Source organism: Solibacillus sp. FSL R7-0682 (assembly GCF_038005985.1).
Taxonomy (GTDB): domain Bacteria; phylum Bacillota; class Bacilli; order Bacillales_A; family Planococcaceae; genus Solibacillus.
In genome coordinates this window covers 1,468,117-1,525,787 of record NZ_JBBOUI010000001.1, presented here as the reverse complement: position 1 = coordinate 1,525,787, position 57,671 = coordinate 1,468,117, and the positions used below count along the sequence as shown (strand labels likewise).

The following is a 57,671-nucleotide window of genomic DNA, read 5'->3' as shown; positions in this document are numbered from 1 at the left end:
ATTGCATGTGGATTAGAGAAAGAACTATACAACTAAAGCAAAAACATCAGACCAGTTGTCCATATAAAATAGCTGAAAACTTAAAAATACATGTTTTACAGCATGATTTACATCACGAAATAAACGGTTATTACAAATATGATCGTAGAAACCAATTCATTGTTATCAATGATAATTTAGATGAAAACTTACAGAGAGTTGTTTGTGCACATGAACTTGGCCATGCAATACTACATAAACACGTTAATACACCGTTTATGCGTTCAAACACTTTTTTTTCCGTCAGCAAAATTGAACGTGAAGCCAATCAGTTTGCTGCAGAACTACTAATTCCTGATGAAATCGATTATGAAGTTGAATCTGTTCATCACTTATCCTCAATACATAACGTACCAATTGAAATAGCAAAATTAAAGTACTTGTGTAGAGAGGTTTTATTATAAATTTAAATAGAACATATATTCTACTTATTGAAAATTGGAGATGTTGTTTATGGATGAATTTTTAAAATCTATCACAAATAATAAAGAGATAATTACTCTCGTATTTACTGCAATTTCTTTTTTTGGGTTAAGAAATTTGTTTACATTTATAACCTCAAACTCATTAGAAAGACAGTTCTATACTAAAGAAAATAAATTCACTTTCACTATACTAAATTATTTCCTTTTATTTATCTTTTCTCCTACATTCGTATTTATTAGTTGGTCAATAAGTCTCCCAGAAATAAATAATTTTCTATTCAAGTACCTTGGATGGATATTACTTATTTATGTATTATTAGTGTCCATAATAGTTACAAGAAGAAATTCAATAAAAAAAAAATCTGTATTAAATTTAATACTAAAACTTAAATTGAATAAATTATTATTTAACTCTAAATTATCTTCGCTTTTATTTATTTTATATATCCTATTCACTCTAGTTTTATGCGGATTAGTAAATTCAACAATCATTTTAGAGGACTCTAGTGTAAAACTACGTTCCGAAATATTATTACTTTTTGTCGCTATAGAACTTTACATTATCTTTATATCAATTAGATTTGGAACTAATACAAATCTTAACAAATCTATTCCCGTAATCATTAAGATGGAAAATGGCGATATTTATGAAAATCATTATATTTATTATCCTACAAAGAATAATTTTTTACTTATTGGTAAAGAAAGTGAATCTATTTTGTGTTCGGAACCTATCTTAATACCTATAAATAAAATTGCATTTTGCAAACAAATAAATCACATTGTTCAATCAAAAAAAGAACTTTAATTACTTACATAACCAAACAATTTTTAGGAGGTGATGTAATAGGTTATCTCAACGATGCAATCGCACCTGCCCGTGCATAAAAGAATTGAGGTAATCAAAATGGCAAGACAAAAAATGATAAAAACAAAAAAAGAAAGCATCTATAAATATAACGATGCTACAGGAGTAACAAAATACGCATATCGTTACAAGTATTTTGACAAATTCCAAAAACGTCGAGAAAAAACGCAACAAGGATTTTCCACTGAGCAAGAAGCAGAAAGAGCTTTAATTTCAATCAAAGCTGATATCTTAGACGGAAATGAAAGTTATGTTGAATCCGCTAATTATACATTAGTGGATTGGCTTCAGATTTGGGTAAATGCAAATAAAAAGAAGTGGCGTACTGGAACATACGAATTATATGAACGACATATGAGAATTCATATTATTCCTTTAATAGGAAAAGTAAAATTAAATAAGATCACCAACATGGTTATGCAGCGTGATTTGATTAATCCGCTAATTGAAAAAGGGTTATCGCAAAGGACATTAAAGAGTATAGCTAGAATTGTATTAGCTTCAATTAATAGCGCGGTTGAGGAACGAGTTATCCGAGATAATCCAATTACTAAATTAGATTTCGGTAAATTAAATGGGAAAAAAGGTGATAATCATTTTTCAGAGGAAGAATTAAAGATATTTTTAAACCATGTGTATAAGACTGAACCTACTACTTATTACACCATTTTTTTAACACTTGGTATGTCAGGTATTCGAAAAGGCGAATTAGCTGGGTTACGTTGGTCTGATATTGATTTTGATAACAATACAATTACAGTTGATAGGACACGCGCAAATAAAAAAGTTGGTCCTCCTAAATCAGATAATGGCTACAGAACTATTACGGTTAATAAAATCCTTATTAATCAATTAAAAAAATACAAAGTATGGTGCATCCAGAGTAAGTGGGAAAAGCAAATGACTTTAGAGAAAGATGATTATGTATTTATTGATCGTTACAAATTCAAACCAATTAGCGACACATATGTAAATGATGCATTGGATTCGCTGTTAGATGATTGTGAATATGATTTACCACGAATCACACCTCACGGTTTCCGACATACTTTTGCATCTATCTTAATCGCTAATAAAGTTCCGGTTGTGTCGGTTGCGAAAATTATTGGTGATCACCCAACAACAGTGATGAATGTATACGCACATTCACTGAGTAGAGTTGAGGAAGAAACAGTCGAATTTTTCAATCGTTTTAACATTGGCGAAAGCTAATTTTAATCACTTTATTTGCTTTTTGGGGTACAGTTTGGGGTACACCCCTAACTCGTACCCTCTAAACGTAGCTATCTCAACGTTTATGAAGGATTTCCAATGAATTATAGGTATTTAATTGCGCAAAATATGCATTTCTATAGAGTAATGATACACCTGTAACGACAAATAAGAGAATAACTGCTAGAGGAAAAACAACGCCTTTTTCATTAAGGTGCTTTTGGTAATACCATTTTCCGTTCTCGAGTGGTGCCATCCTCCATCACTACTTTCATCAATATCTCGTTTCCTTTTACTACTAAATCCCAATCTTTCACATAAGGAAGCATTATTTCATTACCACCTCTATTTGTTGTTTTACGAAGATGCTTGTCGGATTTTCCAACTATAAAGTAACGTCCGTCTACGTCATCGATCATCTCCAGCTGTAATTGTTTTGTTCCTATGACAATGCCTGAAGCCGAGAATTCATTATATTGATGTAAATCATATATAAATAATTCCCAATTCACTTCGTCCTTCATGTCATCTAGTGCATAAATATGATGAAACCATATTATTATTAGTAAACTAATGGATGCAAACAGAATGAAAATTAGTAATTGAAATAAGCTTTCTAACAAGGTAAAACCCCGCTCATTCTGTATGATTGACCTTATACGCACTTTTCAATCACATCCTCGTCCACTAAATAAGTCACACAAATACTCCCTCCGCTATATGACCAAGTAAAAAGGGTATCGTCTATTACTTGCTCCCCTTCAACTTCACCATAGCGACTATAGGATAATGCCCCATTAAAGGCTACTTCAGCTGCATTTGTCTGGATTTTTTGAAGGGCCATTTCTTGCCGCATCGAAACGGTAATGGGGATAAGTGTGGTTGTTAAGAAAAATAAAATAACAACCGCAAGTAAAGATTCGACAAATGAAAAGCCGCGTTCACTCATACACAACATTTCTTAATACAATTCTTCCTTTCCCAATATTAATGGAATAGCTATATGACACATCATCGAAATGGTAGCTCATAGAACCAAATGCTTGTAAATTCCCGTTCGTCTTAAACCTAACTTGGGAATTTGGCGCAGAAACGTAAAGAAGGACATAATCTGGTAAACTTTCCGAGTAAAAGGATTTCCCCGTACTTTGCTGCCTCACATTTACCATTGTTCGATTAAGCACTTCAAATATATATGGATCTTCTTCTTCAACGGATTTCATTTGTGCCATACGGAAAACAAGTTCGATTTGATTCATAATTTGATAATGGATGTGCTTTGTCAGCTTTTCTTGGGAAATAAATACTAAAACGCTACATATCACCATAGTGACTGATAAAACGATAAGCATTTCTAGCATTGTAAAGCCACGTTCATCATTAACCATTCTCTTAATCATTCGAACTAGCATCTCCAGTAGTGCCTTCTACTTTACCTTCCGCTGTGATTACTATTTGTGCACCATTCGGACATTCTTTATTATGCTCCTGTAAATAACCACTATTTACTAAATCTTCAACAGAGCTAGGATACTTTTTTTCTTCAAGTTTATACGCTTCCACTTGGCCTTGTACCATTAGTACATACGCATCACATCCCTTTTTATCAATTGATGCAAAGTGTTTTGATACATTTGGAATTGTTACTAAAATTAATACTGAAATAATTAATAAAACTACAAGCATTTCAACTAATGTAAAACCACGTTCATTATGCAATTACTACACCCTCCTAGATAAAATCAAGTACGTCATACATCGGGATTAAAATACTTAAATACGCTGCAATGACACAAATAGCGATAATGATAAATAGTAACGGCTGAATTACTCCTAATAATAGACGGATTATTGCTTGCAATCGCTCATCTAACAGCTCGCAATACAATATGAGCTCCCTCCCTAATAACCCACTTGCTTCTCCATGGGCAATGAAATGTTCAAACTTCGGATAAAAATAGCCGACTTGTTTTACTGCACTCGCTAACGATTCACCCCATATTACTCTCTTTTGCAACACTTCCGATACATAGGCAATTTGTTTTTGATGCTGTTGATTGTTTAAATGTTCAAACGCTTGCTGCATAGAAAAGCCCGCCATTAGCAAATTCCCTAATACCCTTGAAAATTGTCGTGTCAAAACAAGTCTCCAAAACAATCCGATAAACGGAAGGCGAAATAAGAGTTTTAACTGTAAATCAATTCGTTTTTTTCGGATATAAACGAAATACAAAAAAAGAAGGAAACATGTAATCAATGTGACTCCGACAATATAATCTGGTAAATGCAAGAAGAACGTTGACCATTGTATACTTGAGGAAACTTCACTAGTAGCTCTTGTTGTGACCATTGAAGACATATTCGGTAAAAAGTAAGTACGGAAGGCAAAGAATAAAAAGGTAATAAAAAGAAAGAGTATAATCGGATAGGTTAATACTTTAAGTAGTTTAGATTTTGATTCTCTTTGGAAAATTAGTTGCTTAGAAACAATCAGTACGGTTTCTTGAAGTTGCCCTGTTAGTTCGGCTAATTCAATCGATACTAAATATTGTTTTTCTAGTCCTAGAATTTGAAGAACTTGCGTCGCATTTCCCCCACTATTTAAAATCGATGTAATTTCTTGTTGTACCCGTTCATAATGTTTCGCGTGATAGGGTAATAACATTTCGATACAATGAGCAAATGTATACCCTTCACTTAATAGCGTGCTCATCCTATCTAAAAATGTAGCTAAATCCGCAACACTTTTTTGTGTTTTCTTTTGGGAAAGAGCAAAATTCAAACGCTCTTTAATAAGCGTTATATTCATACTGCATCTCCTGTAACCTTGCTAGTTGACCTCGTAGTGTTTGCTGATGTGGTAATGAATATGGCTGCTTATTGGATAGGTGATGGATTGCCATTTGCAACTGATCCTCTGCTAAGATTTCAAATAATGCCTTATATTGCATGTCGTTCGTTGTTACTAAGCTTTGTGTGACAACAGCAAGTATCATTTGTCTCATATCTTCAATCGAAACAGATAGATCGACTAAACGGTACAAACAATTAATCGTATCCTTCGCATGTATCGTAGAAATAACTAGATGGCCACTTAAAGATGCCTCAATTGCAATTTTAGCGGTTTCTCGATCACGAATTTCTCCAATCATAATTACTTCAGGTGAATGCCGCAATATCGCTTTTAGTCCCGCCGAGTAAGTAACACCTGCGCGCTCATTCACTTGAATTTGTAGAAGTTGTTCTTGCGTACTTTCAACCGGATCTTCTAAAGAGATGACATGGCGAGATAAATCCTTTGCACAGTATTGTAATAATGAATAAAGAGTTGTTGTCTTACCGGAGCCTGTTGGACCACTTATAAGCAACAATCCACTGGATGTATTTAGCAACGAACATAGTTGCATGGCACTTTCGGGAAAATGGCAAAGAGAATGGATTGGCAACGAATAATTTTGCTTTAATAAACGAATCGCCAAGCTTTCTTTAAGAAAAGCTGAGGGTAATGTAGAGATTCGAAACGAATACATCACGTCTTGTACTGTCCGCTGAAATGCACCACTTTGAGGCTTCCGTTTTTCACTAATATCTAATGAAGATAAATATTTATAAAAACTAATCATTCGCACAGCCAAATCTTCTGGCAGCTGAGCAACTTGCGTAAACTGACCATATTTTCGAAAAAACAATAAATAATCATGTTCACGAGGTAATAAATGAACATCTGAAGCACCAAATTCACTTGCTTCTTCTAACAAGCGAAGACTTTTTTGCTCAACTATTGACTCTTGTTCGATCGTATTCACCTCATTTATCGATTTTATTTGTTACGAACCGCAAACCGAGCTTAGCGTTATTATAAGTTTTGTACTATAAAAATTATATAATTTGTCATAAACTTTCTTTTTAAGAAGGATTTTGAACGAAAATAAGCCATTTCCCCTTTTATTCATGTAAAATAAGAGAAAGCAGAAATTTATAATAATATAACTATTACATTTGAAATCGAGGGGAAATACATGCTCCATCCAATTAAAATAACAAGTACTTTAGCAGATGAAACACGCTTTTCCGTTTACGAATATATGTTACAGCAAAAAAAATATTTTTCAGTTCAAGAGATTGCTGAGCGATTTAACATCCACTCGAATGTCGCTCGCTTGCATTTGACAAAGCTAGCCGAAATCGGGGTCATTACTGCCGAATATTTAAAAACAGGCAAAGGTGGTCGACCTGGCCGAGTATATAAAGTGAAGCAAGAGGGGATTTCTTTAAGCTTTCCTCGAAGAGATCCATCACTTTTAGTATCATGGTCAGTCGAACTCATTCACCAACTCGGAGAAGAAGCACTTAAAAAAGGGCAACAAATTAGCTATAAAGATGGCCAACAGGCGATGCAGTTGTTGATAGACGAACGAAGGATTAAATCCCCCCTTCTATTCGAGGAGAAGGTAAAGCTGTTAACGAATAGCGCCAATTTAGTTGGCTACATACCTGAAATTAAAGAGGAAAATGGTCAAAAGACATTACTATTTTCAATTTTCAACTGCCCATTTCACGAACAATTTATAAAGTACGGGGAAATCATTTGCAAATTACATGAATCCTATTTACGAGGACAGGTAGACACATTATTTGATAAAAATGAATTTAAACAAATAGATAGTATGCTACACGCCGCATGCGATTTTTGTAAATATAAAATCGCAATACAAGAAGAGAGTTAAAAAAACACTCCTTTGTCACAACAATTCCATAAGTTGCAGTTTACATTGTAGAGAAGCTTGTTTTATAATAGACGAGAGATTATTCTATTCTATTTTAAAGGAGGGGTATTTTTCATGAGCAATATGTATAAAGTTATGGCATTCTGGACAGCTATTTTCGCCGTTATGTTCTACCTTGGTGGTATGAACGAGATTTCGCTATTATTCGTAGGTAATACAGGTTTATTCTTATTATTAGGCTTCTTAAATCTTTCAGAACGCATGTACATGTACATTTTTGGCGCGTATTTAACAGTTTTCTTCGCAGGATTTACTTATTTTACAACGTTCCTACATACACCAGGTGCAGGACACTAATTAGATTTAAAAACCGACTTTGCGTATTACGCATAAGTCGGTTTTCTTTTCGTTTTTTCGTTTTGATTTAAAATCCGTTTAAAAATGGATTAGACGCCATCTCTGCAGCAGGTGTTGTATAACGACCGTGTCCCGGATAAATAATCGTATCTTCAGGTAGCGTTAACAGCTTCGTGTGAATCGACTTTACTAATACATCCATCGACCCTCCAATTAAATCTGTTCGTCCAACACTTTGCTCAAACAATGTATCACCGACAATTGCAAAGCCATCTTCCTTAAAAATAAATGAAACACTTCCTGGTGAATGGCCAGGTGTATGTGCAACTTCGAACGTAAAATCGCCAATAGTCAATTCCCCTTCTGCTTTAAGGACATGTGCTTCATCAGGAGCTTTCACAACATAATTTGGTAATTCCGCATATTTTCCAGAGCCATTTTTTAATGGATCCGCTAACCAGCTAACTTCCTTTTCATGTACGTAAAGGGGAATTGAATACACTTCACGAATAGCATCAACCGCGCCAATATGATCAAAATGTGTATGAGTTAATAAAATCGCTAATGGATTTAAGCCATTTTTACGTAGCTCATTCATAATGCGATTAGCCTCTTCACCTGGATCAACTAATAAACAATCTTTATTTTTATTACTTACAATATAACAATTCGTCTGCACTGGACCTAGTGAATACATTCGTACGTTATAGTTTGGCATTAACATACCTCCAACAATTAATTTATCGTTCCTTTCTTATTATATTATAAAGTGAAATTTTCCTCACCCTACTAGTAGTTTCTCACCAATGTTCGGTATAGATAAATTCACAAAAAAAGCCGTCCACACTTTGCTTGTGAACAGCTTAAGCTTTTATGATTCTATTTTCCCGCGAAAAAATATTATAGAAACGTCTCAATGCTTTCATTAATTTAATAGCACAATAAATAGATAATCCGGTGTTAAAAATAGACACTTCGATCATCAATAAGTGTCTATAGATGAAAACATTCATTTGCTTATGTCTATAGGCATTGTATTAGAAGATTGAACAGTTTGCTCCTGTTTATTTCCTTTCGTAAGAACTGTTCGTGGTCTAGTTGCTCTATACCATTGTAAGCACAGGAAAATAATGAGTAGTGCATCAATCGCATCGCCACCATAATACATGAACATCCCTCCCGCTTCTGCCTGTTTAACCGAAACTCCAACAGGTGGATTCGCGTAAATATACTTCGACAATATCCCGTGACCAGCCAATGCAAGCATTAAAACAATCGCTCGATAAAGGAAGGAAATACGATGAGCAACCGGATCAACATAGATGATGGAAATCGTAAATAAATATCCTGCTATAAATACATGTAAATGGACTAAAATATGCACTAATGAATTTTCATGCATTAAAGGATATAAATCTGTTGTGTACAATAACCAGAGACCACCTATATTTAGAAAGGCCGCTACGATTGGATGCGTATATAGACGGGACGGCCAGCTTTTTAATGCCTTTGAAAGACGTCGTGCTAATGGTGTTCTAAGTGTTCTAAGTACGAGGGACATCGGCGCCCCTAACGCCATTAATAACGGTGCTAACATACCAAGAAGTAAATGCGTTAACATATGAAACGTAAAATCTTCCATCGCCCGATTTGCTAAAGGACCTGCAACAGCGATAATGGCACACACAATTCCTAAAGTCCACAAGACTGTACGATACAATGGCCAAGGTCTATAGCGACGATTCGTTATTATAGTTGCCACAATATAAATTGTAAGAAGGATTACAAATGGGAAAGCTAATAGGATCTGCGGTACTGTGACAATAAAATGATTTACTTCATCTGTATGATGTAAATGATTAGGCATGCTCATCTGAGGATACCTCTACCTTTGTATTTTTATTTCTTGTCGTAATAACTAGATAAATACCTATGACCAACAAAATTATAGCGATAATATTCCAAATCAAATCATAGATAATTACATTATCTACGTATCTTATTTGATGGATGCGCATTATTTTATGTTGGATCGTACCATCATATAATTGGAAACCCCCAGCGCCTACTAATAATCCACCCATCCATCTCTTAATCCAAAATCCATTTCTTCGGCGGAGATCTGCAAATAAAAATAAACCTGCAATCGTCGCAAACCAACTTAAAGCATGAAACAAACCATCTGAAACTAATCCTACCTCTGTTGTGGATTTATCATAAAAATGATGCCAATGAAGCAGTTGATGAAATAGCGCTTCATCAATAAAGGCAACTAGCCCTATTCCAAATAGAAAGCCTGACCAAAAGTTTTTACTTGAATGTGCAGTGCGATGAATATCAGTATGTTTAGTCATTACCTATTCCTCTTTCAAATTTAAAATTTGCTGTAATAGTTCTCTACACTATTCCCTTTCATCAAAAAAATATTCATCTCAATAATTCAATCCATAAAACTCGCTAGTGATGTTGTCACTTACATGTACATTGTCAATTTGTTTAGTAACAATAGAACAAGGATATAATATAAAATAAAAGGAATGATATGTTGAAAATCATATTAGTTGTTTCTAGCATAATTGGACCAATTGTAATGCTATACTTAAAACAAAAAAGTGATCTATGTAAACGAATTTTCAATATCGTAGCTGTTCTATCAACGATCATTTTTGGTAGTATTGCATCCACATCAATTTACCAAATTATTGCCGACGATGCGGTTTTTATGACGACAATTCATGGTCTCTTTTTAAACCCTATTTTCTTGTTAACTGGCGCTTACACTGGGGGATTTCTTATTTACAGATTAATGGTGCTAGCATGGGAAGAAAAATAGTGCTTTGATAGATAAAAATACTTTCCTCATATACAAAGTTCATTAATCTTGTAAATTTTCAAATCTTTTTTGTTCTTTATCCGTATGCGGATGTATACCAGTAAAATACATTCGTTCATATAAACGTCATTTTTATACCTCGACAAACGAATTGGAAACCTTTACAATAAAAGAGGAATATTGTTGCGACATTTCTATTGAATGTCGAAAGGAGTGTCAATTTTAATGAACTTATTAATGGTTATTTTCGGATTAATTGCAATTTTTGGCGTATTTGGCGTATTCCAATCAATCAAAGAAAAAAACATCCTAGCAATTGCATTTAATGCAGCTGCTGCTGGTGTATTTGGTTGGTTCGTTATTATGACGATTTTAAATCAAGGCTATCCACCAACACATCATTAATTGCCACAAGAAAAACGTAGTGCATATAGGCACTACGTTTTTCTTTTTGCATCTACTGATTTATTTTACAATGGAAAACTGTTTTAAGGGATCTACAGCAAGTTCTATACCGTTTAAAAGTTTTATATGAAGTGGAAATATAGTAGATGTTTTATTAGAAAATAGCCATGTACGACCTTCCCCAACTAATAATAAATAAACGCCATTCTTAGCAGTATGCATGAAACTTAAGGATGTGTTCGTAATTTTCTCGTCACCCCGCGCCCTAATAGCCACCTCCTCCAGCTTTTGACCAACTTCTGTAGCATCCTCCACAACTAATCCAATCTCGCTAATGTTAATGATGCTATTCGCTGAAAATTCACCATTACTCGAATGATTAATTTTATGACGAGCAATTAACTCCACTATATTGCCAGCTGGGTCCTCGAAATAACAAGAATGTGCATCACTTAGTATAAAGTGAATTTCATCGTCCCCCTCCTCTGTTAACAATGGAACTTTTCTCTTTATCCACGCTTTCGCTTCTAAAAATTGATTTGCCGGAATATTAAAAGCAAAATGATAAAAAGGCTCCTGCTCGTTATTTCCATCTATAAATTGCAAGGCACTTTCACCAATTTGAATTTTGAAGCTTGAAGGTAATTCTTCGATTAATGGAAACTTTAATAGTTTACAATAAAATTCCTTTAGCTCTTGTAACTTTGATGTGTGCAATGTTAATAATTGAATGATCATAATACAAAAACTCCCTTCTCATATATAGAATAGCAAGGGATTTTACAAAAGTTTATTGGACATATGGATGAAAATGCTAAAAGGCACTAAGAGTATATGAACTCTTAGTGCCATTATTGTTTATATTTGAGTTAGTTAGATTTCATTTAACCTGGCTCATTATCATTTATCTGTTGTATTAGAATCAACTTTTAAATTCCCTGTTTTGGAATCATAAAAGCGAAGTAAGTCGCCATTAATAATCGCATCAGAGTATTCTAATTCTTCTGTAGCACGGTCGATAAACGGCTGACAGTTTTCAATTTCCGTTGGTTCACCTGTTGCACGGTCATAACAAACCTCACCTGCGTATACTACCTTATCTGTAATAATACGTCCATCACGGAAAGTAACGAAATCCTCATGCTCCTCAGAGAATAAGTCTGCCCCTAATTGCATGTCCTTTGATGTATCAATACCAAGTAAATGTAATAATGTTGGACGGATATCTAACTGACCTGATACATTTTCCATTACTTGTCCGTCATTTGAACCCGGAATGTGAATGAATAACGGTACCGACTGTAATAATGCACTATCATATGGTGTAATTTCTTCTTTCCCTAAATATTGCGCCATCGCTTTATTGTGGTTTTCAGAAATTCCGTAGTGGTCACCATACATAACGATGATTGAATTATCATATAAGCCCTGTTCTTTTAGATCTTCGAAAAATTCTTTCACAGATTCATCTAAATAACGAACTGTTTGGAAATAACGATTTAATGTACCTGAGTTCGAATCATATTCAGGAATCATCATATCTTCAGGATCTAAATAGAACGGATAGTGATTCGTTAATGTAATTAAACGGCTATAGAATGGCTGTGGCATTTCTTTCATTAATGCAGCTGATTGTTCAAAGAAAGGAATGTCCTTTAAGCCCCAGTTTACAGATGTTTCTTCTGTTACATTATATGATTCAAGATCATAAAATTTATCTAAATTAAATGATTTGTAAATCATATCACGGTTCCAGAATGATTTATTATTGGCATGCATAACGTTAGTAAAGTAACCATTTTCTCCAAGACGTTCTGCAAATGAGTTGTACGTATTTTCACCATGTGTGAAGAATACTGCACCACGCCCCAACCCGTATAATGAGTTTTCGAAAATAAACTCTGAGTCAGAAGTTTTCCCTAACCCTGTTTGGTGATAAAAGTCATTGAAATAATACGTATCTTTATCTTTTGTTAATTCATTTAAGAATGGTGTTACAACTTCGCCATTCATTTCGTTATTGATGACAAATGTTTGTAATGATTCTAATGATACGGCAATTACATTTCGTCCAGCAAATTTCCCAAACATCTCAACATTTGGCTCTGCTTGGTTTGCACGTACATAGTTGTTTACCTCAACTAATTCACTTCCATCTGCTAGTGCACGTTGAGCAGATGACTTTGATTGAACATAAATATCATATAAATGGTAATTGTACGTCCCAATATTTTTAACAAGTAGCTCCCGGTCAAATGCACGCGTTAATAATTGTGGACGCTCTGTTTCTGCTAAACCTAAGTTTAAAAATAACATTGCTGCAGCCATTACAAAGTATGCTTTACGCGCATCTTTTCGAACAGGTAATAATTGATTATCCGATTTTGGAATGAACTTAATTGCTAATAAAATGATGAATACATCGACGAAATATAATACATCCCAGATGCTAATAATTGCCGCCGCAGATGTTCCTAACTCACCAAAATTACTTGTTTGAAATAATACTGGTAGTGTAACAAAATCATTATAGAAGCGATAGAACGCTACATTTCCATAAACGATAAATGCTAATAATATACTTCCCCCAACGATATAACGATTTCTCGCTTTTGGCGATTTAAAGAACAACGATAATCCGTAGAAGAATAAGATGAAGCTTAGTGGATTAATAATCAGGATAAATACCTGCATAAAATTTTCTAGCTTCATATCAAAACTTGTTTCATAAACGACAACGGTTTTAATCCACGTTGCTATTATGGCAATCGCTAATATCGAATGTTTAGGCCATTTAAAATCTTTCATTTCCTATACATCCTCTCCTAATTTCAAATTTCATGTGTAATTTATTAATGTCATGTAAATTTCTAATTCAAACAAAATCTATATTAATCCTTTTTCATTTTATTCGCAACTTAATTTAACACACCGGTGAAAAGCCATTACTTTCTGAAAATTACACTATATATTAGTACGTTTTACAACATAAAAAGTTTCATAAATAAACAAAACAGCGGTAAGTTTCCGCTGTATTTTTGGGTATATCATCTTTACATACGCTTAATATCCCCAGTAAAACTAGCAGTTACTAAAACGATAAGTATTATTATACAATAAATCTTTATTTATTTCCTGCTTTAAGTCTTTGCTCCTCTTGGCGTAAAATAAGGAGCGCCATCTGAAAATCTTGGGTTTCAATAAACTTCGATTTATATAATTCCTTTATCTCATCTTCCATTAGGTGTAAATCCCCAATTCGATCTTGCGTATAAATGTAAATACCATATTTTTTTAATAGTCCAATAATATCTAACATCGATTTCATCTAGTTATCCCCCTATAGCGAATTCCACACAATACGCTCATTATCTGTAATTAGTATATGTACCGGAAGATCATGTGATTCTCTCGGCACTTCAGCTACTAGTTGCTCTTGAAAAGATAGCGACACCTTTTGCCCTATAAAGTCCTGCAAATAGCGGTCATAATACCCCCCGCCAAAGCCAATTCTGTACCCATTTCGATCGAATACGACACCAGGCACAACAATGACATCAATTTGCTCTTTTTCTATAAGTACTGTGTATTCAGGAATAGGTTCTAAAATATCTTTAAATGCACGTTCAGTTTGAGCAAAGCTTTCAATTTCATAAAATTGCATCGAACGATCCTTCGGTATACATTTTGGCACTACTACTTTTTTCCCCATTTTCCATAGTTCTTCAATAATATAAGTTGTATCAACTTCTGGCCGATTCGAAAGTGTTATAGCGATTGTTGTAGCTTTTTGGATAGCTTCCTCATGAATTAGCTTTAGTCCTAGCTTACGTGAACGTTCACAATATGCTTGATAAGACATTTTCGCCAATTGCTGTTGTACATTTAAACGATATTGTTTTTTATCCACATATTTCCCTACTCTCATTTTTTTCAAAAAAACAAATAACTTTTGTCATACGTCAATCCTCTTAACGGATGACAAAAGCTAGCTTTCTCAAAGTAAAAAGCCAAAACCAACAAGTGGTTTTGGCTAATTGAGCGATTACTTCGTTTCACGGTGAAGAGTGTACTTCTTCTCGCGAGAGCAATATTTTTTAAGTTCAAGACGCTCTGGATTGTTACGCTTGTTCTTTTTAGAAATGTAGTTACGTTCGCCGCAATCTGTGCAAGCTAAAGTAATATTTACGCGCATTATTAACCCTCCCACTCTAAATCAAGAATAAATTTATTTGAGCATGATTTATACGACTTCCCTATTATAACACACTCTTTAAAAAAATCTAGTATGATTTATTATTAACTTTTACTATGTTAAAATATAGTGATTCCGAACAAATAATAATGCAAAACATGGAGGAAATCGCATGGAATTTTCAGCAATCATTATGATTAGCGGAATTGTCATTGTCATAATTTCGTTGTTCTTCAAAGATAAATCAGTAAAGGTCGAACGAGAGCTTGAGGATTTATCAATTAACATTTATCAAGAGACAAATGCTTTAAAACGTCGTATTAAAACAGTTGAAGAAGAGCTGTTAGTTGAACCAAATTTCCAAGTACGTTCCCCAAAAAGCGTTCAATCAAAGCAACAAGATGCAATGGCATCCTTTCAGCAAGTTGCAGCTCAAGTAAAAGCAGCTCAAGCATTGAAATCACAATCCGAACAAGTGCCACTTGGGCAATCATCAAAACCAATTAACGGCATTCTAGTTAGCCAAGTGCAAGCATTAAACGAGCAAGGTCTTTCGATTGATGAAATTAGTATGCGTTCTACATTAACACATGCACAAATTCATTCGATCCTTGCTTCTGGAGGTCGCCAATGAGATCATCTGTACGCGCATTTGGAATTGGCATTTTCATAGCTGGTGCAAGTTTTGCTATTTACGAGCAACTAATGCCAACGGAGAAAGTCAAGAATGAGGCCCACTATATCGAACAGATTGAACAATATGAATCAAAAATTGTTGAGCTCGAAAAGCAATTAACGGGAGCATCTGTCGAAGGAAAAAAGGGACAATCTGACCAAACAGAAGGATCACCTGCTACAAAAGATTCCTCTGCAAATGAATCATCGACAACTAGTACGGATGAACATAATGGTGAAATTGTCACTGCTACGATATACATATATGAAAATGTTACACTCTACTCAATCGGCCAACAAGTAGAGGATGAGGGCATTATTGAAAATGGACGTGAACTCGAGTTATTTTTAGCGAAGCCTGAGTATTCACGTTCTATCCAAAAAGGAGCATTTGATTTACGGTCAGATATGACGATTGAACAAATCGCCAAAGTTTTAACAGGAAAAAAGATTAACTAACATAAATTAACCGTCCATTGATTGTGTTAAGGAATGGACGGTTATTCACTGCAATCGCTGCATTTCATTGAAAATACGCGCGAATATAATGGATAAACTGCTGTGTTGCCTGAGACATCGGGTGATTATCTAAGTAAGCAACGCCAATTTCACGCTTACAATTTTCCGCTTTCACTTTTACTAATTTAACATGATATTGTTCTAACCCTTTAATAGAAGGAATTAATGATACCCCTAGACCACTTTCCACTAATCCGGCTAATGTATGAACTTCTTCCCCTTCAAAAGCTACATTTAAATGAAAGCCCTCTTGTTCAAACAGTTCATCCACCGTTTTACGGAGCGAATTCCCTTTTTTAATTGATATAAACGGGCGATGAGCAAAATCCTTCACTTCAACCGTTTTCTTTAAGCATAAAGGGTCAGCATTTGGAACGACTAAAAATAATTCCTCTTCCCATAGTTTCTCCCAATGAATATTGCTTTTATAATCCAATGACGAGAGTAAACATAGATCTAACTCACTGTTTTCCAATTTTTTCAGTAATACCCCGGTATTACTTTGTGTGAGCTGAAATTTCATTTGTGGATAAACGGAGCGGATATCCGTCATAAGCGCTGGTATAACTTTTAAGCCAAGCGTATGCATAAAGCCAAGCGCCACTTCTCCATGACCTGGCGATACAAGATTTTGTAATTCTTCTCGTGCTTGTTCATAATCCCTTAAAATTTGCTCTGTCCTTTCTAAGAAAAAACGTCCGTAACGATTTAATTTTATCGAACGTCCGTTGCGGTCAAATAATTGGACGCCTATATTTGCCTCTAACTGGGCGATCGATTTACTTATTGCCGGTTGGGTAATATGTAGCAGCTCTGCGGCACGCGACATATTTTCAAATTGCGCAACCGTTTTAAAATAAACTAATGGTAATAGCTCCATATGTACACCTCTTATTACTTTTGTTTATAAGGAACATAAAAACAATGAATTATCTTTATTATGGCATGTTTACTATACTAGAAGAAATAAATAGTTTTGAAACTAATATCTTTCGATAGCTACACAATCGAAAGATGCGATGGTTACTATGTTTTCATCGCTCTAATTGAAGGGGATTTTCATGGATTACATACAAAAAGGAACAAAAGAATTCACATTCACAAACTTAGCACTATTTGCAGCAGGCTTTATTACATTTGCTAATTTGTACATTACACAACCATTGATGCCTCAGTTTTCAAAGGATTACGGTGTCTCACCAGCAATTGCAAGTTTATCTCTTTCTGCTGCAACTGGAGTACTTGCATTTAGCTTACTATTGTTTGGCTCTTTATCAGAAGCCTGGGGTCGAAAAAAATTAATGACATTTTCAATTTTTGCTGCCTCCATCTTAACCATTATCGTCGCCTTTTCTCCATCGTTTGAAATCGTGTTGCTTTTGCGTATGCTACAGGGCTTTGTTTTCGCTGGAGTTCCTGCGATTGCAATGGCTTATTTAGGGGAAGAAATGGAGCCATCTAGCCTCGGGGCCGCCATGGGGCTTTATATTAGTGGCAATGCAATTGGAGGATTATCTGGGCGTATCATTATGGGAACGATGACCGATTTATTTAACTGGCAAATTGGTATGATTGCTTTAGGCTTACTAAGCTTAGTTATTTGCTGTTATTTCGTGTGGGCATTACCTGAATCCAAACATTTTGAACCACGTCCTTTACAGTTTAAATCATTGACCCGCTCACTTTTTCAGCATTTAAAAAACTCGGAGCTACTTTGCTTATTTGGAATCGGCTTTACCCTTATGGGTAGTTTCGTCACAATGTATAATTATATTGGGTTTAAGCTTGTTGAAGCACCGTATAATTTAAGTACTGCTCTCGTCGGCTGGATCTTTATTGTTTATTTAGTCGGATCTTGGAGTTCCGCATGGTTTGGTAGCCTTTCCGACAAATTCGGTCGACAACGCGTGCTTTATTGGGGCGTTGTCATAATGAGCAGTGGTTGCCTACTAACGATGCCTGCTTCGTTAAGTATTAAAATTATCGGACTTGTCATTTTTACTTTTGGTTTTTTTGGTTCTCATTCAATTGCGAGTGGCTGGGTGAGCCGATTAGCGAATAAGGAAAAAGCGCAAGCATCGTCACTTTATTTATTTGCCTACTATATTGGGTCAAGTATTGGAGGGACATTAGGTGGCGTTTTCTGGTCTAGTTTTGGCTGGACGGGGATTGTCCTCTATATTTTTATAGCGCTGTGTATTACATTGGGCTTAGCTGCGACTATCCATCATTTACAACGTGTTCATCAGCAAATCGCTTCTAAATTACAGGCATAATGAAAGCAGGTCATCCGAAAAAGATGACCTGCTTCATTATTTATTCACGTACCCAAGTTAAACCAAGTGTTCCTTCTCCAGCATGTACACCTACACAAGCAGAAAGCGGTGTTGGAGTAAATCGAATCGTTGGGAATTGTTGCTCTAATTCTTCCTTCCAAGCAATTGCCCCAATTTCATTATTACAGTTAATGATTGCTACTTCCTTAACTGGCGAAAGTCGAATCGCTTCTTCTAAGCGCTCCACTGCATGTTTTTTTGCACGCTTGTCCGCTCTTACTTTTTGTACGACCTCTACGCCGCCCTCTCTATTATAAGAAATAACAAGTTTAATATTTAATAAATTACTTAAAAACATTGCTGTTCCTGAAACTCGTCCGCTTTTATGCAGCTGCTCTAAGCTCGCCGGAATAAAAGATAGATGAGATTTACTACGAATCGCTTTAATCTCGTCGACAATTTGCTCAGGCTCAACACCAGCTTGTTCTAATTTCATACCAAGCTCTAGCATAACTTGCATCGGAAAAGATCCAATTAATGAATCAATTGCGTAAGTTTTAAACCCAGCTTGTTCAGCTGCCATCGGTGCACTTGCAACTGTACCTGATAATTTTTCAGACGTATGAATAGCAATCGCACAATCATAGCCCTCAGCCTTTAATTTTTCATATAAAGCAACATGTTCACCAAATGCAGGTTGCGATGTTTTTGGATGTTTTTTGGCATTTCTTAATTTATCGTAAAATTCATCGTGTGTCATATCTATTGTTTCACGTAATGCACCTTCTTCAAAAACAATATTTAATGCAAGCACATGAATGTTATGTTCTTTAATAAAATCGTCTGTTAATAATGCTGCTGTATCGGTAACCCATGCAATCTTTTTTCCCATTAATCATAATACCCCTCGGTGTCTATTTTTTTGTCTCATCAAAATGTAAGCGCAATCACTATTCAGTCATAGTGACAAATGTCACATCACAATAATAAATTTCTAGCTTAGACAATATTTCGCCACGATTCATGAAAATTCTTCTATTTTCTGCTGGAGGTATCATTTTACAGTTATTTTATTTTTCAGTACGATTAGCTTGTAACTAATTTGTATATGATAGAAATGGAGGCACATTATGAATCTTTACGATATTTCTGTAAAAAATGAAAAAGGTGAAACGTACAACTTAGACCGCTATCAAGGTGAAGTAATGATGATTGTGAACACTGCTAGTAAATGTGGATTCACTAATCAATTCACGCAGCTAGAGGAGCTTTATGAAAAATATAAGGATCAGGGTTTTGTTGTTCTTGGTTTTCCCTCAAATCAATTTAAACAAGAATTAGATTCTGGAGCTGATGCTGCAGAGTTTTGCCGTCTAGATTATGGCGTGACTTTCCCGATGCATGAGATGATTAAAGTGAATGGAACAGACGCTCACCCTTTGTTTCAACATTTAACATCCCATTCAAAAGGTCTTTTTGGTCAAGCAGTTAAATGGAATTTTACCAAATTTTTAGTCGACCGCGAAGGAAATATTATTAAACGCTATGCTCCACAAGACAACCCTTTAAAGGCAGAAAAAGATATTTCTAAATTGCTTTAAAAAATTAATTATTTTTTAATACTAAAAATGTGCATTCTAAATAGTTTAGCTGTATACTATTATTGAAATATCTAAGGTTATAAGATATTTTTATTATTTCATTCACTGAAGGAGTGTTTTTAATGGGTCGTTTAGACAATAAAGTCGTTATCATTACAGGTGCCGCTCAAGGTATGGGTGCTTCACACGCAAAATTATTCGTAGAACAAGGTGCAAAGGTTGTTCTTACCGACTTAAACGAAGAAAAAGGTAATGCATTCGCTACAGAATTAGGTGAAAATGCAATCTTTGTTAAACAAAATGTTACATCTGAAGAAGATTGGGCTACAGTAATTGCGAAGGCAGAAGAAACTTTTGGTCCTGTAAATGTATTAGTTAATAACGCAGGTATTACAATGGCTAAAAACATGTTAGAAGTAACACTTGAAGAATACCGTCGTATTGTAGATATCAACCAAGTTTCTGTATTTTTAGGTATGAAAGCAGTTGCTGGTTCAATGATGAAAGCAGGCGGTGGTTCAATCGTTAATATTTCATCAATGAACGGCTTAGTAGCTGGTGCTATTGGCTATACAGATACAAAATTCGCAGTTCGCGGTATGACAAAAGCTGCAGCAATCAATTTAGCGCCTATGGGCATCCGTGTAAACTCTGTACACCCAGGTGTAATCGCAACTCCAATGGTAGTACAAGAAGATACAAAGGCAGCAGTTGAAGCATTCTCAAAACATATTCCTTTAAAACGCGTTGCACAACCAGAAGAAGTTTCAAACATGGTACTATTCTTAGCATCTGATGAATCTAGTTATTCAACTGGTTCTGAATTCATTATCGATGGTGGTATGACAGCTCAATAAGGTACGAAGAAAGGTGTGGCCCTCTTATAGGAGCCACACCTTTTTTATTAATATAAAAATTGTTCTTCATCGGTCAATTCAATGTATAGCGGATATATTTTCACTAAAATAAATAGTATATAAATGGTAATGATCGGCAAGAACAAGTACAATGGAAGCCCATTCCAATTTGCAGCGAAAAAGATAAGAGGTATAGGAATAGAAAGATAGCCATTTAGCTGTTTTGTTCTTTTCGAAAAGTAAACGGGCTTTTGGCAGGAAGAACAACGTAGCTCAGAATTGATTGTTCTACCCATTTTGCCAATTTCCTTTGCCGAAAGTTCTATATGACAATGAGGACAATGCTTCTTTTTTGGCATGTCACAGGCTAAATATAATAAAACGAAAAAGTGTAAGGATAGAATACACAGGAAGATAACTGTATTAACAACCATTAAGGGCACAACAAAATTAAGACCTAATCCAAAACTAATAATAATCACAAAGCCAAGCAAAACAAAATACAGGAAACGATTTCTTACAATCCATTGTTTGATAACAAATAGTCCTCCTTGTTCCCATCGTACTGTTTTAAGCATGACTTGATAAAATAGAATGCCACATATTAAAACTAGACAGACTAGCAAGAAATAATGGAAAAGCATGTCCTGTAAATATCGGGTATGATCAATTTCAACTAAAGGGATTGCCGCTTGATGTGTTCGGATTTCACTGTTCTTCCCAATGATTAAAATAACAAAAAACAACGATAATACGATAAAGCTCGGTAAAGCTAGTCGATACATCCAATCTACTTTTTTACCTCGAGGCTTCCTGACAGCATTCAAGATTCGAATTTTTTGTTGGTCCGATAGCTGTAATTCATTTAATTCTTCTTGCCATTTCTCTTTATTCATCTTCGAACACCTCCCTCTGTAGCTTTGGCTTTAATTTTTCCCGCGCTCGTTGAAGCCGTGATTTTATCGTCGAAACGGAGCACTGTAAAAACTGAGCAATTTCTGTCACTGTCATTTGGTCATAATAATAAAGCAATAACACTTCTCGGTCTTTCAACGGTAACGTTAGCACAGCTTCGGTTATTTCCCCGCGCCATTCTTTTTGAATATAGGCTTGTTCGATATCATTGGATTTACCTTGAAAAAGCTCCTGCACAACCTGTTTTTTATATTGCCAGCTACGTAAGTAATCAATGCTGCGATTACGGGTCATTTTCGATAAATAGGTTTTTAATGAGGCATTCCCTTCAAATTGATAAGATTTTTGATAATAAGTAAAAAATACATCCTGCACGACTTCTTCGGCTACAGGATGGCTTTTCGTATAAATAAAGGCGACACGATATAAATAGTCACCATATGTAAGAATAAGTTCCTCAATATCCATGAAGCAAACCTCCTTTCATATTTATAGACGGAGCCTATTTAAATTTGGACGCAAAACGAAAGCCTAACCGAAGAAAATTTCTCGATTAGGCATCTCTCATTTACTTCAAATAGGTTCAAAGCTTACTAACGCTTGCTGTGCGGCTTCTATTACATCTTCATTCCATTGTGTTTTTTCTTGCTCCGCTAGTTTTTGTACACTGTCTGCTAATACCATTTTCGAATAAAACGGAAGCACCGGAACAATTTTCGTTAAGCACCAGAAAATCCACATGTCATCGTCTCCAACTAACACTTGCTCGATATGTGGCGTTAGCTCCGTTGGATACTGTAATAGTACTTCAAGCATTGGCTCAGCTACTGGCCAATTAAAGTCTTGTAACCATTCTAATAACTGGGGTAATAGTAGCACAACTTCTTCTGGATGTACTTGCTTTAATTTTTCAATCGCGCCAACATCAAACTTATCCCTTGGTATCATGTTCGTACGCCCACCTTTTCTAAAAACTTTTCAATTAATGTATCCCCCACTGCAGTACCAATTGATTCTGGGTGGAATTGTAGTCCATATAAAGGGTATTCCTTGTGCTGAATGGCCATGATTTCACCATCATCATCCGATGTAGCAATGACTTCAAACTCTTTGTGTAATGATTCCTTTTCAATAATAAGGGAATGATAGCGCATTACTTCTAATTTCTGTTGCAACGATTCAAATAGCCCCTTATTTGTATATGCGAGCATACTTGTCTTCCCGTGCATAATCGTGGTAGCTCGGCGCACTGTTCCTCCGAAAGCCTCACCAATCGCTTGGTGCCCTAGGCAAATCCCTAAAATTGGATATTCTTTATAAAGGGATTGTATCATTTCAATAATAATACCTGCATCTGTTGGCTCACCTGGTCCAGGTGAAATCACAATTGCTAGTGGATTTAGCGCTCTAATTTCCTCCACGGTAATCGCATCATTACGAACAACCTGGATATTCGGATAAAACTGGGCAATTTGATGGTACAAATTATACGTAAACGAATCATAATTATCGATTAATAATATCATGCGCGCACCTCCAAAAGAGCCTTCGCTTTATTCAACGTTTCTTCATATTCATCCTCAGGAATAGAATCGTAAACAATTCCTGCCCCTGCCTGAACATAAGCTTTATTCTCTTTGACTACCATTGTACGGATCGCAAGCGCTAAATCCATATTGCCACTGACAGATAAATAGCCGATCGCTCCAGCATAAATGCCACGCTTACGCTGTTCAAGCTCATTTATTATTTGCATTGCTCTGATTTTTGGTGCTCCTGAAACAGTACCTGCAGGCAAACTAGATGCTAATACATCGACTAAGTGAGCATCAGCTCGCAATTTCCCAGTTACCTCAGATACGATATGCATAACAAATTTATAGCGCTCAATTTCCATATATTTCGTCACTTTTACTGAGCCAATTTGGGCAACACGCCCAACATCATTACGTCCTAAGTCAACAAGCATTTTATGTTCTGCGATTTCTTTTTCATCTTCTAATAATGCACGCGCAATTGCTTCATCCTCTTGCATTGTTTTCCCTCTTGGTTTTGTTCCTGCAATTGGATTCGTCGTAACCATACCATTTTGAACTTTTACTAAACTTTCAGGAGACGTACCGAGTACTGTATAAGTGTCAAAATCCATATAGAACATATAAGGTGAAGCATTTGACGTGCGAAGCTTGCGATAAAGTGCGAATGCATCTCCAGAAAAGTTCGCCTCAAATGTTTGAGAAAGCACCACTTGAAAAATATCTCCCCGTCGAATGTGTTCCTTTGCAGTTTCGACCATCTTAATAAAATGCTCTTTTTTAATCGTTGGTGCAAACTGTACATACTCCTCCTTTAGAGAGGTCGTATTAAACGGTGACCGAATCATCTGCTCGATTATTTCCACTTGTTGCTCTAATTGTTCAGCGGTTTTTCCTTGCACAAATAAATCCATTGCTACAATTGTCACCTGTTGTAATAAATGATCGATAACAATGAACGTTTCATAAAAATACACATGAACATCTGGCATGTTGTATATATCGTTTACTATGTCACCAATTTGTTCAAAATGAAAGGCAGTTTCATAACCGAAATAGCCAATAGCTCCCCCAAAGAATGCAAATGGACGCTCTTCATTTCGAATAGGTAATAGTTCTTTTAATACGGTAAGGACTGGCTTTTGTACTGTTGTTTGTTCGTGATTGCCAATTGTGTATGTGCTTTCTAATTCGTTGCCTTTAAGCTCTCCCACTGGATTAAATGCAATAAAGGAATAGCGGCCACTTGCTTTAAATTTTGCATTGGATTCAAACAAAACTTTCTGTTTTCCTTGGATTGCTTCATAAATTAAAATCGGTGTAAGCGTATCACCATTTAGCTGTTTCATTACAAAATCCTTCTGCTCTACTGTCATGTCTATCTCTCCTCAGCTCTACTTTACTTTAAAAAACACAAAAAGGCCCTCCGCTTGTAAAGGACGGAGAGCCGTGGTGCCACCTTTATTGACTACATTCATAAAAAATTACATAGTCCACTCGAATACTCGTAACGTGAGTGCTACGGCACAGCATTTCCTCTGCGCAGCTAGAAAGCCCATTCATAAAGTCCGTTTACTAACTTTCACCTACCGTTAGCTCTCTTAAAAACAAAACTTCACTACTTTTTTTCATCATCGCTTTTTTCTAATTATTATTGTATAGCTTCTGTACATATTTTTCAAATTATTTTAAATTCACTATAAATTTCACATTAACTTTGAGCTTTCGCATAATACAAGCTTACATCTGAATGAGCAACTAGCTCTTCATAGCTCCATTGATCAATCGGTAATTGATTTGTACTCGAATAGCCAAAATGAACCGGTATTGTTATAGGACCTGTCGTCGATTGAACAAAAAATTTCTTTAACTTTTGTTCAAGTTGCATTAGCAAGTCTATAAAAGTTGTTTCCGATAAATTTTTAAAGATTGCCTCTCCTTCATTGTTGGAACGAATTAAAATTTCTGCACAGTATACTGAAATGACGTCAATAACCGCCTCAAACAATGAAAATAATAATTGCCGTTCAAACAGTTCTCCGAATAAGCCTTCTACAACATCGGTCATAAAGGACCAATGCAAACAAATAATGTGCTGTTTATTTTCTAAAGCATTTTGAACATATTGTTCCATCTCTTCCTTTGTTATAATATTCTGATATTTAAAGGTAGCTGGATGTGATGCTTCATGTAAAAACAAATCCGTTTGTAAGCCTTTAATTTCTTCAACACCTGTAAGAGGAAAATCACATTGAAAAGTATCTACGATTTCCGCTAGCTCCTCATAAAAGGCGACTACATCACTTTCGTTTTTTTGATATGTTAAATAATGAAATATCGTGCTCAAATGGACCAGATTCTTTTTTTCTTTAAAGAAGCTATATGCTTTCTTTAAATAGAAGAAGCTTTGTTCACAATCGCCTAATTTGTCATACAATATTCCTTCAGCAAAATCAATATGGACTTGATAATTCAACATGACTTCATCCGACATATATTCAAGCATTTCATTTTTTAGTTGTTTAAATGCTTTTTCATCACTTACTAACGCATAATAATTTAATAGCCCTGAATACCCTCTAATAATACTTAATCCTCTTGTCGGTAATCGGTCTTTATAAAAGATTGCAAACCGTTCCGCCATATTTGCTAATTCAATATTTCCTAAAAAAATTTGCATCGTCGCAATATTAGCGAAATTAATAGCCACCATCTCTTCGTTATTTAATAAATAGGCGTAACGAATAGATTTTTTTGCATAATCATTCGCATCCTTATAATTTTTTACGAGCTTATTTAATAAGCTCATCAAATAATAATAGATAAGTTTATTTTCCTCTGTACCATATGTGACCGTTAACTTCTCGTATTCAGGCATAATACGAATAAATGCTTCATAATCGCCTTTTTCATGGAAAGCGGAAGCTAAAAATTCATAGCTACCTAGTGCCTCTTTATAACGCTTTTTTTGCAATGCAATTTGAAGTGTTATTGTTGCGAATTGAATTACTTCATCAAATTTTAATTGTATATACAGACTTTTTAAATGCTCCATTTGATTTGATACGATCAAGGTACTCTTCCACCCCAGTCATTAATTAATCCAAATACGCCTTCATATATATTTTCAGATTCTGTTATCATATTTTCCATTGTCAAATTTAACGGAGTTTTAAATTTTTGATGGATTAATTTTATTTCATTCACTACTAAGCTCTGTAGCTGAGCAAGTTGTTTCGGGTATTTTTCAGGTTCTTGATATTTTGTATCGTAATAATGCCGATTACTTTTTGTATTATATTGCTGTAATTCTTTATATTTTTTTGACATCTCTTCATCTAAATGTAGCTTTTGCGCAATAAATTCATCCATTCCTTTGTACAAATAAATTGCACAAATAAATGCTAGTTTATCATTTTCATATAATGCTAATTGAATAAATCGTTTTATTGAAAACCCCTTCACAATCGATAATAAATAGTATCGATAAGGATAAATCATCGCATTTTCTGGGTTTTCGATTTTATCTAGGTCATCTGTGGAAATTAAATACCAAATATCTAATATCGTAATTGAACGTTGATACGTATCCTTTACAACTGGAAGTACTAATGTAAAAAACTCTAGTTCTTTGATCAATTCACAAAATCTTTGGAATCGCTCTTCTGGAATTAAATACATACAGTCTGCAGAATCTAATTGAGTATGCATAATAAACACCTCACTTTAATTTCCAACTCACTCCCATAATAGCACAAAAATAACATCAATAGCACTTTAATGCTTCAGATTATGAGAAACATAGAATTAAAAAGGCTATACTAAAGATCGAATCTTTTAGTACAGCCACTAATTAAATATTAATTTGAACGTTGGCAAATCATATCATAAATATACTTTGCTTGGTCAAATTCAGGCTGTAATGTAAATGCCTGTTTTAAATGATATTTTGCCTTTTCTGTATCTTGTGTAGACACTGCGTATAAGACACCTAAATTGTAATGGGCGTCAGCATTATTCCAATCCTCTTCAATAACGAATTCAAGTTCTGGCTTTGCATGCTCAAACATTTCTAAAGTACATAGTAAAATCCCATATGCTAAACGAATTTGAATATCCTTTGGCGCAATTTCCGCTGCACGTTGCATAAATGGTAATGCTAGCTTATATTGTTCTTCTCGCTCGAAGCATTTTGCTAACATATAAAAAGCATCCGCGCCTTCAATCCCATGGTCAATTGATTTTTGATAAAGCTTGGCTGCTTCTGTGTAACGCTCCACTTCATAATAAAGGTTGGCTAACCCGTAATAAGCCGTTGCTGCCTTTTCATCAACTGTAATTGCTTTTTGGAAGAAGCGTTCTGCACGCTCAATATCATTCATCGCGGCAAGAAGTGTACCGAAGTTTACATAACCTACTGCATCTTCTGGATTTGCCTCAATCGCCTGCGTAAAAGCTTGTGCAGCATCCTCATAGCGCTTTTCTTGGAAGGCTTTAATGCCAATTTCATTGTAATTTGTATCCATATCTTTCACCTCAAAACAAACGTATAGACGCTCACCTAAGTGAACGTCTATCAATCATTAACCTACATACGTTAATTTTTCACTATTTTTAAATACTTCATCAATTGTACCGCCACCAAGGCATACTTCACCATCATACAGAACAACTGCTTGTCCTGGCGTAATAGCACGAACGGGCTCTGCGAACGTGATGTATGCTGTACCATCCTCACGCATCGTTACCTCGACTGGTGAATCCTCCTGACGATAACGGAATTTTGCAGTACAGCTAAATGTGCCTGTTTTTGGTTCTTTTGTGGAAAAGCTCATTTTCACTGCAGACAATGCTTCAGAATATAACGCTTCATGGTGGAATCCTTGCCCTACGTATAATACGTTACGCTCTAAATCCTTCCCTAGCACGAACCAAGGCTCACCGTCACCACCAATACCTAAACCGTGACGCTGACCTAATGTATAGTACATTAATCCGTCATGACGTCCTTTCACTTCACCTTCAAATGTTTCCATATTACCAGGCTGCGCAGGTAAGTACTGACTTAAAAACTCCTTGAAGTTACGTTCCCCAATGAAGCAAATACCTGTGGAGTCTTTTTTCTTCGCTGTTGCAAGACCTGCTTCTTCAGCTATTTTTCGCACCTCTGGCTTTGGCAAATGACCAATTGGGAACATTACCTTTTCTAGCTGCGCTTGAGTCAATTGATTTAGGAAGTAGGTTTGGTCTTTATTATTATCAACACCTCGAAGCATTAACACTTCATCCTCTGTACGATCAACGCGGGCATAGTGACCCGTTGCTAAATAATCCGCACCAAGATTCATGGCATGCTCTAAAAATGCTTTAAATTTAATTTCTTTGTTACACATAACATCTGGGTTTGGTGTACGTCCTGCTTTGTATTCTTCTAAGAAGTACGTAAATACCTTGTCCCAATATTGCTTTTCAAAATTGACTGCATAGTACGGGATGCCGATTTGGTTACATACAGCGATTACATCTTCATAATCTTCAGTTGCTGTACAAACACCATTTTCGTCCGTATCATCCCAGTTCTTCATGAAAATACCGATTACATCGTAGCCTTGTTGCTTTAATAAATACGCGGCAACTGACGAGTCTACGCCACCTGACATACCGACAACTACTCGGATTTCTGATGGATTTCTTGTTTCTACCATTTACTATTCACCTTTTCTTAGACAAATCGCGTAAAAGGCGCGAAGTCTTTCTCATAATTTATTGAACTAATCGCTTTACAATGGCAGCTGTACGCTGACCTGCTTCACGTACTAGATCATCTGTTAATCCTAACCCAAAACTGAAACGAATGGAACTACGAAGTTCTGGGGAATTTTCACCAAACATCGCCACTAGGACATGGGATGGGTCAATGGAGCCTGCTGTACATGCGGATCCACTTGAAACGAGTACGCCAGCCATATCTAAATTTATTAAAAAGGACTCCACGTCTGTCCCAGGGAACGTCACATTCAATACGTGTGCCAATACATACTCTTCGTGACCATTGATGTGATACTCAATTCCAGCTGCTACAAATTCCTCGGATAAAATGGATTTAAAGTTTTTATATTGCATTTTTCGGTCTTCTGCTTTTTGCTCTGCAAGTTCAGCCGCTCTAGCAAATGCTACTGCTGCTGGCACATTCTCAGTACCGGCCCTGCGTTTTTTCTCCTGAGAGCCACCATACATTAAATTGGCTAATTTCACACCTTGTTTTACATATAAAAAGCCAATCCCTTTAGGTCCATTAATTTTATGAGCGGATACACTTAATAAATCAATATTCATCGCCTCGACGTCGATTTTTTCTAAGCCGAAAGCTTGTACTGCATCCGTATGGAAAGTTGCTTTATGGTTTTGTAAAAGAGTACCTATTTCAGCAATCGGCTGAATGGTACCAACTTCATTATTCCCATACATAATTGTCACTAAAATCGTATCATCACGTAGCGCTTCTTGGACATCTTCTACGGCAACACGTCCTGTTTTATCCACAGGTAAATACGTAATGTCAAAGCCTTCTTTTGCAAGCTTTTCACAGGCATGTAGAACTGCATGATGCTCAATAGCAGTAGTAATGATATGTTTTCCTTCCTGTTGGCGCGCATAGGCTGTACCAAAAATTGCGGTATTATCCGCCTCTGTGCCTCCACTTGTAAATATAACTTCAGAAGGCTTTGCATGAATTTTTTGGGCTAATGTAACCCTTGCTTCATCCAATGCTTTTCGAGCGTTACGACCTGCAGCATGAATGCTTGATGCATTTCCACTTACTTCTGCTAAAGCACGGGCATAGACGTCAATGACTTCTGGCGCGACAGAAGAAGTGGCAGCATGGTCAAGGTAAATTGTGTTCATAAAACGTTTTACTCCTTTAATGACGGACTAAATGTAGAACATATAGCCATCTGAAACTTCATTATTCGTATATTTCGCTAAATCTTCAATTGTCGTTGTATCTAAAACATTTTTCACTGCATCACGAATACGCATCCATAACTCACGTTGAGGTGCTTCTTCATTTTCGATTCCTTCTACTGGCTGGATTGGTCCTTCTAACACACGAATTACATCCGCCGCTGAAATTTCATTAGGCTTATTGGCAAGCATATATCCGCCGTATGCTCCACGCACACTTTTTACAAGCCCGGCATTACGTAATGGCGATACTAACTGCTCTAAATAAGCTTCTGATAAATCCTTTTCTGCAGCAATTTGACGTAAAGGAATTGGTCCTTCACCATGATGCTTCGCTAATTCAATCATTATTGTTAATCCGTATCGACCTTTAGTTGAAATTTTCATATTAACACCTCTAATTTTTCTAGTCCATTGATACTTTTCATTATAGCATAACTCCTTTTAATCCACTCGGAAATACTTTATCATTATGTAAAGACAGAACGAATCGTGAAGCTTTTTGAGTTAAAACATAAACTACCCCGTTAATAAGGGATTTAAGGAGCGAATAATCATGCATAATGAACCTTTAGCATATAAAATGAGACCTCGTTCCATTCGAGAAATCGCAGGTCAACAACATATTATTGGACCACAGACACCACTTTTTAAAATGATCGAAAAGGGCCATGTGCCATCGATGCTATTATATGGGCCTCCAGGTGTTGGGAAAACATCAATTGCAAACGCCATTGCAGGAAGCTCAAAGTTACCATTTTTTGCATTAAATGCAACCCATGCAGGTAAAAAGGATATTGAACAAGTTGTGATAGATGCCCGAATGAGCGGTAAAGTCATTTTGTTTATTGATGAAATCCACCGTTTTAATAAATTGCAGCAAGATACCCTTTTACCTCATGTTGAAAATGGTTCTATTGTTTTAATTGGAGCAACAACTGAAAATCCATTCCATGATGTCAACCCTGCCATTCGTTCAAGATGCGGTGAAATTTTACAGCTAGAACGATTAACGATTGAAGATGTCGCCGATTTACTGCGACTTGCCCTTGACGATGAAGAGCGTGGACTAGGAAAATATTCAATTGAAGTAACAAATGTGCAAATTGAGCGCATTGCGAACGCTTCGAATGGTGATGCAAGAAAGGCGCTAACATTACTAGAATCAATTTATTATGCATCTGATGAAGAAAATGGTGTTACCATTTTTAATGACAATGCAATTGAAGCACTATCTAAGCGTATTGGATTATTTGGAGATAAGGGTGGCTCCCATTTTTACAATTTATTGTCTGCTTTACAGAAATCCGTACGGGGTAGTGATACGAATGCAGCACTTTATTACTTAGCGCACTTATTAGAAAACGGAGATTTAATCGCAGTTTGCCGTCGCTTACTTGTGATGGCCTACGAAGATATTGGCCTAGCCAATCCAGCAGTTGGTGCACATGTACAAGCAGCAACTGAAGCGGCTGTTAAGCTTGGTTTACCTGAGGCTCGAATTCCATTAGCTACTGCTGTTGTCGAAATGTGCTTATCTGATAAATCTAATTCTGCATATAAGGCGCTTGATGCAGCCATTGCCGCGATTCATGAGGGCAAAACCGGCACGATTCCGAATCATTTAAAGGATGCCCATTATGCGGGAGCAACAGAGCTTGGACATGTCGGCTACCAATATCCTCATGACAGCCCGATTGGTACATTTGGTGGCTGGGTTAAACAGCAATACTTACCAGATGAACTAGTAGGCACAGAATTTTACACACCTGTTATTGCAGGGGAAGAAAAGCGTATGGCTGCGATTTACGAGAAGCTAAAAACGTTTAAATAGGATTCCCTCACATTTTTATGTAATATAAGAAGCCATTCTCACATGCGCGAGAATGGCTTCTATTATTTATACGATTTTGCAAAAGTTTCGAATTTGCGAATACATTCATCAGTAGAACATGCCGTAGATAATTCAGCAACTGGCTCTTGAGCTGAAATGTATGCAATACTTTTTTGAATTTCTGATAATACTTCTTCATTCTCTTCCCTAATAGGATTTGGTAAACATACAGCACTAAGCTTATACATATTAACAATGTGTGCTTTCGCCTCTTCATCCTTTTCATTAATTAAATTTGAATGGGCTAACCCCGTAAAGTATAAAAGCTTAGAAGCAATATCCATAAAGAGTACCCAATAAGTTGATGACTTTGGCAGTTCCCCCTCATTCCGTTCAACGTAATTATTGAACGTAACCGCCATCTTTTGTAATAACTCATCTAACTGTTCAAATGCTTTCGACCAATTCGGCTTCGTATCGATATAATCGAAGACGATTGTGTCCACTTGCTGCTGCAAGCTTGGTAAATTTAATAAATCATTTTTTAACTCAATATTCATGCACCCATTCCTCCTATAAAGCATCCCCATACGCAAGTATTCTTACGTACCCTAACTATAGCAAAAAAAAAATGCTATTTTTTGAAATCGAACAAAACACTAAAATACCGGCTTATCTTTTTCATTTTCATCCTTTTAATAGAATATTTTGTTATTTGCTAGTTTATTTATTTTCCTTTAGGCGTAGAAAATATTTGGGATAATATCTTTTTATATGCACTTCACTTTGTTCACATGTATTCGGACCAGTTAATTTATGTACTTCAATTAATCCATTTCGATACATTTTGATCGATTGCTTCGAGCTATAAAATATCCACTCATGCAATTCAATCCATTGTTCTAGCTTTTCTTCACTATTTTCTAAAAAAAATTGTTTTTGCTTTAAGACGTTTGCCATTTTGAAAAACCCTTCACTCAATACATATGACTTTGATTGAAAGTGAAATTCAGGCGCGACAATATGTTCTACATCAAATATGTGAATCGTTTTATTAATGGCATCTATGGCGATTTCGACCGTTCCAACAACATCCAGTAAATTTAACCCTTTATATTCTAATTCTTGTATCTTCATAGAAAACTTCCTTTCCTATATATACTAATTTATTTTACCACAATAATAATCATCCGAGAAATTACTGAATAGTCATTCAAAAAAGCGTGACAGTTGGAAGAATTTGTTGTATAAATTAATGAAAACTATGAATTTTCAAGAAAATTCAATCATTCCTGAGGATGGTGTGTCAAAATGCTTATTGAGCAACTTAAGAAGAAAGACTTAATCGAAAAAAATACGATTTTAATGATTGTCTACGGGACTGCCGCTGTTCTAGGTGGTATTGCTCAAATTTTTATTGATCGTCCTATTGGCGTAGCACTTTCTTTAATAATCCCTGTCACATTTACATTTATTTGTTATGCCATTCAGCGAAAAATTGAAGCGTTACATTATTATTTTCCATATGTCGTCGTTGTGGCAGCAACAATTACTGTTTATGGTACTATTGCTACAAATAAAGTGACATTAGCAACGATAATTTTGAGCATTTTTGCCCTTATTTTAAGCAGTATTCACAACAAAATTTCAGTTTTAGTTGCGGGGTATATCGGTTCAACAATTGGACTTATTTGTAATTTTACGATGGATACGACTGGATTTGCCGTTGACCCAGCAAATGTTTTTGTCACTCAAACCCTTATGTTTGTAGCCATGTTGCTCCAAGTCCGACAAAATAAAAAAATGCTAACAAACGTGGAACAACTAATGGTTGTAGCAAACGAACGAGCGGTTCATGAAGAGGATCTTCACCAACGGTTAGAATCTTCTGTTCAAAGCATTACCGCAAAGTTGGAGCTCATTACAGATAGCACAAACAGCTCAAGTGTAGCTCATCAGCAAATGATGGCCTCTCTAAAAGAAGTTAGCATTGGCGCACATAAACAGTCTGCACACGTGCAAGACATCGTAAATAACACTGAATCAACAACAGCCGAAATCGAATCAATGGTTCACGATTTAAATACAATTATCGAAGATGCTGAGCATGCTAGTGTTAGTGCATTTGAGGGAGCTAGTTCAATGACGACGTTAAAGCAGGAAATTGACACCTTCACAGCCTTCTTTAATGAGTTAAACTCGACATTTTTATTATTATCAGAAAAAATTACGGAAACGAATGAATTTGCAATGTCTATCCAAAAGATTACAGAGCAAACAAATTTACTAGCACTGAATGCCTCTATTGAAGCAGCTCGTGCTGGTGAACATGGAAAAGGCTTTGCAGTCGTTGCGGATGAGATTCGTAAATTAGCAAGTATAACGGATGAAACGGTTGTTAAAATTGATTCAAATTTAGCACAAGTAAATTTGTTTAATAAAGAGGCGTTAGAGCGTTTAAAAAATGGGCTTGTACATGTATCAAATCAAGTTCGCATGGTGGATGATTCCAATACAACATTCACAAATTTATTTACCGCGATGAAAAACTTACAACAAAATTTAACTCAGTTTTCTGAAAGTGCCCACTCTATCGAAAAAAATGGTAAATCAGTTGATTTAGCAACAAATGAGTTTGCTGCAATTATTGCCCAAAGCTCCAATTCAATCGATGAGCTATGCATTGTTATTGAAAAAATTACTAAGGATCAACATACTGTCACTAAAAATATTGAAGAAACATACCAGCAAGCATTAAATATGATTAAGTAAAAAAAGCCCTTACAAACTAAACAATTCGTTTAGTTTGTAAGGACTTTTACATTAATTACCCTTGTACGCGGTTAATTTTAATATCTTTTAAAATCGAATTAATTACCCAGCTTGCTGCAAATAAACCAACAGTTGAAGGGACAAATGCGTTTGAAGATGGTGGCATTTTTGCTTTACGAATTTGTGCATCTGGCTTCCCGACATGCTCTACTACTTCTGGACGCACAACAACAGGTGATTCGTCAGAGAAAATAACCGTTATGCCTTTATGAATACCTTCTTTACGTAATTTCGTACGAATAACCTTAGCTAATGGATCCGTATGTGTTTTTGAAATATCGGTAATTTTAAAACGCGTTGGATCCATTTTATTCGCTGCACCCATACTAGAAATTATCGGAATGTTACGCTTTAAACATTCTTTCATAATATGGATTTTATAAATTACTGTATCAGAAGCATCAATGACATAATCAATACCAAGGTTAAAAAACTGTTCATATGTTTCTTCAGTGTAAAACATATGCATATCAATTACTTCACATTCAGGGTTAATATCAGCAATGCGTTCCTTCATTACACCTGATTTTGATTTACCTACCGTTGATAAGTACGCGACTAATTGGCGGTTAACATTAGTTATATCTACGTTATCCTTATCGACTAATACAATGCGACCCACGCCACTACGTGCACAAGCCTCTGCCGCAAAAGATCCTACTCCACCAACGCCTAAGATGGCAACTGTTGTATTTTTTAATTTATCTAGCCCCTCTGTACCGATCGCTAGTTCATTTCTAGAAAACTGATGTAACATGCATTTTACCCCTCAATCTTTATCATTCTACTAGGAATTATAACGACATCAATTCATACATGCAAGCCACATCACAAATAAAATTCTATGTACTATTCTCTATTGAAGAAATGTACTTAAACTAACGAGATAGGTTAGTTTAATTAATGATGTAACTTTGTTCCATTTAATTCGTATAATTTTACATCACAATCTTAGGAATGGAGGAAAGGCGTGAAGTGGCTAAACAACAAATGGTACAATAAGGCTTTTTTGACGGTGTGCTGGATACTTTTAATCTGGTTTATATTAGGATTCATATTTGTGGGTGGCTACATCCTTTTTTTATTTATTAGGAAACTTCAAATGTTGTGGTAATTTGATTGTGAGAGATTGTGAAGAAACTTGGAAATGGGGTGGATTCAATGGAAAATGTTAAATGGATAAATGGTAGCCATAAAGAGGATAACCGTATTTTTGATTCGGAGTTTGAAGTGGAAGAATGGGCGGAAGCATTATATCCAGATTTTGTTGCCTATTTAAGTGAAATAAATAATGTAGGATATGCAACACCTGACGAAAAGGTAATTAAATATTTAGCATCTCTTTTCCCCCAATGGGCTGATTATATCAATTTGCAAATTGGCGTCTGTACAGGAAAAATAGAAATAGATGGTAAAATAATCTATAAAATATGGACAGTGAAATGATAATTATTTATCACTAATGCAGCAGGTTAGTGCAACAAGAAGTATCTTCAAAATTATAGGTATTTACAGTAGATAGATTAAAAATAATTCCGCCTAAATAAATTAGAAGTGACGCGGCAATTGGGGAAAAAAAGTAACGATTTCTCCAATTCGACAACCAGTAGAAAACATAAATTCAAAAATCGCTCTTTCCATTGGGGAATGACAGGATTCACGAAGATGTTCGATCTCCCGTGCGGTTAAATACTTGGGTATCCGCTTACCTAACAATTATATCCCCCCTAAAAAAGCGATATTAATGGAATTATTACCAATTTAATAGAATAATAGACAAATGGAATGTTTTTACTAACGCAGCAGGTTTGTTTAACAAGCAGCAGGAACGAATTTTTTATCGGGCAAGATAGTTGCAAAGATATGGGGGGAAATTTAATGTTTAAATTTGCGGTGATTTTGGTACACGGATTGATATTCATATTAGCAACTCTTATTGGTTTAGGTGGAGTATTCAACCCTTCTTCACCAGACCCAAGTAGAACATACGAAGTTTGGTTTACAGCTATTGCTATTTTCAATATTCTTGTAGTAGTATCTGTTTTTGTACAATTAAAGATTAAAAAAGTATGGGTGTTTTTAATTACAGTTTTAGGCTTACTTGTTTTATTTTATTTCTTACCACATATAGTGCTTTACATTGAGGGTATTTCATAAAAGATTAATTTTTATTTTGAACTAACGTGGGCTTTAATTGAATATTCGCATCCCGAAATAATCGAACTTTATAATAAAAATCAAACTATATAAAATAAAGAACCAACTGTTTTGAGCAAAATTTGTTTCAAAACAGTTGGTTTCTTTCTATATAAAATTAGCGTTTATAACTTACTTTTAATCGAACTTTATTCCAAAGCTAATAAAAAAATACCCTTTTGCAAATAGCAAAAGGGTAAGACAATAATAGGACGAATCCCAAAAATGCCGTTATGTTACAACATCGTTTGATCCCGCGTTTTATTAGGGGGGTGCCCCAATCGCTGCGTTAAACTTCCCGCTCCATATGGGGCATGTTTGCTTCAGCGGTAATAAGTAGCTCCCAACGATTAATTGTTCGGTCAAAAGTGTAGGTAACAATTACGTAACGAACATCTTAGGATTCGTGTTATGGATATAATACCATCAAATTTCTGAATATTCAATCTAAAAAACATATAATACTATAAAATATTATTATTGTACTATTTTAGTTACAAAAATAGGAAAACGCTAAATCCAGATGGAATTAGCGTCTTCTCACTTTATTACTATTCTTTTGTCGCTGTCACTTTTAAGCTTAATTCTTCTAATTGTGCGTCTGAAACAGCAGATGGTGCAGCTGTCAATAAGCAGCTTGCTGTTGCTGTTTTCGGGAATGCGATTGTATCACGTAAATTTGTACGACCAGCTAGTAACATGACTAAACGGTCAAGTCCCATTGCTAAACCACCGTGTGGAGGAACACCATAGTCGAATGCTTCCAGTAAGAAGCCAAACTGAGCACGTGCTTCTTCTTCAGTAAAGCCTAGTAATTCAAACATTTTTGCTTGTAGTTCTGGCTCGTAAATACGTAATGAACCGCCACCAAGCTCGTAGCCGTTTAATACGATGTCATAAGCTTGCGCACGAACTTCTTTTGGATTTGTATTCATTAACTCTAAATCTTCATCGAAAGGACGTGTGAATGGGTGATGCGCTGCATAATAGCGCCCCTCTGCTTCATCGTATTCGAATAATGGCCAGTCAACAATCCATAAGAACGCAAATTGAGATTCATCAATTAAGCCTAGCTCTTTTCCAAGTTTTAAACGTAATGCCCCTAGTGCATCTGCCACAACAGAAGATTTGTCTGCTACGAATAATAATAAGTCACCCGCCGTTGCTTCAGTCGCCTCGATAATTCCGTTTGCTGCTTCCCCTTCGAAGAATTTTGCAATTGGTCCATTTAAGCCTTCTTCTGTTACTTTTAACCAAGCTAAGCCTTTTGCGCCATAACGCCCTGCATACTCTCCTAATGCATCAATGTCTTTACGAGAGTAGTTTGCAGCTGCTTGCTTAACGTTAATTGCCTTTACTTCGCCACCGTTGGCTACAGCATTAGCAAAAACACCAAATGCAGAATCTTTTACAATGTCAGAAAGCTGCTTTAATTCTAAGCCGAAGCGTACGTCTGGCTTATCAGAACCGAAACGATCCATCGCCTCTTTATAGCTCATACGTGGGAATGGCGCTACAACGTCGATGCCTTTTACATCTTTCATAACTTGCACTAATAAGCGCTCATTCATTTCAATAATTTCATCCATTGATAAGAATGACGTCTCGATATCTACTTGTGTGAATTCTGGCTGACGGTCTGCACGTAAATCTTCATCACGGAAGCATCGAGCGATTTGGAAATACTTCTCAAAGCCACCTACCATTAATAATTGCTTAAATAATTGTGGTGATTGTGGTAACGCATAAAATTCACCATCATGTACTCGAGAAGGAACTAAATAGTCACGTGCACCTTCTGGAGTTGATTTTGTTAAAATCGGTGTTTCTACTTCTAAGAACCCTTCATTTTGTAAAAAGTTACGGATTGTACGTGTTACATCAGAACGTAATTTAAAAGTGTCATACATTACTGGACGACGTAAATCTAAATAACGATATTTTAAACGTAGCTCTTCTGACACTTCTACGTTGTTATCAATGGCGAATGGAGGGTTTTTCGCTTCGTTAATAATTGTTAATGAAGAAGCAGCAATTTCAATTTCACCAGAATTAATATTATTATTAATTTGAGATGGATCACGTAAAACAACTTTACCAGTTACCTCAATTACATACTCATTTCGAATTTTTTCAGCCACTTGTAACGCGTCTTTAGCATGGTCACCAAATACTACTTGTACGATGCCTTCACGGTCACGCATATCAACGAAAATTAATCCACCTAAATCACGGCGTTTTTGCACCCATCCTTTTAATACTACTTCTTGCCCTTCATGTGCAGCCGTTACTAAGCCACACGCATGTGTTCTTTGTGCCATTTCTATTCCTCCAAAACTATTTGTTTTCTAATACGAATTGAACTAAGTGACCAAATTCTACTTTGTTTTGATCGCCTGTTTCCATCGTTTTTACATTCACTACTTGCTCTTCTAACTCTGTCTCACCTAGCACAATGACAAATTTCGCATTGGCACGGTCAGCAGCCTTCATTTGCGCTTTCATTTTGCGGTCTAAATAATCCATCTCCGCAGAAATTCCCTTCGCACGGAATGAGCTTACTAACTCAACTGCCTTTACTTTTGCTTCGTCACCCATTGCAACAACATACATGTCTAAACCATCTTGGATATTTAATGTAACGCCTTCTGCTTCAAGTGCTAATAATAAACGCTCGATTGATAACGCAAAGCCAATCCCTGGCATATCTGGACCACCAACTTCTTCAACAAGCCCGTTGTACCGACCACCGCCACAAAGCGTTGTAATAGCACCAAATCCTGATGAAGTTGACATAATTTCGAACGCAGTGTGATTGTAATAATCTAACCCGCGCACTAAATTTGGATCAACCTCATAAGAAATACCTAACACATCTAAGTAATTTTTCACCTTTGCAAAGTACGTTGCAGAGTCTTCTGTTAAGTAATCCGTTAACGCTGGAGCAGATGACATTAATGGATGCTCACGGTCTACTTTACAGTCTAAAATGCGAAGCGGATTTTTTGCTAAACGCTTTTGACAATCTGAACAAAACTCGCCAATAGATGGTTCGAAGTGATTAATTAATGCTGTGCGGTGTGCATCACGCGTTTCTTTGTCACCTAATGAATTAATTACTAATTTTAAATCCTTTAAGCCGACTGAGCCGTACACGTCCATTGCTAATGCAATAACTTCTGCATCGATTGCTGGATCCGCCGAACCAATTGCCTCAACACCGAATTGTACGAATTGACGGTAACGACCTGCTTGTTGACGTTCATAGCGGAACATTGGACCAGTGTAATAAAGCTTCACTGGTTGATCGACCTGGCCGAACATTTTGTGCTCTACGTATGAACGAACTGCTGAGGCTGTACCTTCTGGGCGTAACGTTAATGAACGTCCACCACGATCTTCAAACGTATACATTTCCTTTTGTACGACGTCCGTTGTTTCACCCACACTTCGTTGGAATAATTCTGTTGATTCAAACATGGGTGTACGAATTTCTTTATAACGATAGTTATTGCATAAATTGCGAATAATTTGTTCTACATGCTGCCATTTTTCCGTTTGTCCCGGTAAAATGTCTTGTGTTCCTCTAGGTACTTTAAAATTCATAAAAAGCACTCCTTTCAATAGTTAGACAATAAAAAAGCTTTCGTCCCTTGCAAATAAATGCAAGGGACGAAAGCTTGTCAATTCTTCCGCGGTTCCACCCTAATTGATATACGTAATGTATATCCTCTCGTACTCGGATAACGGCCGATTCCGTCTTCCCCTACTAACTTTGTCGAAAATTTTCGAGGAAACGCCTCTCAAGTGTTGTTCACGTATTACGTACTGTAGGAAAGATTTCAGCCTATGTCTTTCCCTCTCTTGTCAGCCTTAGCAACCGCTACTTATTTGGTCAATGGCAATGTTACTTGTGTTAAATTAACACTAATCTTAAATTGGTCCTGGTCAGTTGTCAACCATTTTAAAAAAAACGCTATATTTTTTGTCATAAATACTTTTATAATAGTAAGAGATAGATTTATTTTCCATTCAAATCAAAATTTTATTATAAGGGAGGAAACTATGCAATCTAAAAATTGGTCATACATACTCAGTGTAATGCTTCTATTAGCTTCCATTTTTCCTTTTGTCACATCATCGAAAAATGTTTTTGCTGAAGGAGAAGAATTATTCGTAAATGCAGAAATTTTGTATTTACGTGAAGGACCTGGTTTATCATACCCAATTCTTGAAACACTAAAGGATGGGCAGGCTATAACATCGATACATAAAGAAGGAGATTGGCATCAAGTTCGTGTTGGTGAGCTTGAAGGATGGGTGGCTGCCTGGTTAGTCAAAACTTCTGAAAAGAAAGCTGCCGCTTCTACGGAAAAAACAGTAATTTCTCAGGTAGATACGCTAAACTTGCGTGCTGAGCCATCATTATCAGCTGGTATTTTAACAAAAATCCCTTCTGGTAGTGAAGCCCAATTTATTCGCCAAGAGCAGGATTGGATTCAAATTAACTATCAAGGGGCAACCGGCTGGGTTTTTTCTAATTACGTGACGATTAGAGAAGAAACAAAATTGCAAACGCCTACTACACCTAAAGAAGAAAATCAAAAGGACCAAGCTGTTATTCAGGCAGAAAATGATCCGAATATCTTTACTGTTAATGTCAATGCCGTGAACATTCGTAAAAAAGCAGATTTAACGGCCAAAAAAATTGGTGTTGCAACAAAGGGGCAGCAATTCGATGTTATTAGCCGTAATCATAACTGGGTTGAAATCGAATTAGAAAAGGGTAAAAAAGGATGGATTTATAGCTTTTATGGTACCTTTACAAAACAAGGAGAAGACAAAAATACAGATGCCTCTTCGAACAATAGTGGAACGGTAACGATTATTTACAACGGCACAAACTTACGTGAAGACCCTTCAACGGCATCGAATGTCGTAACACGTGCGGATGCTGGACAAAGCTATCCAATCCTTGAAGCGGAAGGTGAATGGTTTAAAGTTGCGGTAAATAATAACGAAACGGCTTATGTTGCGAATTGGGTTGTGACAGAAAATAATAGCTCACAAACAGTTAAGGAGGATAAGGTTGTCGCTTCACGGAAAAAAGGTACATTAAAAGGTGTAACAATCGTGCTTGACGCTGGACATGGCGGCAATGACCGAGGGACAACAGGCGTTCGAGGAACAGACGAAAAGGATATTAATATTATTACTACGGAATTATTAAAATCTAAATTGCAAGCTGCTGGTGCAAATGTCGTGATGACTCGTGAATCCGATGTGTTTGTCGATTTACGAAAACGCGTCGCAATTTCACATCAGCATGGCGCCGATGCATTTATTAGCATTCATTACGATGCAATCGAAGATAGCTCAGTTAATGGCTTCACAACATATTTTACAAATAGCTATCAGCAGGAACTTGCTGAATATGTTCATGCAGGTATTGCATCAAAGGTGAATTTAAAAGACCGTGGTGCACGATTTGGCGATTATTTAGTATTACGTGAAAATCGTCAAAATGCCGTATTACTTGAGCTTGGCTATTTAAGTAATGCTTCTGAGGAACGTGCCATTACAACCGATTACTACCGTGAGCAAGCGACACTCGGTATATATCAAGGCCTACTCAATTATTTTGATGAACAACTTAAAAAATAATAATTGAATCTAACATTTTATAAAAAAGTAAGCCTGTTAGGTAGTGTCATATTGATTCTTCAAATGACACTACCTTTTTATTCACTTTATTTTTCATTGAAAGACAATTGTCTTATTACCTTCTACGATAATTCGGTTTTCTAAATGCCAACGTACTGCTCTTGCTAAGACGCGACGCTCAATTTTTCCGCCAATTTTTTTTAGCGTAGAAATATCATCTCGATGATCTACCCGTTCAACATCCTGCTCAATAATCGGCCCTTCATCAAGTTCATTTGTTACATAGTGGCTTGTAGCACCAATTAATTTTACCCCGCGTTGATGCGCACGACTATATGGATCTGCTCCAATAAATGCAGGTAGAAACGAATGGTGGATGTTAATAATTTGATTTTCAAAATGACTTACAAAGTTCGGTGTTAATATTTGCATATAACGAGCTAAAATTAATAAATCAATGTTATATTCATGCATTAATTTAATTTGCTTTGCCTCTACTTGTAAACGTATATCTTTATTCGCAGGAATATAATAAAACGGTATACCATGGGCTTCTGCGATAGGTCGAGCAAACTCATAATTGCTAATAATTACTGCAATATCCATCTGTAAATCCCCGTTTTGCCATTCCCATAAAAGCTCCATTAAACAGTTTAAATCACTCGAAACAAAAATAGCTGAACGCTGACGAATACTTGGATAATGGAAACGATAGGTCATGTTATACTGTTGTGCAATTTCAGCAAAATCCTTTTCCATTTGTTTTATTTTTTCTGCCGAATTTTCACAATTATAGGCGATGCGAATAAAAAAGATCCCACCTTCTGGATCCGTAGAATATTGACTTGATTCCACAATATTGGCATTATGCTCGAATAAAAATGTCGATAATTTTGATACAATACCAGGCTGATCCGGGCATTTAACTAATAAATGTGTGGTCGTTCTTGTTGTCTGTCCTTCTTTAATAGGCTGAGATTGAGATTGTACAATTGAATTCATCATTTACATGCTCCTTTGCTTTTCTGAAATATTATCTTTTATTTCAGAAAATTCCGCAATAAAAAAATGAACTTTAACCAGATTATTATAAGTGTGGCTTTGAAATACTATTTGATTAAAAGTACCTCTCAAACCTGTATTTCGCGATAAATAAAAAATCAATTTTGAAAAAAGATTTTTCAAAATTGATTCTTAACTAGTCTAGTAGCTTTAATCTAGTTTTCATAAAAAAGTGTGATTATTTCTGTGATTCTAGTTTTGTTGATTATTTTCTTTTTCTAATATTTTTTCGATATCTTCATTACTCAATTTAGTTGATTTTTCTTCAATATTGTATTTCTTCTTCATTAAAAGACCAAGTTCCGAATATAATACCATGCTTTACTGCTAAAAATACTACAATATAAAGTAAAAAACCTAAAAATATAAATGATAATATGTCCATGGAATCCCCTCCTGATCAAATGTAAATTACGCCTAGACTCATTTTTATATAAATATTTGTAGAGTGGCAATGAAATAAGCGCAGATCCTTATTATAGAATCGCGCCCCGATTATTGAATATCGTAATTGAACTAAAGACCCCGTAAGTTAAATAAAAAGGAGAAAAAATCATTGTACTTTTTCTTATAATTGTTGAGCTTCCTTTGGTGATTTTAAAATAATAACTTGTTTATCTTTAGACTTGGTGGAGCCGCTAAAATTTCTGGTTTTTTAGTTTTGGGATAATTCCAAATCCATTTAAAAAAGTCTAAATCAAACCTAGATGATAAACATCTATTTTGAGTTTTTCACCTAATTGCCTTGCTAGTGTGGATTTCCCTGACCCACCTGAACTTATAAGAACAATCCTTTTCATCTGCTCCTCATTATTAAACAATGTCGCCCGATAGTTAAAGTACATTACTGCATAATCTCAATTAAATTTTAACATAAATTTCCAATTTATTCTTGAGTGTTACTCCCTAAAATGGCCCTCTAACGCAAAAAAAAAGAGAATTCCTTTATTCAAGGATAGCGTCCGATTGTTGAAAAAGCTGCTGTATATGCACTCGAAGTGTACAGTAAATATTTGAATGACACAGTTAAAGATATCTAATTTAGAAGGAGTATAATTTTAATAGCTCATGTTTTGATAAACTAGTAGTAGCGTCTATCTTAACAAAATATGGTGATTGCCACTTTTTAGTTGCTATTGCTTGTTTGCTGCTGGGAGTATCCCAACTAGGATAAACTCTAATAGCCATTTTCCCTTTTGAATAAGCAGTTTTAAGGATGTTTTGTTTTAATAGAACTTCTTTTGGAAAAACAAATTGGCCAAAATCACCTTTATTATTAAAAGTGTTTATTACAAGTAAATCAGTGGTATGATCATATGAGAATGCTTGGTTTTTATTAGCTTCATCCTTTTCCCAAAAGGAAACAAATGGTCCTACCTTGGTAGGTGTTATTTTTGCAGTTCTAAATCTAACTGATTTAGAATTCAACTGAAATATTCCAGCCCCCGTAATCAGAGTTTTGAGTTTCCTCTCGGATGTTTTTTATAGTTAAATGATTAGGTTCATAAAGTATTTCATTTACATATTTTAATGTATTATTAAATTCATTCATGGTTTTACTCCTTATCTAATTACTACGAGTACCAGTATATCACCTGCGGATTTGTTACCGTAATTGCTCTTCAAATATGACAGAATAAATGGTTGAGCCTGCAATTTTCGGCTTAAATTTAAATGTCAAAGCGTTTGATTCTCCAGAATTCATAAATGGACTGTGGTAGACTAAATAGCCTGAGCGATCTAGTACGAAATGTTGACTTCTCAGTTCAGTAACTAATTGCTGAAATTCGTGGTTTACGCACATTGTCAGTTCTGCGTTAATTCTTAATTCATTCATGTTGTTTAACTGTAAGCCCGTAATCAAATAACGCATATAAAGCGCTAGGCACCTCCGGTACGATAGACGTATCAATCAAAGGAGGTGCCATTCTTATGCCCGCAAACAAATTGACCATTGTTCCCGTCAAACTTGATCCTCTTCCAACTGAAGCTTCTTCGTTTCATTCTTCTCAATACAATGCTGCACCAGGTTGTGTGATTAAAACCGCTGTAGCTGAAATAGCTTTCTTCAATGGCGTAGATGAACGCATCATCCAAACTATTATGAAGGAGCTGAAAAATCGATGAAGCGTGATTTTACGAGCGTACAAAACATCTATATTATTTGCGGGAAGACCGATATGCGCAAAGGCATCGATGGTCTCGCAACGCTGGTTCAAGATTCTTTCGAATTAGATCCGTATAGCGATTCTATTTTTCTCTTTTCAGGATGGAGTAAGGACCGCTATAAATGTTTGTATTTTGATGGAGATGGCTTTGCCATGCTTTACAAACGATTGGATAATGGTAAGCTTCAATGGCCAAAAGATGAAAATGAGGTGCGAAGCCTTTCACAACAGGAACTGCGCTGGTTATTAGAAGGATTATCTTTACAACAGCCGAAGGCCATTGCGAAATCTGCAAAAGGTGTCTTTTAACTACATCATCAATAGTGGTATAATTACCCATATATAAAATTGGACGGAATGTGGTGAACGATTTGATGCCTGTTAATCAAAAGCAAGAAGAACAAAACGAACGTATTATTCGATTACTTGAGCAACAACTAGCTCAGTCAAATCGACAAATAGAAGCCTTAACAGAGCAAGTTCGCCAATTAACAAAAGCGTTATATGGCTCTAAATCGGAGAAAGCCAAGTATCAAGCTCCTGATGGACAAGTCTCTTTATTTGAAGACGATCCGTCTTTTAATGAACCTGAGCAGACAGAAGAACAAAGCACCGATACGGTTAGTTATACGGTTACTCGTAAAAAGACAAATAAAAAACGAAATGATTCGTTTCGTGAGGATATTGAAATTGAAGAAATTCATCATCACCCAGCCAACTTAGCTTGTGAGTGTTGTCAGGGGGAAATGGTAGAATTCAGTTCTACGTTGATACGTGAAGAGGCGAAATTCATTCCAGCTTCCCTGAAGCGCGTGCAGCATTTTGAACATGTGTATGAGTGTAAATTGTGTAAAAACGATGCCCTACGAAAAGCTCAAATTAAACGTGGTAAAGCACCACAAGGTGCTATCCAAAGAAGCATTGCTGGCCCAACTGTTTTGGCCAAGCTTATCTACGATAAGTTTATTCAGTACTTGCCTCTTTACCGTCAGGTAAATGAATGGGAACGCCATGGCCTACATACAAACGATAAAAATCTTTCCAATTGGGTAATACGTGTGGCAGAAGATTGGCTTCAACCACTTTATGATTTGATGAAGCAGCTATTAACGGCAAAGTCTGTACTGCATATCGACGAAACCTATGCACAAATAATCAAGCGTTCTGATGGAAAGCCAGCTCAATCAAACGCTTTTAATTGGGTATGTCGCAGTGTACAAAGTGAAGGCCCTATTATCGTTTTATTTAAGAGTGCTCTTTCTCGAGGGCGAGCTATATTAGAAGATTTAATTAAGGGATTCAAAGGCACTGTCATCTGTGATGGGTATTCAGCTTATGGTCAATTACCGCACGTTCAATTCGCCAACTGTTGGGCGCATGTACGCCGTTATTGGCTAAAAGCCGATAGTAAGAATGGCCGAATAGGCGTGCAATATTGCGATCGGTTGTTTCATATCGAGCGTCAAATCAAACATCTTTCAGCGGAAGAGCGCGTGAAAGCTCGTCAACAAGAAGCAAAACCGATTGTCGATGAATTTTTCGATTGGATTGATCGTTCGCCTTTCTTCGGCAAAAATGCTATTGCGAAAGCAGCTGAATATACATTAAGCCGTTCATCTGAGTTAAAAGTTTTCCTTGAAAATGGGGACGTTGCTATTGATAATAATCCCGCTGAAAATGCGATTCGTCCAAATGTCATTGGTCGCAAAAACTGGCTTTTCTCTGTGAGTGAAGCAGGTGCGAAAGCGAATGCCATTTGTTTAAGTTTGGCCGAAACAGCCAAAGCAAACGGAATTGATTTTTATCAGTATCTGGTAAAGCTGATGACGGAATTACCTAATGTCCCGTTTCATCAGCAACCAGAGATTTTACATAATTACATGCCTTGGTCGGAAAATATTCAAGCCACATGTGCAAAATAGCCAGCTATCTGAAAAAAATTTCAGATAGCTGGCCGATCGTCGTGCGTACCGTGAAGGTGCGCTATTTTTTTTATATTTCGGGCTTACGTTTAACTCCTTTAAGTTCATTAATGTATAGTGATAAAAAGAAGTTTTTTAAATTTCCATTTCGGACCAAAACAAAAAAAGCCCCCGGAAATTGATAATTGTTAAAAGTGTAAAATAGCTACAAATAGTGTAGGTTCATTTACATTTTTAATTGTTATCAACCCGGAGGCTGTGTGAGTTATGTATGGTTAGCGTATGACACAATCCGTTAATCGAAGAAAAAGGACAACGGTGTGTCTACAAGTAGAAAATAGAAAATAAAAAACTTAATGTATTGATTTTAACAGACTATACTGTGTAGTTGCAATAAAAATTAAGCATTCTAAATCCCATAGCTTAAATATTTTTCTAACGGTGTCTTATCCTCATTCAATAAAGTTTCAAATTCTTCCTGTGTAATATCGTATTGCCAATAACCGTCTTCTAATGTTTCTATCCATGAAGTTGGTAACACTTCGTCTCTATTTTTGTCCGTATAATGCACATGAATAACTCGATTTTCTTCTTCCTTTTTAAGGATTTTTTTAAATCTTAGGTTTCGAATACTATCTTCAAAATCGTCGTCATATGGAACAAAGGTATACATTACTTTCAATAAGTAAACATAAAACTCGTTATATGGTTCCTTCTCCATAATTCCTGTGGTTTTACTGCGAATAAACTGAAATTGGAATCCTTCGATAGCGTCTTTTCCCCCAGAAGAATAACTTGCCCTATCCAGTTTAATGCCTAATTTTGAAATACGGTCAACAAATAGGACGAGGTTTTCTTGGATTTTCTCGGTCATAATATCGCCCCCTATTCTTCTACTTGGACCTTTATTGCCTAATTTCATATCGCCCTAATTTTATGGTAATCTAACATTTTTTACAATAACTATTGTTGACTTGGAATAAAGTTTGATTAAAACACAGCTATAAATGATGTTTCTTATAGAAAATTAAAGCCCCTATTTTTCATAACTGTATAGGGCTTCTCGTCATTTCGAAAACCGAATATTCAATTAAAGCCCCCGTTAGCCATCCATGTAGCGCAAAAAAATAGCGCTACAACCACAGAGGATGAAAATGTGTGCAGAACGGGTAATGGATGCTACGGCTGGATAAAAGACCACAATTTTAATCAGAGTGAACATACTTTGTCTTTAAATACAGTGAAAATAGAAGAATAACATAGTTTTAATGATGATGTAGAAATATTCTCTACGAAATTTGATGATTTATTGAAGAATTTTAAATAGCGATTAGTAAAAACAGTGTCGATTTAGATGGCCAATTATTAGGGGGAAGTAAAATAACTTAATTAATTTGTTGATTTAGGAACTAACAAAATAGGTTAACGATTGGGGAAATTATTCGTTCTGCACGAACCAATAATAAAATGACTTTTCTCTAATAGAACAAGTGGCATCAGGAAAAGAATTAAAGCTGACTGTTAAAGATTAATGAAAAAAGGCTATCAAGTTACTCACTTGATAGCCTTTTACAGTGTTGAAAAACAAATCAGTCAATGAAATCCCGTTGAACTTAATGGTGTCTTTTATATATTAATGTAATAAATACAAAATAGTAAAAAATACATAATTTTACAAATTTTATATGGTTTTATAAAAGGTGTGCTATTATTTATTTATAATAAATTTTAAATAGAGGGATATTGGGTGAATTCTCATTTTATTTAAATTAGGGGTGTAAAAATGAAACGTATAAATTGGTTATATTTAATAATATTTGCTGTGATCATTGGGATAATCTATTTTAGTCTTTCTTTTAATAAAACTGATAAACAAGATCTAGTATATCAAGAAGAAGATATTTCTATGTTTAAACATAGAGACTTTTCCATTTGAAAACCTGCCCTTTTTCAACTTATCTTCTCACCTCTGTAAAATAATACATCATAGTTCATTAACATCCTCAAAAAGTGCAAAAAACTACCGAAACAGCTCTAAACGTTGATTTAAAGCCATTTCGGTAGTTCATAAAATCCGTATTTATCTGAACTTTATTATTTTAACTTGCAAGGTTATACTCGACGCCATTAACCCAGTAACGTTTAAAGAGTGGTCGAGTATGTAAATGTTATCCATGTACAATACCTGTTCGACAACCTTTGCGTAAGAATCGTGGAAACAAATAGATAAATAGAACCGTATTCATTGCAAAAAAAATCCTACGCAAGATTTTCACTTACATAGGACTTCCCTTTCACTAACATCATTGTATTTATAATAATTGTAGTGAATTGTTTGTGTACCCGGTACAGGTCACTAAGAAATAGCCTCAGCTAAAGAGGATTATCTTTTGTTCCCGTTTATTTATTAAACTTTATAATCAATCCTATTAGGATAATGACTAACATTATTATCATTGATAGTTTATTTATTTTAATCAATACTTGCACATCATTTTCGTTTTTTTCATAATCTCTCTTTTTTTCATAAACGTTATTTTTTCTATAAAGTGAAAACATATTATAGAACCAAACTATTGATAATATAACGATTAAAATTTTCATATAAATCATATTTTCTTAATTGCTTGTGCACCTGGTGCAGGCCACTTTTTACCATTCATAAATGTCACATTCGCATACTCAAAAGAAAATATACGTCGATCACCTTTACCGGATTTCTTTACAATACTATTGTTCGTGCACCCGGTGCAGAAAACCACAGGACACTAACATGCTTTTTATTTTAAATTTATATTCAGTAAAGTCTGAGTATTTTCTAAATAATTAATCTCACATTGAAAAATGCCTTCTTCTAATTCCGGAAATTTCCCCATTTCTGCTTCTACTGAGATGTTATCTACGTTTACTTGAATTAGGTTATATTCGCCAAACCTCCCACCAATATTTTCTAAAAATACAATTTCACAAGTTCCGTTTATAGTAGCTATATTTTCTTTATTTAAATCAATTGTATCTAGTATTGAATAATAACTTGCGTATGACAATGCAACAAATAATGCACCTAATATAGTTACAGAAATTGCAAAATCTTCATGTTCTCTTTTCTTTCTAATCATATAAATTAGAATGTATAAAGTAACAAGAGTCCCTAATATTAAGAACAATGTTGTATAGGTAAATTCGTTCATCATTTCACTCACTTTTATTTATATTTTCTATATAATTTATTAACTTCCGATTTCACCATATACCAAATGGCATTTGATTCGGGTCTAACTATCGCTAAGATTTGATTTTCAGTAAAACCCTTAACACTTAATTTATTTAGACCTTTAATATTCCCTAATAAATATGTGATCCCCGCAAAATGCCCAGCAAAAAAACTTGATGTAATCTTTGATTTAACACCGGCCAATTTCATTAAATGATTAGGAAGACCTATTCCGATCATACCAAGTGCAAAGCCTTTCACAGTTTTTAAAGCAACAGTCTTCTTATTAACATACGATTTATATTTTTTCTTCCCATACTTAGCTATCAAACCGGCATAATATCCTATAATCTCTAAAATAGATCCTATTGCTCCACCAATTAGAATCTGAGCCCATTCCCCATCCGGATCCACAAACATCACCGGGTTATTCTTCGCATAATTATACCCATTCAGCGTAATCGGATTCATTGTATCCCCCCGTACAGGATCTAGTGATAGAAACACCCCTGTATCCGGGTTGTAATATCGCGCCATTAAATAATAAAGCTTCGTTTCCTCGTCATATCGATAGCCAGCGTAGCGGTAGGGATTTTCCTCTGCTAGATTTACTTTAGCTTTCTCATCTAAATCTTCTTGCGTTAAAATATTGCCCCATGCATCATATGTGTACTCAGCGACGATTGTCCCGCTTTCATCTGTTAAGGCGAGCACGTCCCCTCGGTAGTTTGTTAGATAGTAGTAAGTTACACTATCGTACGTCATTGTTAGAGGATGCCCGTTATCGTCATATGTGTAGGATTTTGTTATCTTGCCACTTGCATCTTCCTCGAATATTACGTGATTACTTGTCCCGTCATAACGATCGTATGTTTCTGTGCTATCAACAAAAGTTTGAGAAGTTGCAGAAACAATGCAAACGAATGAGGCAGAAAAATGAAATGAAATTTAAGAAATAAGTGGAGGTAAAAAACGAGTAACATGAAGAGATATCCTCTGTGTTACTCGTTCCATCAATGAAGTATTTTACATTTCATTATCATTATATTTATAATTTAAGTATAACGTATTGGTAAAGTTTTTAATTTCATTCTCATTTTCAAAATTATAACTTACCCAATCTGTAATAATATCAATATCTACAGTAGATACCCATTGTTCAAAAAGTTTATTAGAGTCCTTGTCTATTTCATCGAGGTTATAACCTAGTACCATAATACCATAGCTTCTATCAGCCCATATAGCCCATTTTTTTGAAATAGGAAAAATAGCAATGACATTAGAATTATATATTATCGCATCTGCTTTACTACCTGGTAAATGGAAATCAAGCACACTTTGATAATCCTCAGCAGAAAATTCTATCGGTATTTTAACAGTATTAAAAAAATTAAAATATTTAAAATGATATTCAATTGGATCTGGGTCAATTACAGAAATAATAATAGAAGAGTCACCTGTAATATTATTTAATTTTTTTGTAAAGTTCCAAAATTCATCATACATTAGCCATTCAAATTCGTTAAATTTATAATTTGAAAACTGTGAAGAAAAAACATTTTCAGGTAAACTTTTATTTAATTTAAATATTTTTTCTATAAAATTTGAAATTTCATTAAAGTCCTTTTTGTTATGAATAAATAAGTCGCTTATTAACATATTTTAACCTACTTTTTTAATCTTATTTTTAGGGTTATTTTTTCACCTTTTGGTGTGAAATCAACCGATGGACCGCCTGTACTTTTTGCATTATCTCTTACAACGTACTTATTCCCAGCTTTTGTGAATATACTTGTTTTTCCATCTTTTGAAACAGATTTAGACCAACCATCTTTTACTAAATTCCTTTCAAATTGTTTCCTCGTTAAATTAGTGGTTATATTTACCATTCTACTACCACTTTTGGTTACATTCACATATTTAGTTAAATATCTCATGTTTTTCAAATGTTTATATAAATCATATGAAACTTTAATTGCTTTATAAACCCCTATGCCTACAGGAATTAATTGTGCAAACTCACCATCCGGATCCACATTCATCACCGGATTATTATTCGCATAATTATAACCATTCATTGTAATCGGGGTCAGGGTATCGCCACGTACAGGATCTAGTGATAGAAACACCCCTGTATCCGGGTTGTAATATCGCGCCATTAAATAATAAAGCTTCGTTTCCTCGTCATATCGATAGCCAGCGTAGCGGTAGGGATTTTCCTCTGCTAGATTTACTTTAGCTTTCTCATCTAAATCTTCTTGCGTTAAAATATTGCCCAATGCATCATATGTGTACTCAGCGACGATTGTCCCGCTTTCATCTGTTAAGGCGAGCACGTCCCCTCGGTAGTTTGTTAGATAGTAGTAAGTTACACTATCGTACGTCATTGTTAGAGGATGCCCGTTATCGTCATATGTGTAGGATTTTGTTATCTTGCCGCTTGCATCTTCCTCGAATATTACGTGATTACTTGTCCCGTCATAACGATAGAACGTTTCTTTACTATCAACGTTACTATATATACGGCGACCGTTTTCATCGTATTTATATGTTGCTACCATTGCGCCAGCTAATGTTTTCACTTGTGTTAATTGATCAAATGCATTCCACACGTATTCATAACGCCCGTCATTTGTCACATTGCCGTTGACATAGACTGAATTGCTACTTGCACCGGCTGTTGTCATTTGGTTGGCATCGTTATACTTATATTCCGTTTTTGTAGTAACACCATTTTGCGTGATTGACTTCGACAAACGATTTCCTACATTATCGTAAGTGTAATCGATCGTTACGCCATTGCTCAAGTGCTCTTGCTTTAATTGATTTAATGCATCATAGGAATACGTAACTGTCCCTGCATTGCTTGTGACCTGTGTGATTTGCTTATTCGCATCATAGTCATACGTATGTGTATCGCTTTTATTCGTTGTTTTAAATGTTTGTGATTTTAGTAATGTCTCATTTCCAATATAGTCATTGGTAACCGACGCCCCGTTATCGAGTGTAGTCGTTTTTGGTAAACCATTGGCATTCAGTGTAAAGTTGGCAATTGTTTTTTCGTTTAAAGATAGGCTCTTTGTTTGTCCATTTTCATCTGGTGTATAGTTGATTGTATTTGTACCAAACTGAATCGTTTCTAATGATTCTTCATTTTTATAACCGTACGTAATAGCATTGTTTTTAGGCGCGCTAAAGTCAATACGCTGTAACAAGCCGTTTTCTGATTCCGTGTATGTGACCATTTGATTATTTAACGTATGGTTCGTCACCGTTGTGATTAAACTATCTTTTTTAGTTGTGAATTGATTGACATTGTTAATTTTCACAACTGACGTTTGTGTTTCTTCATCATTCGTATATCCAATGACAGCTCTATCCGCCTTGACTACCTCGGTTAATTCACCATCAGCATTATAGTGATATTTTGTTATCTTTCCTTCTGCATTTTTCTCTTCTTTCACTGCATTTTGTTCATTATAACCTAAGTTTATTTGTTTGCCAGCAGCATTTGTAACTGTTACTAAATTCCCGTTCCCATCATATTTGTAGTTTGTTATCCCATTAGCGTCTGTTACTTTGATTAATTCATTTTTTAAATTGTAATCATACGTCGTTAGTTGATTTTTTCCATCTTTATAAGATGTCATATTGCCATTAAAATCAGTAATCGTTTCCGTCGTAATACCTAATTCAACGTCTGTATGCACAGTCCGTTTTTGATCCTTTGAATAATCATTGTCAAATGAATTTATTTTCCCTGAAGGGTACGTAATGGACTTTAAATCGCCCCGTGTATCATATGCAAAGGAAGTTTTTTCCCCCTTTGGTGACGTCGTTGTTTTTAAATTGCCATTTTCATACGTATTGGTCGTTATTTGATTTTTAGCATCCGTATGCTTTAAAACATTACTAAATTGATCATACATAAATGACTCACTTACACCTTTTGAGTCTGTTGTGCTTAACACATTCTCTTTTGAATCATAATTATAATCTTTCTTGTATGAAGAGCCATCTGCATAACCTACCGTTTCAGTTAACACATTATAAGTATTCTTATCTAACTTATAAGTTGTTGTTTCACCTGATGCATCGATTATTTTTTCCGCAACGTAGTTATCATTCAATTCATATTGTGTAATGGAACCTTCCGGGCTTGTAACCGTCATCACTTGAGGAATGGTTGTTCGATTTAATGCATAATTGGTAATGGAAGTTACTTGTCCTTCCAAAGATGGTTCTGTTACAGAAATTAGATCCCACTCATTATTATATTCGTAAAGCATCGTTTTTTGATTACTATCGATGATTTTTGTTAATTGTCCATTCATCGTATAATAGAATGAGGTAGCTGTTGTCGTAGTTGCATCTTTTTTCACAACTACTCTTATTAAATTCCCATCTGTATAGGCGTAGGTAATCTCTTGATTATTTAAGTTAATTTTTGAAATAAGCCCGTCTGCATCATAATCAAATGTCAGTTGAGTCCCTAAATTCGTTGTAATGAAAGTAAGCTGATTCACCGTATTGTATGAATACGTAATGGTATTGCTGTTTCGATCTGATTGTGTCGTTATATACGCTACTTTTACATCTGTATCCGTTGAATTTTCTCTTACTGTAAATGTAGATGTATAACCCGTTTGCGTTGTTAACTTATAACTGGTCGCATCCACTTTTTCTAAACGATCATAATTGCCAGCTGGGGCAACATAGTTGTTTCCGTCCCATTTAAACACATGGACCGTCCCATCTGCATCCTTATAATCAATATCGCTACCATTTGTCCCGAGATAAAGCTTTTGAGAACCTGTAAAGCTCCACCCATAACCGAAATCTGATTTTTCAAAATCTTTACTATTATACGTTCTTGTAAAATCTAATCCGAAATCTGCATAGTTGAATAAACTGAAATCGGTATATTGGATGATATTATTATTTGTGCCTAAATTGACGTAATTGGATCCATTTGAAAGATTATGTGACGCATAATCCCAATAGCCTTCTAAGCCTAGTCGGTTCGGTGTTTTAAATGTGACCACGAGCTTCGGTTTATAAGCAAGGGGATTTGTTGTGCTTTCACTACTAATGAATTTTTTATAAATCAACGTACCTTCTGTTGTACTCTTTAGTAGTACACCTAAATTCGTATTTGAATTGACAACCCAATCTCTTACTAAATCTGTAGGAAGTGCCCATCTTTTTAACCCGTCTTCTACCTTACTCGGAACGGAAGAAATACCATTAACTGTTGAAAGTGCTGCTGTATTGTAATCCCCACCTACAGCTGTCCATTTACCAGCTGTCGCATAGTTATTCCATGTTGCTGTATTTTCATCCCATGAACGCTTCATTGAATGCAAGCTTAAATCAATCGGATTTGGTGAATTGCTAGAAGATAAATACAAATTTAAATCAGCAGATAAAATCACACTATATTTTGGAATTGGTGAAACATCAAATTTCATTAAGCTGCGCACAATATTACCATCAGTTGCCGTGCCAGTCCCCAATTCTGTATCATTTCCGCCTGTTTGCGTTGGGAAATTTTTACGAATCGTTGTATCAACCATTTTTGAGTTTCCTTGGATACGTATAATCGTTGGATCAATGACAATTGGAAATTGACGTTCTTCCCCCTGTAGCCAAGCTGAATCCGGGATTAAATCGATCCATAAGGAATTGTTTTCTTTACGTGTTTGAAGCGTAATATCATAGGATTTTGCTTCTTCTGGGATTGCTTCTATCCCATCAATCGATTGGAATCCTGAAGGTTTAAATGCATCATACATAAACGGTGCCTCTATGACATAAATCATTTCACCAGTTGCTGCATCCTTCAAATAGATTTGATTGTTGATTTGTTCATAGCTCATATTTTCCAGTGATAATTGATACGAAAAGCTTTGTGGCAAACCATTCTCAGGCTTTTTATCAATAATAATATCTTCTTTTACAAAGTTTTCTCCAACTGAGTATGTAGTCGAAATATTTTCAAAAACATCCGTGTACTGAATTTGATTCTCTGTAGCAACCCCTATAACCTCATTGGCAAGTATTACTTCACCATTTTGTTCAATTTCCTTTAAGCCCATATCGAGGGTATATTGGTTCTCTGTCACTTGTACATGATTCGTGTCATCTTCTAATTTTTCATCAAACGTGACAACAAAGTTATTGTCCTTATTTTTGAACTGGCCTTTCCCATTGACCTTTTGCTTTTGAAGTTCATTATCAATTTCCTTCCAGCTGCCATTATTCCCTTTAAAATGAATCGGTGCCTCATAGATTTCTGTTGAAAAGGTACCGTCATGATTGTTATACGTTTTTGAGGTTTCTGTACGTGCCTCTAACACTTCTATTTTTTCTAG

Annotated in this window: 58 protein-coding genes, 1 other RNA gene, 4 pseudogenes and 2 other annotated features (1 of these 65 running past the window's edge); of the genes and pseudogenes, 20 read left to right on the top strand and 43 right to left on the bottom strand. The window is 35.5% G+C overall.

Annotation, left to right across the window (positions count from 1 at the left end; genetic code table 11):
- Nucleotides 1–5 precede the first annotated feature (5 nt).
- From MKZ17_RS07685 to MKZ17_RS07675, 3 genes are all read left to right on the top strand, one after another.
- The gene (locus MKZ17_RS07685; protein ID WP_340723156.1) at nucleotides 6–443 is read left to right on the top strand and encodes an ImmA/IrrE family metallo-endopeptidase; all 438 of its coding nucleotides are present in this window, start codon (nucleotides 6–8) and stop codon (nucleotides 441–443) included.
- Between the two features lie 49 nt (nucleotides 444–492).
- A complete protein-coding gene (locus MKZ17_RS07680; protein ID WP_340723155.1) occupies nucleotides 493–1,272 on the top strand; it encodes a hypothetical protein in 780 nt (259 codons plus the stop codon).
- Nucleotides 1,273–1,371: 99 nt separating this feature from the next.
- Nucleotides 1,372–2,544, top strand: coding sequence for a tyrosine-type recombinase/integrase (locus MKZ17_RS07675; protein ID WP_340723154.1), 1,173 nt, complete (start codon nucleotides 1,372–1,374; stop codon nucleotides 2,542–2,544).
- A 209-nt stretch (nucleotides 2,545–2,753) separates the two neighbouring features.
- Here MKZ17_RS07675 and comGF read toward each other — a convergent pair whose 3' ends face one another.
- The 6 genes from comGF to comGA are packed head-to-tail and all read right to left on the bottom strand — an operon-like array spanning nucleotide 2,754 to nucleotide 6,350.
- Nucleotides 2,754–3,209: a competence type IV pilus minor pilin ComGF gene (gene comGF / locus MKZ17_RS07670; RefSeq protein WP_340723153.1), complete on the bottom strand. Its 456-nt coding sequence runs from the start codon at nucleotides 3,207–3,209 to the stop codon at nucleotides 2,754–2,756.
- On the bottom strand, nucleotides 3,200–3,493 hold the full coding sequence (locus MKZ17_RS07665) for a type II secretion system protein (RefSeq protein ID WP_340723152.1): 294 nt from the start codon (nucleotides 3,491–3,493) through the stop codon (nucleotides 3,200–3,202). The genes comGF and MKZ17_RS07665 overlap by 10 nt, the downstream gene beginning before the upstream one ends.
- Complete coding sequence (locus MKZ17_RS07660) at nucleotides 3,486–3,944, bottom strand: type II secretion system protein (protein WP_340723151.1); 459 nt, start codon at nucleotides 3,942–3,944, stop codon at nucleotides 3,486–3,488. Before MKZ17_RS07660 ends, MKZ17_RS07665 begins: the two co-directional genes overlap by 8 nt.
- On the bottom strand, nucleotides 3,937–4,263 hold the full coding sequence (gene comGC, locus MKZ17_RS07655; RefSeq protein WP_340723150.1) for a competence type IV pilus major pilin ComGC: 327 nt from the start codon (nucleotides 4,261–4,263) through the stop codon (nucleotides 3,937–3,939). Before comGC ends, MKZ17_RS07660 begins: the two co-directional genes overlap by 8 nt.
- Before the next feature lie 13 nt (nucleotides 4,264–4,276).
- Nucleotides 4,277–5,353 (bottom strand): competence type IV pilus assembly protein ComGB, encoded by a 1,077-nt coding sequence (gene comGB, locus MKZ17_RS07650; RefSeq protein WP_340723149.1) that lies wholly within the window; start codon nucleotides 5,351–5,353, stop codon nucleotides 4,277–4,279.
- Nucleotides 5,334–6,350, bottom strand: coding sequence for a competence type IV pilus ATPase ComGA (gene comGA, locus MKZ17_RS07645; RefSeq protein ID WP_340723148.1), 1,017 nt, complete (start codon nucleotides 6,348–6,350; stop codon nucleotides 5,334–5,336). Before comGA ends, comGB begins: the two co-directional genes overlap by 20 nt.
- Nucleotides 6,351–6,563: 213 nt before the next feature.
- Between comGA and MKZ17_RS07640 the strand changes: the two genes are divergently transcribed.
- The gene (locus tag MKZ17_RS07640) at nucleotides 6,564–7,271 is read left to right on the top strand and encodes a helix-turn-helix transcriptional regulator (protein ID WP_340723147.1); all 708 of its coding nucleotides are present in this window, start codon (nucleotides 6,564–6,566) and stop codon (nucleotides 7,269–7,271) included.
- 114 nt (nucleotides 7,272–7,385) lie between these two features.
- On the top strand, nucleotides 7,386–7,628 hold the full coding sequence (locus tag MKZ17_RS07635; protein WP_340723146.1) for a DUF2626 family protein: 243 nt from the start codon (nucleotides 7,386–7,388) through the stop codon (nucleotides 7,626–7,628).
- Nucleotides 7,629–7,695: 67 nt separating this feature from the next.
- Here MKZ17_RS07635 and MKZ17_RS07630 read toward each other — a convergent pair whose 3' ends face one another.
- From MKZ17_RS07630 to MKZ17_RS07620, 3 genes are all read right to left on the bottom strand, one after another.
- A complete protein-coding gene (locus tag MKZ17_RS07630) occupies nucleotides 7,696–8,346 on the bottom strand; it encodes an MBL fold metallo-hydrolase (protein WP_340723145.1) in 651 nt (216 codons plus the stop codon).
- Nucleotides 8,347–8,637: 291 nt separating this feature from the next.
- On the bottom strand, nucleotides 8,638–9,501 hold the full coding sequence (locus tag MKZ17_RS07625) for a cytochrome c oxidase assembly protein (RefSeq protein WP_340723144.1): 864 nt from the start codon (nucleotides 9,499–9,501) through the stop codon (nucleotides 8,638–8,640).
- Entirely contained in the window at nucleotides 9,488–9,982 is a 495-nt protein-coding gene (locus MKZ17_RS07620; RefSeq protein ID WP_340723143.1) for a DUF2243 domain-containing protein, read from the bottom strand. Before MKZ17_RS07620 ends, MKZ17_RS07625 begins: the two co-directional genes overlap by 14 nt.
- 188 nt (nucleotides 9,983–10,170) lie before the next feature.
- Here MKZ17_RS07620 and MKZ17_RS07615 point away from each other — a divergent pair, with 188 nt between their 5' ends.
- Together MKZ17_RS07615 and MKZ17_RS07610 are read left to right on the top strand one after the other, a co-directional pair.
- On the top strand, nucleotides 10,171–10,461 hold the full coding sequence (locus MKZ17_RS07615) for a transposase (protein WP_340723142.1): 291 nt from the start codon (nucleotides 10,171–10,173) through the stop codon (nucleotides 10,459–10,461).
- 225 nt (nucleotides 10,462–10,686) lie between these two features.
- The gene (locus MKZ17_RS07610) at nucleotides 10,687–10,866 is read left to right on the top strand and encodes a DUF2759 domain-containing protein (protein WP_340723141.1); all 180 of its coding nucleotides are present in this window, start codon (nucleotides 10,687–10,689) and stop codon (nucleotides 10,864–10,866) included.
- A 60-nt stretch (nucleotides 10,867–10,926) separates the two neighbouring features.
- On the opposite strand, the gene MKZ17_RS07605 is transcribed toward MKZ17_RS07610, so the two are convergent.
- The 5 genes from MKZ17_RS07605 to rpmG form a co-directional block, all read right to left on the bottom strand.
- Nucleotides 10,927–11,604 (bottom strand): hypothetical protein, encoded by a 678-nt coding sequence (locus tag MKZ17_RS07605; RefSeq protein ID WP_340723140.1) that lies wholly within the window; start codon nucleotides 11,602–11,604, stop codon nucleotides 10,927–10,929.
- A gap of 162 nt (nucleotides 11,605–11,766) precedes the next feature.
- Nucleotides 11,767–13,674, bottom strand: coding sequence for an LTA synthase family protein (locus MKZ17_RS07600; protein ID WP_340723139.1), 1,908 nt, complete (start codon nucleotides 13,672–13,674; stop codon nucleotides 11,767–11,769).
- A gap of 316 nt (nucleotides 13,675–13,990) precedes the next feature.
- Nucleotides 13,991–14,194 carry a YqgQ family protein gene (locus MKZ17_RS07595; RefSeq protein WP_340723138.1) on the bottom strand — a complete coding sequence of 68 codons (204 nt, stop codon included), beginning with the start codon at nucleotides 14,192–14,194 and terminating at the stop codon, nucleotides 13,991–13,993.
- Nucleotides 14,195–14,206: 12 nt separating this feature from the next.
- A complete protein-coding gene (locus MKZ17_RS07590; protein WP_340723137.1) occupies nucleotides 14,207–14,776 on the bottom strand; it encodes a 5-formyltetrahydrofolate cyclo-ligase in 570 nt (189 codons plus the stop codon).
- Between the two features lie 135 nt (nucleotides 14,777–14,911).
- Nucleotides 14,912–15,061, bottom strand: coding sequence for a 50S ribosomal protein L33 (rpmG, locus tag MKZ17_RS07585; RefSeq protein ID WP_008408521.1), 150 nt, complete (start codon nucleotides 15,059–15,061; stop codon nucleotides 14,912–14,914).
- A gap of 172 nt (nucleotides 15,062–15,233) precedes the next feature.
- Between rpmG and MKZ17_RS07580 the strand changes: the two genes are divergently transcribed.
- Both MKZ17_RS07580 and MKZ17_RS07575 read left to right on the top strand, forming a co-directional pair.
- The gene (locus tag MKZ17_RS07580; protein ID WP_340723136.1) at nucleotides 15,234–15,695 is read left to right on the top strand and encodes a hypothetical protein; all 462 of its coding nucleotides are present in this window, start codon (nucleotides 15,234–15,236) and stop codon (nucleotides 15,693–15,695) included.
- Nucleotides 15,692–16,195, top strand: a complete 504-nt coding sequence (locus MKZ17_RS07575; RefSeq protein WP_340723135.1) for a hypothetical protein — start codon at nucleotides 15,692–15,694, stop codon at nucleotides 16,193–16,195. Before MKZ17_RS07580 ends, MKZ17_RS07575 begins: the two co-directional genes overlap by 4 nt.
- A gap of 64 nt (nucleotides 16,196–16,259) precedes the next feature.
- Here MKZ17_RS07575 and MKZ17_RS07570 read toward each other — a convergent pair whose 3' ends face one another.
- Nucleotides 16,260–17,135, bottom strand: coding sequence for a LysR family transcriptional regulator (locus MKZ17_RS07570; RefSeq protein ID WP_340723134.1), 876 nt, complete (start codon nucleotides 17,133–17,135; stop codon nucleotides 16,260–16,262).
- Nucleotides 17,136–17,316: 181 nt separating this feature from the next.
- On the opposite strand from MKZ17_RS07570, the gene MKZ17_RS07565 reads away from it, so the two are divergent.
- Entirely contained in the window at nucleotides 17,317–18,531 is a 1,215-nt protein-coding gene (locus MKZ17_RS07565; protein ID WP_340723133.1) for an MFS transporter, read from the top strand.
- Between the two features lie 40 nt (nucleotides 18,532–18,571).
- Here the strand turns inward: MKZ17_RS07565 and MKZ17_RS07560 are convergent, their stop codons facing one another.
- Entirely contained in the window at nucleotides 18,572–19,423 is an 852-nt protein-coding gene (locus MKZ17_RS07560) for a DegV family protein (RefSeq protein ID WP_340723132.1), read from the bottom strand.
- Nucleotides 19,424–19,661: 238 nt separating this feature from the next.
- Here MKZ17_RS07560 and MKZ17_RS07555 point away from each other — a divergent pair, with 238 nt between their 5' ends.
- Nucleotides 19,662–20,132 (top strand): glutathione peroxidase, encoded by a 471-nt coding sequence (locus MKZ17_RS07555; protein WP_340723131.1) that lies wholly within the window; start codon nucleotides 19,662–19,664, stop codon nucleotides 20,130–20,132.
- Between the two features lie 122 nt (nucleotides 20,133–20,254).
- Nucleotides 20,255–20,989 carry a glucose 1-dehydrogenase gene (locus MKZ17_RS07550; RefSeq protein ID WP_340723130.1) on the top strand — a complete coding sequence of 245 codons (735 nt, stop codon included), beginning with the start codon at nucleotides 20,255–20,257 and terminating at the stop codon, nucleotides 20,987–20,989.
- Between the two features lie 47 nt (nucleotides 20,990–21,036).
- On the opposite strand, the gene MKZ17_RS07545 is transcribed toward MKZ17_RS07550, so the two are convergent.
- The 11 genes from MKZ17_RS07545 to cymR all read right to left on the bottom strand — a co-directional run bounded on the left by MKZ17_RS07545 (nucleotide 21,037) and on the right by cymR (nucleotide 30,792).
- Nucleotides 21,037–21,885 carry a hypothetical protein gene (locus MKZ17_RS07545; protein WP_340723129.1) on the bottom strand — a complete coding sequence of 283 codons (849 nt, stop codon included), beginning with the start codon at nucleotides 21,883–21,885 and terminating at the stop codon, nucleotides 21,037–21,039.
- Nucleotides 21,878–22,372: an RNA polymerase sigma factor gene (locus MKZ17_RS07540; protein ID WP_340723128.1), complete on the bottom strand. Its 495-nt coding sequence runs from the start codon at nucleotides 22,370–22,372 to the stop codon at nucleotides 21,878–21,880. Before MKZ17_RS07540 ends, MKZ17_RS07545 begins: the two co-directional genes overlap by 8 nt.
- 105 nt (nucleotides 22,373–22,477) lie before the next feature.
- A complete protein-coding gene (locus tag MKZ17_RS07535; protein WP_340723127.1) occupies nucleotides 22,478–22,852 on the bottom strand; it encodes a DUF5071 domain-containing protein in 375 nt (124 codons plus the stop codon).
- Complete coding sequence (locus MKZ17_RS07530; RefSeq protein WP_340723126.1) at nucleotides 22,849–23,430, bottom strand: anthranilate synthase component II; 582 nt, start codon at nucleotides 23,428–23,430, stop codon at nucleotides 22,849–22,851. The genes MKZ17_RS07535 and MKZ17_RS07530 overlap by 4 nt, the downstream gene beginning before the upstream one ends.
- A complete protein-coding gene (gene trpE, locus MKZ17_RS07525; RefSeq protein ID WP_340723125.1) occupies nucleotides 23,427–24,815 on the bottom strand; it encodes an anthranilate synthase component I in 1,389 nt (462 codons plus the stop codon). Before trpE ends, MKZ17_RS07530 begins: the two co-directional genes overlap by 4 nt.
- A 56-nt stretch (nucleotides 24,816–24,871) precedes the next feature.
- Nucleotides 24,872–25,083, bottom strand: a binding site (T-box leader).
- 67 nt (nucleotides 25,084–25,150) lie between these two features.
- A complete protein-coding gene (locus MKZ17_RS07520) occupies nucleotides 25,151–26,512 on the bottom strand; it encodes a hypothetical protein (RefSeq protein ID WP_340723124.1) in 1,362 nt (453 codons plus the stop codon).
- Nucleotides 26,509–27,150, bottom strand: coding sequence for an ATPase (locus MKZ17_RS07515; protein WP_340723123.1), 642 nt, complete (start codon nucleotides 27,148–27,150; stop codon nucleotides 26,509–26,511). The genes MKZ17_RS07520 and MKZ17_RS07515 overlap by 4 nt, the downstream gene beginning before the upstream one ends.
- A gap of 149 nt (nucleotides 27,151–27,299) precedes the next feature.
- Complete coding sequence (locus MKZ17_RS07510) at nucleotides 27,300–27,965, bottom strand: tetratricopeptide repeat protein (protein ID WP_340725518.1); 666 nt, start codon at nucleotides 27,963–27,965, stop codon at nucleotides 27,300–27,302.
- Between the two features lie 57 nt (nucleotides 27,966–28,022).
- Complete coding sequence (mnmA, locus tag MKZ17_RS07505; protein ID WP_340723122.1) at nucleotides 28,023–29,144, bottom strand: tRNA 2-thiouridine(34) synthase MnmA; 1,122 nt, start codon at nucleotides 29,142–29,144, stop codon at nucleotides 28,023–28,025.
- 58 nt (nucleotides 29,145–29,202) lie between these two features.
- Complete coding sequence (locus MKZ17_RS07500; protein WP_340723121.1) at nucleotides 29,203–30,345, bottom strand: cysteine desulfurase family protein; 1,143 nt, start codon at nucleotides 30,343–30,345, stop codon at nucleotides 29,203–29,205.
- Between the two features lie 27 nt (nucleotides 30,346–30,372).
- On the bottom strand, nucleotides 30,373–30,792 hold the full coding sequence (gene cymR / locus MKZ17_RS07495) for a cysteine metabolism transcriptional regulator CymR (RefSeq protein ID WP_340723120.1): 420 nt from the start codon (nucleotides 30,790–30,792) through the stop codon (nucleotides 30,373–30,375).
- A 169-nt stretch (nucleotides 30,793–30,961) separates the two neighbouring features.
- Here cymR and MKZ17_RS07490 point away from each other — a divergent pair, with 169 nt between their 5' ends.
- Nucleotides 30,962–32,239, top strand: coding sequence for a replication-associated recombination protein A (locus tag MKZ17_RS07490; RefSeq protein WP_340723119.1), 1,278 nt, complete (start codon nucleotides 30,962–30,964; stop codon nucleotides 32,237–32,239).
- A 62-nt stretch (nucleotides 32,240–32,301) separates the two neighbouring features.
- On the opposite strand, the gene MKZ17_RS07485 is transcribed toward MKZ17_RS07490, so the two are convergent.
- Nucleotides 32,302–32,799 (bottom strand): GTPase, encoded by a 498-nt coding sequence (locus MKZ17_RS07485; RefSeq protein ID WP_340723118.1) that lies wholly within the window; start codon nucleotides 32,797–32,799, stop codon nucleotides 32,302–32,304.
- A gap of 163 nt (nucleotides 32,800–32,962) precedes the next feature.
- Nucleotides 32,963–33,376, bottom strand: coding sequence for an aminopeptidase (locus tag MKZ17_RS07480; protein WP_340723117.1), 414 nt, complete (start codon nucleotides 33,374–33,376; stop codon nucleotides 32,963–32,965).
- A 174-nt stretch (nucleotides 33,377–33,550) separates the two neighbouring features.
- Here MKZ17_RS07480 and MKZ17_RS07475 point away from each other — a divergent pair, with 174 nt between their 5' ends.
- Nucleotides 33,551–35,011, top strand: a complete 1,461-nt coding sequence (locus MKZ17_RS07475; protein WP_340723116.1) for a methyl-accepting chemotaxis protein — start codon at nucleotides 33,551–33,553, stop codon at nucleotides 35,009–35,011.
- Between the two features lie 55 nt (nucleotides 35,012–35,066).
- Here MKZ17_RS07475 and MKZ17_RS07470 read toward each other — a convergent pair whose 3' ends face one another.
- A complete protein-coding gene (locus tag MKZ17_RS07470; RefSeq protein ID WP_340723115.1) occupies nucleotides 35,067–35,828 on the bottom strand; it encodes a tRNA threonylcarbamoyladenosine dehydratase in 762 nt (253 codons plus the stop codon).
- Nucleotides 35,829–36,232: 404 nt separating this feature from the next.
- Between MKZ17_RS07470 and MKZ17_RS07465 the strand changes: the two genes are divergently transcribed.
- Nucleotides 36,233–36,517 (top strand): hypothetical protein, encoded by a 285-nt coding sequence (locus MKZ17_RS07465; protein WP_340723114.1) that lies wholly within the window; start codon nucleotides 36,233–36,235, stop codon nucleotides 36,515–36,517.
- Between the two features lie 135 nt (nucleotides 36,518–36,652).
- On the opposite strand, the pseudogene MKZ17_RS07460 reads toward MKZ17_RS07465, so the two are convergent.
- Nucleotides 36,653–36,784 (bottom strand): annotated as a pseudogene (locus MKZ17_RS07460) (integrase); the annotation flags it as partial.
- A 165-nt stretch (nucleotides 36,785–36,949) separates the two neighbouring features.
- Here MKZ17_RS07460 and MKZ17_RS07455 point away from each other — a divergent pair.
- Nucleotides 36,950–37,228, top strand: coding sequence for a hypothetical protein (locus tag MKZ17_RS07455; protein ID WP_340723113.1), 279 nt, complete (start codon nucleotides 36,950–36,952; stop codon nucleotides 37,226–37,228).
- A gap of 251 nt (nucleotides 37,229–37,479) precedes the next feature.
- On the opposite strand, the gene ssrS is transcribed toward MKZ17_RS07455, so the two are convergent.
- From ssrS to hisS, 3 genes are all read right to left on the bottom strand, one after another.
- Nucleotides 37,480–37,674: non-coding RNA, 6S RNA (gene ssrS / locus MKZ17_RS07450), on the bottom strand.
- 144 nt (nucleotides 37,675–37,818) lie between these two features.
- On the bottom strand, nucleotides 37,819–39,588 hold the full coding sequence (gene aspS / locus MKZ17_RS07445; RefSeq protein ID WP_340723112.1) for an aspartate--tRNA ligase: 1,770 nt from the start codon (nucleotides 39,586–39,588) through the stop codon (nucleotides 37,819–37,821).
- 16 nt (nucleotides 39,589–39,604) lie between these two features.
- Nucleotides 39,605–40,873, bottom strand: coding sequence for a histidine--tRNA ligase (gene hisS / locus MKZ17_RS07440; RefSeq protein WP_340723111.1), 1,269 nt, complete (start codon nucleotides 40,871–40,873; stop codon nucleotides 39,605–39,607).
- A 59-nt stretch (nucleotides 40,874–40,932) separates the two neighbouring features.
- Nucleotides 40,933–41,175, bottom strand: a binding site (T-box leader).
- 157 nt (nucleotides 41,176–41,332) lie between these two features.
- Here hisS and MKZ17_RS07435 point away from each other — a divergent pair.
- Nucleotides 41,333–42,931: an N-acetylmuramoyl-L-alanine amidase gene (locus tag MKZ17_RS07435; RefSeq protein WP_340723110.1), complete on the top strand. Its 1,599-nt coding sequence runs from the start codon at nucleotides 41,333–41,335 to the stop codon at nucleotides 42,929–42,931.
- A 93-nt stretch (nucleotides 42,932–43,024) separates the two neighbouring features.
- Here the strand turns inward: MKZ17_RS07435 and purU are convergent.
- The 4 genes and pseudogenes from purU to MKZ17_RS07415 form a co-directional block, all read right to left on the bottom strand.
- A pseudogene (gene purU, locus MKZ17_RS07430) lies at nucleotides 43,025–43,864 on the bottom strand (formyltetrahydrofolate deformylase); the annotation flags it as partial.
- Nucleotides 43,865–44,697: 833 nt separating this feature from the next.
- Nucleotides 44,698–44,793, bottom strand: a pseudogene (locus tag MKZ17_RS20550) (topology modulation protein); the annotation flags it as partial.
- A 241-nt stretch (nucleotides 44,794–45,034) separates the two neighbouring features.
- A pseudogene (locus tag MKZ17_RS07420) lies at nucleotides 45,035–45,545 on the bottom strand (MepB family protein).
- 54 nt (nucleotides 45,546–45,599) lie between these two features.
- Nucleotides 45,600–45,866 (bottom strand): hypothetical protein, encoded by a 267-nt coding sequence (locus MKZ17_RS07415; RefSeq protein ID WP_340723109.1) that lies wholly within the window; start codon nucleotides 45,864–45,866, stop codon nucleotides 45,600–45,602.
- A gap of 59 nt (nucleotides 45,867–45,925) precedes the next feature.
- Here MKZ17_RS07415 and MKZ17_RS07410 point away from each other — a divergent pair, with 59 nt between their 5' ends.
- From MKZ17_RS07410 to tnpC, 3 genes are all read left to right on the top strand, one after another.
- Nucleotides 45,926–46,120: a hypothetical protein gene (locus MKZ17_RS07410; RefSeq protein WP_340722996.1), complete on the top strand. Its 195-nt coding sequence runs from the start codon at nucleotides 45,926–45,928 to the stop codon at nucleotides 46,118–46,120.
- Nucleotides 46,117–46,470: an IS66 family insertion sequence element accessory protein TnpB gene (tnpB, locus tag MKZ17_RS07405; protein WP_340722997.1), complete on the top strand. Its 354-nt coding sequence runs from the start codon at nucleotides 46,117–46,119 to the stop codon at nucleotides 46,468–46,470. The genes MKZ17_RS07410 and tnpB overlap by 4 nt, the downstream gene beginning before the upstream one ends.
- Nucleotides 46,471–46,535: 65 nt before the next feature.
- Entirely contained in the window at nucleotides 46,536–48,083 is a 1,548-nt protein-coding gene (gene tnpC / locus MKZ17_RS07400; RefSeq protein ID WP_445326942.1) for an IS66 family transposase, read from the top strand.
- 409 nt (nucleotides 48,084–48,492) lie between these two features.
- Here the strand turns inward: tnpC and MKZ17_RS07395 are convergent, their stop codons facing one another.
- The 5 genes from MKZ17_RS07395 to MKZ17_RS07375 all read right to left on the bottom strand — a co-directional run.
- On the bottom strand, nucleotides 48,493–48,957 hold the full coding sequence (locus tag MKZ17_RS07395; protein ID WP_340723108.1) for a hypothetical protein: 465 nt from the start codon (nucleotides 48,955–48,957) through the stop codon (nucleotides 48,493–48,495).
- Nucleotides 48,958–50,863: 1,906 nt separating this feature from the next.
- Nucleotides 50,864–51,274, bottom strand: a complete 411-nt coding sequence (locus MKZ17_RS07390; protein ID WP_340723107.1) for a hypothetical protein — start codon at nucleotides 51,272–51,274, stop codon at nucleotides 50,864–50,866.
- A 14-nt stretch (nucleotides 51,275–51,288) separates the two neighbouring features.
- Nucleotides 51,289–52,062 (bottom strand): RHS repeat domain-containing protein, encoded by a 774-nt coding sequence (locus MKZ17_RS07385; RefSeq protein ID WP_340723106.1) that lies wholly within the window; start codon nucleotides 52,060–52,062, stop codon nucleotides 51,289–51,291.
- Nucleotides 52,063–52,323: 261 nt separating this feature from the next.
- Complete coding sequence (locus MKZ17_RS07380) at nucleotides 52,324–52,956, bottom strand: hypothetical protein (RefSeq protein ID WP_340723105.1); 633 nt, start codon at nucleotides 52,954–52,956, stop codon at nucleotides 52,324–52,326.
- Between the two features lie 8 nt (nucleotides 52,957–52,964).
- Nucleotides 52,965–57,671: the 3' portion of a DNRLRE domain-containing protein gene (locus tag MKZ17_RS07375; protein ID WP_340723104.1), read on the bottom strand. The gene runs 114 nt beyond the window's last position; only the last 4,707 of its 4,821 coding nucleotides appear in the window; its start codon lies beyond the right edge, outside the window; the stop codon is at nucleotides 52,965–52,967.

Excerpts from the sequence above, each read along its gene's own strand:
- MKZ17_RS07685 (WP_340723156.1), top strand. The coding sequence starts at position 6 with ATGTGGATTAGAGAAAGAACTATACAACTAAAGCAAAAACATCAGACC.
- MKZ17_RS07680 (WP_340723155.1), top strand. The coding sequence starts at position 493 with ATGGATGAATTTTTAAAATCTATCACAAATAATAAAGAGATAATTACT.
- MKZ17_RS07675 (WP_340723154.1), top strand. The coding sequence starts at position 1,372 with ATGGCAAGACAAAAAATGATAAAAACAAAAAAAGAAAGCATCTATAAA.
- MKZ17_RS07665 (WP_340723152.1), bottom strand. The coding sequence starts at position 3,493 with ATGAGTGAACGCGGCTTTTCATTTGTCGAATCTTTACTTGCGGTTGTT.
- MKZ17_RS07660 (WP_340723151.1), bottom strand. The coding sequence starts at position 3,944 with ATGATTAAGAGAATGGTTAATGATGAACGTGGCTTTACAATGCTAGAA.
- comGB (WP_340723149.1), bottom strand. The coding sequence starts at position 5,353 with ATGAATATAACGCTTATTAAAGAGCGTTTGAATTTTGCTCTTTCCCAA.
- MKZ17_RS07640 (WP_340723147.1), top strand. The coding sequence starts at position 6,564 with ATGCTCCATCCAATTAAAATAACAAGTACTTTAGCAGATGAAACACGC.
- MKZ17_RS07635 (WP_340723146.1), top strand. The coding sequence starts at position 7,386 with ATGAGCAATATGTATAAAGTTATGGCATTCTGGACAGCTATTTTCGCC.
- MKZ17_RS07630 (WP_340723145.1), bottom strand. The coding sequence starts at position 8,346 with ATGCCAAACTATAACGTACGAATGTATTCACTAGGTCCAGTGCAGACG.
- MKZ17_RS07625 (WP_340723144.1), bottom strand. The coding sequence starts at position 9,501 with ATGAGCATGCCTAATCATTTACATCATACAGATGAAGTAAATCATTTT.
- MKZ17_RS07620 (WP_340723143.1), bottom strand. The coding sequence starts at position 9,982 with ATGACTAAACATACTGATATTCATCGCACTGCACATTCAAGTAAAAAC.
- MKZ17_RS07615 (WP_340723142.1), top strand. The coding sequence starts at position 10,171 with ATGTTGAAAATCATATTAGTTGTTTCTAGCATAATTGGACCAATTGTA.
- MKZ17_RS07610 (WP_340723141.1), top strand. The coding sequence starts at position 10,687 with ATGAACTTATTAATGGTTATTTTCGGATTAATTGCAATTTTTGGCGTA.
- MKZ17_RS07605 (WP_340723140.1), bottom strand. The coding sequence starts at position 11,604 with ATGATCATTCAATTATTAACATTGCACACATCAAAGTTACAAGAGCTA.
- MKZ17_RS07600 (WP_340723139.1), bottom strand. The coding sequence starts at position 13,674 with ATGAAAGATTTTAAATGGCCTAAACATTCGATATTAGCGATTGCCATA.
- MKZ17_RS07595 (WP_340723138.1), bottom strand. The coding sequence starts at position 14,194 with ATGAAATCGATGTTAGATATTATTGGACTATTAAAAAAATATGGTATT.
- rpmG (WP_008408521.1), bottom strand. The coding sequence starts at position 15,061 with ATGCGCGTAAATATTACTTTAGCTTGCACAGATTGCGGCGAACGTAAC.
- MKZ17_RS07580 (WP_340723136.1), top strand. The coding sequence starts at position 15,234 with ATGGAATTTTCAGCAATCATTATGATTAGCGGAATTGTCATTGTCATA.
- MKZ17_RS07575 (WP_340723135.1), top strand. The coding sequence starts at position 15,692 with ATGAGATCATCTGTACGCGCATTTGGAATTGGCATTTTCATAGCTGGT.
- MKZ17_RS07570 (WP_340723134.1), bottom strand. The coding sequence starts at position 17,135 with ATGGAGCTATTACCATTAGTTTATTTTAAAACGGTTGCGCAATTTGAA.
- MKZ17_RS07565 (WP_340723133.1), top strand. The coding sequence starts at position 17,317 with ATGGATTACATACAAAAAGGAACAAAAGAATTCACATTCACAAACTTA.
- MKZ17_RS07560 (WP_340723132.1), bottom strand. The coding sequence starts at position 19,423 with ATGGGAAAAAAGATTGCATGGGTTACCGATACAGCAGCATTATTAACA.
- MKZ17_RS07555 (WP_340723131.1), top strand. The coding sequence starts at position 19,662 with ATGAATCTTTACGATATTTCTGTAAAAAATGAAAAAGGTGAAACGTAC.
- MKZ17_RS07550 (WP_340723130.1), top strand. The coding sequence starts at position 20,255 with ATGGGTCGTTTAGACAATAAAGTCGTTATCATTACAGGTGCCGCTCAA.
- MKZ17_RS07545 (WP_340723129.1), bottom strand. The coding sequence starts at position 21,885 with ATGAATAAAGAGAAATGGCAAGAAGAATTAAATGAATTACAGCTATCG.
- MKZ17_RS07540 (WP_340723128.1), bottom strand. The coding sequence starts at position 22,372 with ATGGATATTGAGGAACTTATTCTTACATATGGTGACTATTTATATCGT.
- MKZ17_RS07535 (WP_340723127.1), bottom strand. The coding sequence starts at position 22,852 with ATGATACCAAGGGATAAGTTTGATGTTGGCGCGATTGAAAAATTAAAG.
- MKZ17_RS07530 (WP_340723126.1), bottom strand. The coding sequence starts at position 23,430 with ATGATATTATTAATCGATAATTATGATTCGTTTACGTATAATTTGTAC.
- trpE (WP_340723125.1), bottom strand. The coding sequence starts at position 24,815 with ATGACAGTAGAGCAGAAGGATTTTGTAATGAAACAGCTAAATGGTGAT.
- MKZ17_RS07515 (WP_340723123.1), bottom strand. The coding sequence starts at position 27,150 with ATGCATACTCAATTAGATTCTGCAGACTGTATGTATTTAATTCCAGAA.
- MKZ17_RS07510 (WP_340725518.1), bottom strand. The coding sequence starts at position 27,965 with ATGGATACAAATTACAATGAAATTGGCATTAAAGCCTTCCAAGAAAAG.
- mnmA (WP_340723122.1), bottom strand. The coding sequence starts at position 29,144 with ATGGTAGAAACAAGAAATCCATCAGAAATCCGAGTAGTTGTCGGTATG.
- MKZ17_RS07500 (WP_340723121.1), bottom strand. The coding sequence starts at position 30,345 with ATGAACACAATTTACCTTGACCATGCTGCCACTTCTTCTGTCGCGCCA.
- cymR (WP_340723120.1), bottom strand. The coding sequence starts at position 30,792 with ATGAAAATTTCAACTAAAGGTCGATACGGATTAACAATAATGATTGAA.
- MKZ17_RS07490 (WP_340723119.1), top strand. The coding sequence starts at position 30,962 with ATGCATAATGAACCTTTAGCATATAAAATGAGACCTCGTTCCATTCGA.
- MKZ17_RS07485 (WP_340723118.1), bottom strand. The coding sequence starts at position 32,799 with ATGAATATTGAGTTAAAAAATGATTTATTAAATTTACCAAGCTTGCAG.
- MKZ17_RS07480 (WP_340723117.1), bottom strand. The coding sequence starts at position 33,376 with ATGAAGATACAAGAATTAGAATATAAAGGGTTAAATTTACTGGATGTT.
- MKZ17_RS07475 (WP_340723116.1), top strand. The coding sequence starts at position 33,551 with ATGCTTATTGAGCAACTTAAGAAGAAAGACTTAATCGAAAAAAATACG.
- MKZ17_RS07470 (WP_340723115.1), bottom strand. The coding sequence starts at position 35,828 with ATGTTACATCAGTTTTCTAGAAATGAACTAGCGATCGGTACAGAGGGG.
- MKZ17_RS07465 (WP_340723114.1), top strand. The coding sequence starts at position 36,233 with ATGGAAAATGTTAAATGGATAAATGGTAGCCATAAAGAGGATAACCGT.
- MKZ17_RS07455 (WP_340723113.1), top strand. The coding sequence starts at position 36,950 with ATGTTTAAATTTGCGGTGATTTTGGTACACGGATTGATATTCATATTA.
- aspS (WP_340723112.1), bottom strand. The coding sequence starts at position 39,588 with ATGGCACAAAGAACACATGCGTGTGGCTTAGTAACGGCTGCACATGAA.
- hisS (WP_340723111.1), bottom strand. The coding sequence starts at position 40,873 with ATGAATTTTAAAGTACCTAGAGGAACACAAGACATTTTACCGGGACAA.
- MKZ17_RS07435 (WP_340723110.1), top strand. The coding sequence starts at position 41,333 with ATGCAATCTAAAAATTGGTCATACATACTCAGTGTAATGCTTCTATTA.
- MKZ17_RS07415 (WP_340723109.1), bottom strand. The coding sequence starts at position 45,866 with ATGCGTTATTTGATTACGGGCTTACAGTTAAACAACATGAATGAATTA.
- MKZ17_RS07410 (WP_340722996.1), top strand. The coding sequence starts at position 45,926 with ATGCCCGCAAACAAATTGACCATTGTTCCCGTCAAACTTGATCCTCTT.
- tnpB (WP_340722997.1), top strand. The coding sequence starts at position 46,117 with ATGAAGCGTGATTTTACGAGCGTACAAAACATCTATATTATTTGCGGG.
- tnpC (WP_445326942.1), top strand. The coding sequence starts at position 46,536 with ATGCCTGTTAATCAAAAGCAAGAAGAACAAAACGAACGTATTATTCGA.
- MKZ17_RS07395 (WP_340723108.1), bottom strand. The coding sequence starts at position 48,957 with ATGACCGAGAAAATCCAAGAAAACCTCGTCCTATTTGTTGACCGTATT.
- MKZ17_RS07390 (WP_340723107.1), bottom strand. The coding sequence starts at position 51,274 with ATGAACGAATTTACCTATACAACATTGTTCTTAATATTAGGGACTCTT.
- MKZ17_RS07385 (WP_340723106.1), bottom strand. The coding sequence starts at position 52,062 with ATGACGTACGATAGTGTAACTTACTACTATCTAACAAACTACCGAGGG.
- MKZ17_RS07380 (WP_340723105.1), bottom strand. The coding sequence starts at position 52,956 with ATGTTAATAAGCGACTTATTTATTCATAACAAAAAGGACTTTAATGAA.